47 protein-coding genes (2 of these 47 only partly in view) are annotated in these 57,671 nt (G+C 50.4%); 11 read left to right on the top strand and 36 right to left on the bottom strand.

Features of this window, described 5'->3' with window-relative positions:
• The 15 genes from M1L66_RS03615 to M1L66_RS03545 form a co-directional block, all read right to left on the bottom strand.
• Positions 1–960, bottom strand: the 5' portion of a protein-coding gene (locus M1L66_RS03615; protein ID WP_187022584.1) for an alpha-amylase family glycosyl hydrolase. 723 nt of this gene lie to the left of the window's left edge; only the first 960 of its 1,683 coding nucleotides appear in the window; the start codon lies at positions 958–960; the stop codon falls past the left edge of the window.
• A gap of 3 nt (positions 961–963) precedes the next feature.
• Positions 964–3,633, bottom strand: a complete 2,670-nt coding sequence (locus M1L66_RS03610) for a glycosyl hydrolase-related protein (RefSeq protein WP_434690945.1) — start codon at positions 3,631–3,633, stop codon at positions 964–966.
• A 64-nt stretch (positions 3,634–3,697) separates the two neighbouring features.
• A complete protein-coding gene (locus M1L66_RS03605) occupies positions 3,698–4,801 on the bottom strand; it encodes an ABC transporter ATP-binding protein (RefSeq protein WP_117621121.1) in 1,104 nt (367 codons plus the stop codon).
• A gap of 10 nt (positions 4,802–4,811) precedes the next feature.
• Complete coding sequence (locus M1L66_RS03600) at positions 4,812–5,855, bottom strand: carbohydrate ABC transporter permease (RefSeq protein ID WP_434690942.1); 1,044 nt, start codon at positions 5,853–5,855, stop codon at positions 4,812–4,814.
• Entirely contained in the window at positions 5,852–6,802 is a 951-nt protein-coding gene (locus M1L66_RS03595; protein WP_187022587.1) for a carbohydrate ABC transporter permease, read from the bottom strand. The genes M1L66_RS03600 and M1L66_RS03595 overlap by 4 nt, the downstream gene beginning before the upstream one ends.
• Before the next feature lie 279 nt (positions 6,803–7,081).
• On the bottom strand, positions 7,082–8,434 hold the full coding sequence (locus tag M1L66_RS03590; protein WP_243270295.1) for an ABC transporter substrate-binding protein: 1,353 nt from the start codon (positions 8,432–8,434) through the stop codon (positions 7,082–7,084).
• Between the two features lie 118 nt (positions 8,435–8,552).
• Complete coding sequence (locus M1L66_RS03585; protein ID WP_187022589.1) at positions 8,553–9,626, bottom strand: CdaR family transcriptional regulator; 1,074 nt, start codon at positions 9,624–9,626, stop codon at positions 8,553–8,555.
• Positions 9,608–11,830: a glycosyl hydrolase family 65 protein gene (locus M1L66_RS03580; RefSeq protein WP_434690937.1), complete on the bottom strand. Its 2,223-nt coding sequence runs from the start codon at positions 11,828–11,830 to the stop codon at positions 9,608–9,610. The genes M1L66_RS03585 and M1L66_RS03580 overlap by 19 nt, the downstream gene beginning before the upstream one ends.
• Positions 11,827–12,879 (bottom strand): Gfo/Idh/MocA family protein, encoded by a 1,053-nt coding sequence (locus tag M1L66_RS03575; protein ID WP_187022591.1) that lies wholly within the window; start codon positions 12,877–12,879, stop codon positions 11,827–11,829. The genes M1L66_RS03580 and M1L66_RS03575 overlap by 4 nt, the downstream gene beginning before the upstream one ends.
• 44 nt (positions 12,880–12,923) lie before the next feature.
• Positions 12,924–13,718, bottom strand: a complete 795-nt coding sequence (locus M1L66_RS03570) for a sugar phosphate isomerase/epimerase family protein (protein ID WP_243270296.1) — start codon at positions 13,716–13,718, stop codon at positions 12,924–12,926.
• Positions 13,715–14,779, bottom strand: coding sequence for a zinc-dependent alcohol dehydrogenase (locus tag M1L66_RS03565; protein ID WP_434690933.1), 1,065 nt, complete (start codon positions 14,777–14,779; stop codon positions 13,715–13,717). The genes M1L66_RS03570 and M1L66_RS03565 overlap by 4 nt, the downstream gene beginning before the upstream one ends.
• 54 nt (positions 14,780–14,833) lie before the next feature.
• The gene (locus M1L66_RS03560; protein WP_187022593.1) at positions 14,834–15,889 is read right to left on the bottom strand and encodes a LacI family DNA-binding transcriptional regulator; all 1,056 of its coding nucleotides are present in this window, start codon (positions 15,887–15,889) and stop codon (positions 14,834–14,836) included.
• A gap of 227 nt (positions 15,890–16,116) precedes the next feature.
• A complete protein-coding gene (locus M1L66_RS03555; protein ID WP_434690930.1) occupies positions 16,117–17,694 on the bottom strand; it encodes an AbgT family transporter in 1,578 nt (525 codons plus the stop codon).
• Between the two features lie 70 nt (positions 17,695–17,764).
• Entirely contained in the window at positions 17,765–18,460 is a 696-nt protein-coding gene (locus M1L66_RS03550) for an RluA family pseudouridine synthase (RefSeq protein ID WP_187022595.1), read from the bottom strand.
• 11 nt (positions 18,461–18,471) lie between these two features.
• Positions 18,472–19,206 (bottom strand): nitroreductase family protein, encoded by a 735-nt coding sequence (locus M1L66_RS03545; RefSeq protein WP_434690926.1) that lies wholly within the window; start codon positions 19,204–19,206, stop codon positions 18,472–18,474.
• 217 nt (positions 19,207–19,423) lie between these two features.
• On the opposite strand from M1L66_RS03545, the gene trhA reads away from it, so the two are divergent.
• The gene (trhA, locus tag M1L66_RS03540) at positions 19,424–20,071 is read left to right on the top strand and encodes a PAQR family membrane homeostasis protein TrhA (RefSeq protein ID WP_187022597.1); all 648 of its coding nucleotides are present in this window, start codon (positions 19,424–19,426) and stop codon (positions 20,069–20,071) included.
• Between the two features lie 232 nt (positions 20,072–20,303).
• Here trhA and M1L66_RS03535 read toward each other — a convergent pair whose 3' ends face one another.
• Entirely contained in the window at positions 20,304–20,552 is a 249-nt protein-coding gene (locus M1L66_RS03535) for a GIY-YIG nuclease family protein (protein WP_187022598.1), read from the bottom strand.
• Positions 20,553–20,987: 435 nt separating this feature from the next.
• Here M1L66_RS03535 and M1L66_RS03530 point away from each other — a divergent pair, with 435 nt between their 5' ends.
• On the top strand, positions 20,988–21,167 hold the full coding sequence (locus M1L66_RS03530; RefSeq protein WP_434690922.1) for a hypothetical protein: 180 nt from the start codon (positions 20,988–20,990) through the stop codon (positions 21,165–21,167).
• Between the two features lie 32 nt (positions 21,168–21,199).
• Here M1L66_RS03530 and M1L66_RS03525 read toward each other — a convergent pair whose 3' ends face one another.
• The 4 genes from M1L66_RS03525 to M1L66_RS03510 form a co-directional block, all read right to left on the bottom strand.
• The gene (locus M1L66_RS03525) at positions 21,200–22,810 is read right to left on the bottom strand and encodes a DUF3794 and LysM peptidoglycan-binding domain-containing protein (RefSeq protein ID WP_187022600.1); all 1,611 of its coding nucleotides are present in this window, start codon (positions 22,808–22,810) and stop codon (positions 21,200–21,202) included.
• A gap of 70 nt (positions 22,811–22,880) precedes the next feature.
• The gene (locus M1L66_RS03520) at positions 22,881–23,762 is read right to left on the bottom strand and encodes a tRNA 2-thiocytidine biosynthesis TtcA family protein (RefSeq protein WP_434690919.1); all 882 of its coding nucleotides are present in this window, start codon (positions 23,760–23,762) and stop codon (positions 22,881–22,883) included.
• 101 nt (positions 23,763–23,863) lie between these two features.
• On the bottom strand, positions 23,864–24,526 hold the full coding sequence (gene cysE / locus M1L66_RS03515; RefSeq protein WP_029467499.1) for a serine O-acetyltransferase: 663 nt from the start codon (positions 24,524–24,526) through the stop codon (positions 23,864–23,866).
• Between the two features lie 257 nt (positions 24,527–24,783).
• The gene (locus M1L66_RS03510) at positions 24,784–25,188 is read right to left on the bottom strand and encodes a protease complex subunit PrcB family protein (RefSeq protein WP_086022245.1); all 405 of its coding nucleotides are present in this window, start codon (positions 25,186–25,188) and stop codon (positions 24,784–24,786) included.
• A 274-nt stretch (positions 25,189–25,462) separates the two neighbouring features.
• On the opposite strand from M1L66_RS03510, the gene M1L66_RS03505 reads away from it, so the two are divergent.
• On the top strand, positions 25,463–25,918 hold the full coding sequence (locus tag M1L66_RS03505) for a type II toxin-antitoxin system PemK/MazF family toxin (RefSeq protein WP_434690915.1): 456 nt from the start codon (positions 25,463–25,465) through the stop codon (positions 25,916–25,918).
• A gap of 4 nt (positions 25,919–25,922) precedes the next feature.
• Here M1L66_RS03505 and spoIIID read toward each other — a convergent pair whose 3' ends face one another.
• Positions 25,923–26,201 (bottom strand): sporulation transcriptional regulator SpoIIID, encoded by a 279-nt coding sequence (spoIIID, locus tag M1L66_RS03500; protein WP_187022603.1) that lies wholly within the window; start codon positions 26,199–26,201, stop codon positions 25,923–25,925.
• Between the two features lie 215 nt (positions 26,202–26,416).
• Here spoIIID and M1L66_RS03495 point away from each other — a divergent pair, with 215 nt between their 5' ends.
• Positions 26,417–27,262, top strand: coding sequence for a hypothetical protein (locus tag M1L66_RS03495; RefSeq protein ID WP_434690908.1), 846 nt, complete (start codon positions 26,417–26,419; stop codon positions 27,260–27,262).
• Complete coding sequence (locus M1L66_RS03490) at positions 27,259–27,708, top strand: cysteine hydrolase family protein (protein ID WP_434690905.1); 450 nt, start codon at positions 27,259–27,261, stop codon at positions 27,706–27,708. Before M1L66_RS03495 ends, M1L66_RS03490 begins: the two co-directional genes overlap by 4 nt.
• 347 nt (positions 27,709–28,055) lie before the next feature.
• Here M1L66_RS03490 and M1L66_RS03485 read toward each other — a convergent pair whose 3' ends face one another.
• The 5 genes from M1L66_RS03485 to M1L66_RS03465 form a co-directional block, all read right to left on the bottom strand.
• Positions 28,056–28,703: a metallophosphoesterase family protein gene (locus M1L66_RS03485; RefSeq protein ID WP_434690902.1), complete on the bottom strand. Its 648-nt coding sequence runs from the start codon at positions 28,701–28,703 to the stop codon at positions 28,056–28,058.
• A 130-nt stretch (positions 28,704–28,833) separates the two neighbouring features.
• Positions 28,834–29,505 (bottom strand): hypothetical protein, encoded by a 672-nt coding sequence (locus tag M1L66_RS03480; RefSeq protein WP_434690899.1) that lies wholly within the window; start codon positions 29,503–29,505, stop codon positions 28,834–28,836.
• Positions 29,506–29,541: 36 nt separating this feature from the next.
• Positions 29,542–31,677: a hydantoinase/oxoprolinase family protein gene (locus M1L66_RS03475; RefSeq protein WP_434690896.1), complete on the bottom strand. Its 2,136-nt coding sequence runs from the start codon at positions 31,675–31,677 to the stop codon at positions 29,542–29,544.
• A 94-nt stretch (positions 31,678–31,771) separates the two neighbouring features.
• Positions 31,772–33,043, bottom strand: a complete 1,272-nt coding sequence (locus M1L66_RS03470; RefSeq protein ID WP_434690894.1) for a citrate transporter — start codon at positions 33,041–33,043, stop codon at positions 31,772–31,774.
• Between the two features lie 61 nt (positions 33,044–33,104).
• A complete protein-coding gene (locus M1L66_RS03465; RefSeq protein ID WP_434690891.1) occupies positions 33,105–34,544 on the bottom strand; it encodes an FAD-dependent oxidoreductase in 1,440 nt (479 codons plus the stop codon).
• 278 nt (positions 34,545–34,822) lie between these two features.
• Here M1L66_RS03465 and M1L66_RS03460 point away from each other — a divergent pair, with 278 nt between their 5' ends.
• Entirely contained in the window at positions 34,823–35,677 is an 855-nt protein-coding gene (locus M1L66_RS03460) for a MurR/RpiR family transcriptional regulator (protein ID WP_187022618.1), read from the top strand.
• Positions 35,678–35,763: 86 nt separating this feature from the next.
• On the opposite strand, the gene M1L66_RS03455 is transcribed toward M1L66_RS03460, so the two are convergent.
• The 3 genes from M1L66_RS03455 to M1L66_RS03445 are packed head-to-tail and all read right to left on the bottom strand — an operon-like array spanning position 35,764 to position 38,121.
• Positions 35,764–36,174 (bottom strand): C-GCAxxG-C-C family protein, encoded by a 411-nt coding sequence (locus tag M1L66_RS03455; protein WP_187022619.1) that lies wholly within the window; start codon positions 36,172–36,174, stop codon positions 35,764–35,766.
• 53 nt (positions 36,175–36,227) lie between these two features.
• Positions 36,228–37,577 carry an MATE family efflux transporter gene (locus M1L66_RS03450; protein WP_187022620.1) on the bottom strand — a complete coding sequence of 450 codons (1,350 nt, stop codon included), beginning with the start codon at positions 37,575–37,577 and terminating at the stop codon, positions 36,228–36,230.
• Between the two features lie 46 nt (positions 37,578–37,623).
• Complete coding sequence (locus M1L66_RS03445) at positions 37,624–38,121, bottom strand: class I SAM-dependent methyltransferase (RefSeq protein ID WP_434694188.1); 498 nt, start codon at positions 38,119–38,121, stop codon at positions 37,624–37,626.
• Positions 38,122–38,553: 432 nt separating this feature from the next.
• On the opposite strand from M1L66_RS03445, the gene M1L66_RS03440 reads away from it, so the two are divergent.
• Positions 38,554–39,864: an MFS transporter gene (locus M1L66_RS03440; RefSeq protein WP_434690886.1), complete on the top strand. Its 1,311-nt coding sequence runs from the start codon at positions 38,554–38,556 to the stop codon at positions 39,862–39,864.
• Between the two features lie 24 nt (positions 39,865–39,888).
• On the opposite strand, the gene M1L66_RS03435 is transcribed toward M1L66_RS03440, so the two are convergent.
• Entirely contained in the window at positions 39,889–40,671 is a 783-nt protein-coding gene (locus M1L66_RS03435; protein WP_187022621.1) for a response regulator transcription factor, read from the bottom strand.
• On the bottom strand, positions 40,655–42,493 hold the full coding sequence (locus M1L66_RS03430) for a sensor histidine kinase (RefSeq protein ID WP_434690882.1): 1,839 nt from the start codon (positions 42,491–42,493) through the stop codon (positions 40,655–40,657). Before M1L66_RS03430 ends, M1L66_RS03435 begins: the two co-directional genes overlap by 17 nt.
• A 135-nt stretch (positions 42,494–42,628) precedes the next feature.
• Here M1L66_RS03430 and M1L66_RS03425 point away from each other — a divergent pair, with 135 nt between their 5' ends.
• The 4 genes from M1L66_RS03425 to M1L66_RS03410 are packed head-to-tail and all read left to right on the top strand — an operon-like array spanning position 42,629 to position 47,036.
• Positions 42,629–43,969 carry an ABC transporter substrate-binding protein gene (locus M1L66_RS03425; RefSeq protein WP_434690879.1) on the top strand — a complete coding sequence of 447 codons (1,341 nt, stop codon included), beginning with the start codon at positions 42,629–42,631 and terminating at the stop codon, positions 43,967–43,969.
• A 12-nt stretch (positions 43,970–43,981) separates the two neighbouring features.
• On the top strand, positions 43,982–44,860 hold the full coding sequence (locus tag M1L66_RS03420; protein ID WP_187022624.1) for a carbohydrate ABC transporter permease: 879 nt from the start codon (positions 43,982–43,984) through the stop codon (positions 44,858–44,860).
• Positions 44,857–45,675, top strand: a complete 819-nt coding sequence (locus M1L66_RS03415) for a carbohydrate ABC transporter permease (RefSeq protein ID WP_434690875.1) — start codon at positions 44,857–44,859, stop codon at positions 45,673–45,675. The genes M1L66_RS03420 and M1L66_RS03415 overlap by 4 nt, the downstream gene beginning before the upstream one ends.
• 35 nt (positions 45,676–45,710) lie before the next feature.
• Positions 45,711–47,036, top strand: a complete 1,326-nt coding sequence (locus M1L66_RS03410; protein ID WP_187022626.1) for a sulfatase family protein — start codon at positions 45,711–45,713, stop codon at positions 47,034–47,036.
• A gap of 32 nt (positions 47,037–47,068) precedes the next feature.
• Here M1L66_RS03410 and M1L66_RS03405 read toward each other — a convergent pair whose 3' ends face one another.
• The 5 genes in view from M1L66_RS03405 to M1L66_RS03385 are tightly spaced (at most 48 nt apart) and all read right to left on the bottom strand, a layout consistent with a single transcriptional unit that may run on beyond the window.
• Positions 47,069–48,394: an ABC transporter substrate-binding protein gene (locus M1L66_RS03405; RefSeq protein ID WP_187022627.1), complete on the bottom strand. Its 1,326-nt coding sequence runs from the start codon at positions 48,392–48,394 to the stop codon at positions 47,069–47,071.
• An 18-nt stretch (positions 48,395–48,412) separates the two neighbouring features.
• Entirely contained in the window at positions 48,413–50,020 is a 1,608-nt protein-coding gene (locus tag M1L66_RS03400; protein WP_434690870.1) for a response regulator transcription factor, read from the bottom strand.
• A 48-nt stretch (positions 50,021–50,068) separates the two neighbouring features.
• Positions 50,069–51,838 (bottom strand): sensor histidine kinase, encoded by a 1,770-nt coding sequence (locus M1L66_RS03395; protein ID WP_434690867.1) that lies wholly within the window; start codon positions 51,836–51,838, stop codon positions 50,069–50,071.
• A 28-nt stretch (positions 51,839–51,866) separates the two neighbouring features.
• Positions 51,867–52,901, bottom strand: a complete 1,035-nt coding sequence (locus M1L66_RS03390; protein WP_434690864.1) for a hypothetical protein — start codon at positions 52,899–52,901, stop codon at positions 51,867–51,869.
• Positions 52,902–52,914: 13 nt separating this feature from the next.
• A protein-coding gene (locus M1L66_RS03385) for an Ig-like domain-containing protein (protein WP_434690861.1) crosses the window boundary here: on the bottom strand, positions 52,915–57,671 show its 3' portion. It continues 1,021 nt past the right edge of the window; only the last 4,757 of its 5,778 coding nucleotides appear in the window; the start codon falls outside the window, past its right edge — the gene reads right to left on this strand; its stop codon occupies positions 52,915–52,917.

The following is a 57,671-nucleotide window of genomic DNA, read 5'->3' as shown; positions in this document are numbered from 1 at the left end:
CGCCGCCCAGTCTGATAAATGCGCCGCGCTCCCGCTCAAGTAGGAATACAGGGTCAGCGGAGGAAGCGGAAACTGGTAAACCAGCCCGGCCTCATCATAGCCGCTGCCAAAGTAGCTGATGTTCTCCTTATGAGGCACATTGGTCTCTGTTATAATTGTGCAGCCCCTTGCGCAGGACTCCAGGACACACCTCATCAGCTTGATCAGCTCGTGGGTCTGCGGAAGATGCATGCACGTCGTCCCCAGCTCCTTCCAGGCAAAGCCGATGGCGTCAAACCGGATAAAACGCGCGCCCTTCGCCGCATAGAGCAGAAGTACATCGAGAATTTCCATTAAGACTTCCGGATCCCTGTAGTTTAAATCCAGCTGGTCCTCGCTGAAGGTGGTCCACAGATACTTCGTCCCCATGGAAGTTTCAAACTTCGTGAGCAGCGGCTGCGTCCTGGGCCGGATCACGGTGCTGTAGTCCCCATCGGGATCCGCCTCGATGAAGAATCCCCGGTAGTGCGGATTTCCTGCCGCATACTCTTTAAAGTACCGGCTCGACTTAGAGACGTGATTGATCACTGCGTCAAACATCAGATCGTACTGTTTCCCCAGATTCCCGATATCTTCCCAGTCTCCCAGCTCCGGATTGATCTCCTTAAAATCCGTCACTGAGAATCCGTCGTCCGACGTATAGGGGAACATGGGAAGTAAATGGACCGCGGTCACCGTATCAGAAAGTTCCTCGCTCAGAAATGAGCGGAGTGTCGCGAGAGGCGCTTCCCCCTCTCTTCTGATTCCGTCACCGTACGTAATCAGCATGACATCTTCCTTACTCACCCATGGATATAGCGCCTCACCGGAGGTACTCCCCATCTTAAGTTTCCACGATTCCGTCAGTGCTCCTATCCGTTGTTCCAGTTCCTCCCAGCAGTCCGGGTATAAATTTTGTAAGTGTTCTTTTATGCTGTCCATATTCTATCTCCATGCGATGTATAGTGTTATAATTTTATTTCCCGGTACCGTACAGGTTACGGTGTCTGCCGTGTGCTTTACTTCCCCTTCCAGTTCCTCCAAAAGGCTGCACGCCCGGCATTCACCGATCTCCCGGCCGGTGCGGATCACCAGTTCCTCCTCGTGGCTGCTTCTGTTATAGAAGCGCACCACCGTTCCGTCCATTGTCCGGTGCTTCTTAAGGGCGCTGAGCAGGATGTTTTCGTTGTCAAAGCTTAAGAAGGATCCGCAGCCCCCTCTCTCTGCCGGAAGGCGTGGTACATCTATTCCATAAAGAGGATATAAGTATTTCTCTGCCTCCCTTGCCGGATTCTCTTCATCAAACAGAACCGCGTATTCCACAGTGGTCTCCCCCAGCTCCATGGCTCCCTTCGTCTCCACTACGGGGGTGGTGCTCTCCTGTCCATCCAGCCATGAGGCTGGAAGGCCGTGAAACAAGTAACTCGTACTCCGAAGCAGGGTGATGTAGAAGTCCACTGTCTCTCCGTTTTTCTTCGTGTGGTACTCATAAAGCCCTTTTCCTATCACGTGGAAGCTTCCGTCACATTCCGCCGCCGTCCCCTGCGGGGCGCTTTCCTTTTTTCCCCTGAGTCCTGCGTATCCCCGCATCGGGTTTAACAGGGACTGGGTCGATTTAAGCTCCGGTGCAAAGTCCTTTCTTTCCCCTGTCCGCACTGTCTCCTCAAAACCTGTGTTTGAGTATTCCACCGGATTTTTTAATGTCACCGGGAATCTGGCGAACAGGATGTGATCCGGACAGGGATTGTCGATCTGTACCGTAAATTCCACCCGGTCCGTTCCCTCAGTCAGACAGACGAGCGTTACGATCCGGCACACCCGATACTCGGCGGAGCGCTTTAAAAATCCGCGGTCCGCCCGGTCCGGTATGTTCAGTTCGGCCGTTATCTTAAGCTTCTGTGACAGGGGGCTGTTGTGAATTACGGATACGCCCGTCAGCCTTGCCAGAACATGTTCGTCCAGAAGCGGAGACACGTGCTGATACTCATCCCCCGCCTCGCCTCTGTCCACGAAGCTGTTCAGTCCCTGGTATATTTGTCCGTTCTTTTTGTCCTGCACATTGATACTGGCATCTTCATTGACGGTGACAGAAAAACGCTGGTTTTCAATCTTAGCCCCGGATGGCTGGCGCCGCACGTAGAATTCCTGACACCGCTTCTCCAGAAGACGGCTCTTCTGAATCCGGAAATACCGGATGGAAAGCGCCGGAATATCTTTTACCGGAAAGAGGAGCTTCACACACGTTCTCGGAACCTTCTCCTTGCTGTTATAAAAGTATTCCCTTGTGATCACCTCATCGGAAAGTTCCAGAATTTCATAGGGAATCTCCTCGCCGTTGTCCCCGTAAAGCACGAAATCCTTCCAGCCTCCGGCCTTCTCCAAGTGCACCGTCTGTTCCGTCATCCCCGTATAGGAAAATGGATGGGGATTGAAGACTGCCAGATACGACTCATCGCCAAAATCCTGTCCGTACTCTTCCCGTCCCGTCAACTCCTCCATCGCCATCTCGCTGATCCGTGAGGAAGACTGGAGCGCATGGGTTAAATAGGACTTGATATCGTCCATCACCTCGTCGGTAGAACAGCCGGAGATTCCGTCGTGTCCCAGAGATATGGAGATGTTTCTCCAGATTTTTCCGAAGAGCCCTTCCGGATAGTCAAATCCGTCTCCACAGGCAGAGGCCAGGACGGCCAGCGGCTCTGCATACCGTTCCACCTGCGACTGAACCGCAAACAGAAGGCGTTTGATCCGGCCCCGGCAGGAAGTGACCGCGGTCGGATCCGGCCCGTACCGGAAATCCCGCAGCTCCCCTCTGACCGTTTTAAGGCCGCAGAAATCGCCCGCCGCTTCCTTCGCCATTTCCGCGTAATCGGCAATGGAACCATTTCTGATATCCAGCTCCGGAAACATTTCCTTCACGTCTCTCACCATAGCCGTAAAATCCGGGTCCTGGTAGAGATGATCGGAACCATTGATCAGCAGAAAGGTATTTAAACGGCTGGATTCCTTTAACGTGCGGTAGGCATCGTAAAAGTGCTCAGCCACGGTCTTTCCCATTTTCCCCCAGCTCTTCAGACTCCAGTATCCCAGAATCATATATTCACAAAGGACGCGGGACCCATCCGGAGACTCCCACCAGAATTCCTTTTCTTTGTATTCCGTCCGGTCCACGCCCCGGAAGAAGAACGCCGTATCGATTCCCACGCCGTTAAATATCTGCGGAAGCTGGGAAATATGACCGAAATTATCCGGCACATATCCCGCGTTCAGCTTGCCTCCAACCGACCGGCAGACCTCATCTCCCAACAGGAAATTACGGATCAGCGCCTCTCCTCCGGATAAGAACTCATCCGGCAGATTATAGAGCGGCCCGAATACGAGACGCCCCTCCGCCGCCAGCTTCTCGATTCTCCCCCTGTTTTCCGGATATATCTCCAGGTAATCCTCCAAAACCACCGACTGTCCGTCAAAGGTATAGCACAGAAACTCCTCATCCTGTTCCAGAAGGGAGATCAGCCGGTTCATCAGCCCGCAGAGCCGGATCTGGAACTCCTGAAAGGTACGGTACCACTCACGGTCCCAATGGGTTGATGCCGCGATCAGAATCTTATCCATGTTGCATCCTCTTTCCACCGCTGCACGGTTTCTTACTTATCTGATTGTTGCTTTATTCCGATTACTACTTAATCCTGCAAGACGTATCGCGGTCAAAGAACATCACCTTGTCGTCCTTCACGTTTAATGCCACGTTAGTCTTCGGCGCCATCTCCATGTAGGTGGTGGTGTGAATCTTCACTTCATTTCCGCCAATCTTTGTGATCAGAATGGCATGGGAACCCTGGGGTTCCACGAAATCGATGACGGTGTCGCATAAGTAACCTTTTGTCCGATCCATGGAGAATGACAGATCGATGTATTCCGGCCTCACGCCTAAGTCCACCTCTTTGCCGGCGTACGGCAGAAGTGCATCCTTTAAGGAATCCGGCACCAGATAGTGAATATCATCGTTTACAGCCATCAGGCCGTCTGCCGTCTTTTCGATCTTTGTGACAAAGAAATTGGTCGGCGGCGTGCCGATGAACTCTGCGACAAATCTGGTCGCACTGTCCTGATATACCTCCATGGGCGTGCCGATCTGCTCGATCCTGCCCTTGTACATGACGACGATTCTGTCTGCAAGGCTCATGGCCTCAGACTGGTCATGGGTAACGAAAATGCTGGTGGAATTCTGCTGGATATGGATATTCTTCAGCTCGGTTCTCATCGACACACGGAGCTTTGCATCCAGGTTGGACAGTGGTTCGTCCATCAGGAAAATCTTCGGCTTCACAACAATCGCCCTGGATACGGCAACCCTCTGTCTCTGACCGCCCGACATCTGCGCCGGATAACGATTTAAGAGTCCTACGATGTCGGTGGCTTCCGCTGCCGCCGTCACGCGTTTTTTGATCTCATCCTTCGGCACCTTCTGGAGCTTTAAGGGATAGGCGATATTGTCAAATACCGTCATGTGGGGCCAGATGGCGTAGCTCTGGAATATCATGGATACGCCGCGGTCCTTCGGCTTCTTTCCGATTACGTCTTCCCCGTCGATTAATATCTCACCGCCGCTGATATCCTCCAGACCCGAGATCATGCGGATGGTGGTCGTCTTGCCGCAGCCGGACGGTCCCAGAAATACGATGAACTCTCCCTTCTCAATGGATAAATTCATATTATTAACAACCAGTGGACCATCTTTCGTATATTTTTTCTGCAAATTCTTGATTTCCAAATAACTCATAAGCTTCCTCCTATAGTTCTACTCCGCCCCACATCTGACCGATATATTTTCTGATAATGAATGTAAACACCAGTGCCGGAAGGATCAGCACGATACTTCCCGCCGCCGCGTACTGGATTCCGCTTGAGGTGGTTCCGATCGCCTTATAGACAACCAGGGACAGCGTCTGGTTTTTATTGGTCAGGATCAGGGCTGAAATGGTATCATTCCAGGCTGTTAAAAACGAATACATCGAGCTCGCCGCCAGTGCCGGAAAGGCCAACGGCAGAGTAATCTTCGCAAAAGTCTGCACACTGCCCGCCCCGAATATCATGGACGCCTCTTCCAGCTCCTTGTTGATTCCGATGAAGATACTGTTGGTGATCCATGCCGTCAGCGCGATATTGGGAACGGAATAGAGAAGCGCCAGACCGATTCTCGTATCAAAGAGGCCGAACTTAATCAAAAGCATTGCCATGGGAATACTGATTCCCACCACCGGAAACATGCGGACGATTAAAAGCGATACATTAATCTGTTCCTTAAACTTAAACTGGAACCTGGCCATGGCAAACCCGGCCAGACTGCCGATTCCCAGGGAAATCAGAATTGTGTAGAGTGAAACGATAATACTGTTTTTCAGCGCCCCGGCTGCGTTTGGCACGATACTGAAAAATGTCTTGAAATTATAGAATAAGTCTTTCTTATAGGTAAACTCCATGGGGCCATTAGTAAGAGTCTGCTTAAAATCCTGGACCAGCTCCTCGCCGGGCACGGTTACCGCATACTGTCTGGTAAAGTGTGCTTCCAGCTTGGATGCTCTCTTTGTCGTGATAATAGATTCATATCCCTCGCCGCTGTCGTAGAAAATCTCGAATTCCCCCTCCGAAGTCGGCGCTACCTTGACGGTGACCGTGCGTTTCGGGATGAGCCGTTTGGGGAATTCCGTCATTTCGACGGAGTTGGAAAATGCAACCGTTGTAAATGCGAGAAGCGGAACCGCCACAAGGAGGACCATGGTCGCCAGTATAAGGGCCATAACGGTTTTCTGTACGATATTCAGTTTGTCCATCATTTTGCTGCCTCCTTCGCTTTATCCAGGCGTTTCCCGCCTTTTTCGTGGGAACCGGCTCCCGCGCCCTTCGATACCTTCAAGTACACAACCGTCGCACACAGTACGATCAGAGTCGTTAAGAAGGAGAGCGTAAATGCCAGCTTCTGGCTCGTGTTGACACCGGGTACGGCTTCGACATAGAACGCGATTCGCTCCACCAGGAACGGAACCTTGCTGTATCCCAATACCATAACCGCGATCGACCACACCTGAATGGCCGCGATCAGTCTCATGATGATCGACGTGGTAATGGAAGGCTTTAAGATCGGGATCACGATGTCCTTAAAGGTCTGCCATTTGTTGGCTCCAAAAAGGTATGCCGCCTCTTTTAACTCCCTCTGTACCCCCTGAAGTCCTGCGATTAAGATAATCATGACGGAAGGGGTTACAGTCCAGGTGTCGATGAGGATAATCAGGAAGACTGCGGACAGTCCCTCCGCCCCCATGAACACGATGGGCTTGTCGATTAAGTGTAATCCGATCAGAACGGTGTTGATCCAGCCATCTCTGACCAGTCCCGTCTTCCAGAGTATCGCTACTGCGGTCGGGGTAATGGCCATGGGGATCATGGAAATGAACATCAAAAGCTTGGAGCTTTTGAACTTTCTCGAAAGGAGTACGGCTAAGAGAAGCGCCAGAAAATATTGAAGCACAACCGAGACTGCTGCAAATGTTGCGGTGTTAAAAATTGCCGGGCCAATTAAGTCGGACTGGGCCATCAGCTTAAAGTTGCCAAGAAGTGTGAAATTGCCGTCAAAATCAGTAAAAACCTCTTTTACCCCCGACAGCACCGGCAGCAGCCAGAATACTGCATAAAAGAGGAATGCCGGGAGCAGAAGCAGATAGGGAATGCTTTTTTTACTGAATATTGCTTTCTTTGTCGTCTGTTTTGAATCGTTCTCGTTCAAATATATCCCCCATTCCTTTAGGCAGGATAATCCTGTCTGTATAATAGAAAGGCCTGGAAACGCCCGGTGAAGATCGTATTACCACACCGCAGCTTTTCAGCACTGTGCTGCATAAGTTCCGGCAAATAGAGCGGCCGCTATCTACGCCTGGAGCACGCCTGCAAAGCTAGACGCAGGATCCGCTGCGCCGTCGCTTCGCAGGCGCACACCTGACGCAGATATCAACCGCTCTATTCACCAAAACTTATACAATACAGCACTGGGCCTTTGCATAATTAATTAGTTCTTCAATGCTTCCAGCTTACTCTGCTCTTCTGCAAGGTAATCATCTCCAGGAACCGCTTTATTCTTTAATACATCGTTAAAAATATCACCGTAAAGCAGTTTTACCGCGTTCCAGTCAGAATACTCTGCTGCCGGTACACCGGTTACAATCGTGGTCTTTAACATTTCAATACCGGCTCTCATCACTACGTCGCTGGATTCCAGAATGTCGCCAACCTCTTCGATCGGGCTTAAGGATCCGCCGTAGTTGGAACAGAATTCATAGTTTACTTCCGGATCTGCGATGTAATTGATAAATTTCTCTGCCAGTTCCTGATTCGGAGCTCCCTGAGCGATGCCGTAGCACCATGCGCCTGATGTGGAACCTGCGCCCTTGCTTCCCTTAGGAGCCGCGCCTATTACATAGTTGTTGGGAGCTGCGTTGTAGCTTGTACCAACAGGTGCCATATGTGCAAATGTCAGCCATACGTCGCCGCTGTTTAACGGATCTGTCGGTGCGGTGTACTGATCCTGCTCCGCGTAGAATCCATTGCCTGCCGCGATCTTAGCGATAATCCCCAGCGCCTCCTTGAATCCGTCAGAAGTAAATTCCGGGAAACCTCCGCCATAAGCCAGGCTCATGCCGCCCATCGGGTATAACAGCTGGGAGCTTGTTAAGTTGGCAGGCATCATGGTCTTTCCTTCGCCTTCACCGGCTGCTATCGCAACCGCCCAGTCTGCGTACTGTTCCCATGTGATACCGGAAACAACATCTTCTTCTGTCAGTCCGTCCGGAAGGTAATCCAGGGCCTTCTTATTGGCACACGTTACGTATACATCAAAGGTAAACGGAGCGAAGTAACGGACACCGTCTTTATTTGTTGTGTTGTCAAACATCTGAGTATAGGTCGATCCTGTGCTGTTTACCAGCTCTGTAATATCCTGCATCCATCCGCCGTTTACGTATGGCGCCATGTTTGCTGTGTCAGCGTAGATAATATCGGTTATGTAATTCTTGCCTTCCTGCTCCGACTGGATCTTCTTCACCGCGTCCGCCTGAGCTACAAAATCCACTTCTACGGTACAGTTATTCTCCTCTTCGAAGTTCTTGAAGAAGGTATCCATTAAATACTGCTTCTCATGAATTTCCGGAGTGCCGCTGTAGGTAACCTTTAAGACATTCGAGCCGCCGGCTTCCTTCTTGGCTGCTTCCGTCTCCGGCGCCTCCGTGCTCTCTGCTCCGGCTGCCGCGGTCGTTGTCTCGGGAGCCTTTGTCTCAGCCGGCTTCGATGAGCATCCCGCCATGCTCGCCGTCGTTATCACTGCAAGACCAAGTGCCGCTAATTTCTTCGTTAAGTTTTTTTTCATTGTTCCCTCTCCTTTACCATTTGTTGATGATAACATTATAACATTCCAACCTTCCCACTACAATGTGGCAGCGCCCAAACCCGGTCCACGCTTTTGTGCATTTGCACAATTGCCGTTTCTACTTTTCCCCGCCCATTTTAATCACGGCAATATAGAGCATCATCAGATCCTTCGCCCTTCTCGGGTTCCGGTTCAGCAGCTCTTCAATCTTTGCCAGACGATAGTTTAACGTGTTGCGGTGTATATGAAGCTTATCACAGATCTGGGCATAGTTATCGTTGTCTTCCACGTAAGCGGTTATCGTCTCCTTCAGGACGCCGTCCACATCCCGCTCCTCCAGAAGCTTCAGGATCTCTTCCAGCTCCCTGGTCACTTCTATATTATTAAGAAGACATTCCAGTGAAACCTCATGGTAGCATAGAATCCGTTTGCGGATATTCAGCACCCTGGCTATGTGAAACGTCTGCATGACGGAGTTTGTGGTTCTGCTGGCAATGACATCGGATTCACCGATATAACAATTCTCCAGGTCTTTGCTGATATCCAGTATTTTCTCCAGACGCGATTCCAGCCTTTTATCCGACCGGAACAGAATCAGGACCTCCTCCATACCCTGACGCACGATGTACTCTCCCGCCGCCAGATGGCTTTTTATGGTTTCAATGATGCTGTAGCGGATTCTGCTGCTGGTTATGACGACAGCGGTTCTCGGAATCTTCATATCGATGCCTAAATACGCCGCCTGGTCGTAAAATGTGTCATCGTACTGTTCCTTGCTTAAGCCGATCCATTCGTACAGAAAATCCTTCAGACGGCTTTCCTTAATGGAGGACATATCGCTCAACAGACGGTTTTCAATGGTCAGAACCGCGATGGATAAACAAATCTGCCCGATGGGCATCACTTCTTCCACGTCCCCGCCAATCGCAATCACGCCTAATATGCTGTTGTTATAGATAATCGGAAGGCTGACTCCCTTCTGTTCCGTGGGAGTGCTCTCGTATATCACATAGGCTTCCTTCCGCTTCAGCGCGGTCAGCGCTCCCTTGTGAAGCGTTCCCAGCGTGCTTTTGTCACCGCTTGCAAGGATCTCTCCGGCCGTGTCCGTAATGTTGATATTGCAGGGGATGATTTTCATAATCCCGTCTGCAATCTTTTGCGCATTCTCTGTGTTCAGATAATTTTCGTACATGTGATCTCCATCCCCTCTCTGGTTACCACGGCCGTTTTCTTCTTCCCATGATCCATAAAGGAAAAACGCATGGACTGCCAGTGGTCCGGCAGATGCGGAGTAAACCGATACGTTCCGCCATCCGTTTTCATCCCTGCAAATCCCCTCAGGATGCAGTTAAGGATCCCGCCCAGCGATGCGGCGTGAATTCCTTCCGCAGAATCCTTATATCCCTCGCAGAGATCAATCTCCATCGCCTGACGGAAAAATTTCATCGCCATGTCCATTTCCCCAATCACGGCCTCTGCCTCAGCGTGTGCACAGAGGCTCAAGGAGGAATCGTGAGTGTTCAGTGCCTCGTAAAACTCCACGTTTTTCTTAACGGTTTCTGCGTCAAACCGGCCTGGCAGAAGCTCCAGCAGCATGACCACATCCGCCTGTTTCAGTACCTGCATGTCGACTACCTGGCTGCGGCTGTAGTCCTTCAAGATCAGCTGGCGCACATCCGCATTCCTGTATTTCTCAATGTCCGGCAGCTTCTTTTTACTGAGGAAGGTATCATCCTGCGGAATGATCTTCACACCATTCGGCTCCGGCAGATAGAGGCAGCGGAGAAAATGGTCAAACCGCTCGCTCCATCCCTCTTCCCGGTAAGAATCCGCCAGAGGGTTTTTCCAGGAGGCCAGGACATCTCCCGCCGCTTTTACATTTTCGTAAGCCATGTAATTGGTATATGCGTTATTGTCCACATGCTCCGTGTACTCATCCGGTCCAATCACATCACGAATCTCGAGACGGCCCTTTTCCTCGTTCCAGACGGCTCTGCTGTGCCAGAACACAGCGGTCTCCAGAATCATCCGGCATCCGTACTGCTCCATGAATTCCCGGTCGCCGGTCGCCTGATAGTAAGAGATCAGCCCATGAATAATATCCGCGGTAACGTGGTGCTCCTTGATTCCCGACCATACCTTCGCGGCCTTTCCCGAATGGATATCGATTGCCGCGTAAAGAGGCGTTTCCTCCTCACCGGAGGACGCTGCCTCCCATGGATACATGGCTCCGGAGTATCCGTACTCTTCTGCCTTCTTCCGCGCTCCTGCAAGGCCATGGTACCGGTAAAGCAGCAGATTCCTCGCTGTCTCCGGAAACATATAAATAAAAAATGGCATGATGAATATCTCCGTATCCCAGAAGACATGGCCCTTATAGCCTTCCCCGGTCAGTCCCTTTGCAGCCGCACTGCAGGAACAGCCGTCCCAGGGAACCATACCCGCCAGATGATACTCTGCGAATTCCACGGCGGCCCGCTCTTCCTTCGAAGCCCCGGTGATCTCAATTGCCGCCATATCCCAGAATCGGTCAAATGCCTCTCTGTGGCGGCGGTTCAGCCCGCCCCAGCCAGCCTCCTGCGCTTCTTCCAGGACGTCCGTCATCTCCGTCACGGTCTGACCAGCCGTCTTTCCGGCAGCTTCTTCGCCGTTTTCCACATAAAACAGCGTATACTTACAGATTGTCCACACCTCTCCCGGCCGAAGCTCCTTTTTGAAGTCCTGACAGATTCCTCTCCGTTCCAGATGAAAGGCCGCCGTCTCACGGCTTTCGCCTGTGCTGCATACCGTCATAACAGATAGTATCTGCCCATCGTCGCATCCGCATTCCAGGAACATCCGTTTTTTTTCAAATACTCTGGCCTCCAAATGGTCGAAATGGGACACTCCGCTGTTTGTAATCTGCCCGTTGATTCCGGTGGAAAGCTCCAGAATACCGCCTTTTTCACAGGAGACCGACAGCTGATGGCAAAACAGCTGTCGATCGTCCACAGATGCGAATCTCCTGGAGGTAAGCGTGACACCACCGGACGCCTTCATTTCGCATTCGATCCGGCTCTCCAGCTCTCCGTATCTTGTATACAGAGAGCGGTCGTAATCCGTCAGACAGCTGGAATCCAGCCGCAGGTTCTCCCCATTAATACGGATTCTGAATTCGGTAACATCGGGGCAGTTTACCAGCTCCGTCACCTCATGAACACCGGCCTTATGGTACAGACCGCCGATAAAGGTTCCCCTCGACTCATCGAGCTGCTTCGTCTCGAAAGACGCCCGGATACCCAGAAAGCCGTTGCACTGTGCGAAAACGGCTTCTGTCTTTCTGTTATAATCCGGATTCCGTTCCGGCTCATAAAAACGGAATCCCTTTTCCTTCTCCTCTATTTTGTAATAGATCATAGATATCCATTCCCATATATGACCGGTCTTCCCGTTCCTGCGGATCGGTATAAACCGGTAATCAGCTTCTGCACATAGACGGCCTGATCCGGCGTAACAAGAATATCCGCCCGGCCCATGCAGCTCTCCACAAAGTTTCTGATGCAGTCGTAATGCCAGTCCTTCGTCTCATCAAAGGGATAGACCGCGTTCACAGACTGCCCGTCCTCATCGCCGTAGATTTCTAAGGGAAACACACTGATTCCCCGTTTGCTGCCGTACAGGCGGACATTTCTCTCTTCCTTATCGGCGATATTGACCGCAAATGAGGTTCTTATATGTAAGGAACCGCCATTGGAAAATCGAATGAATCCGAACAGGCCGTCCTCCACGCCGAATCTGGCGCCATCCCAGCTTCCCATGAAGCCCGTTCCGCCCTGTTTTCCGATCAGGTCCGAGGAGGAGGCGCAGACATAGGATACTTCCGGGTAGTCCAGCAGACAGGCGGCCAGATCCAGCATGTGAGCGCCGATATCGATCAGCGGACCGCCTCCCTGCAACTCCGGGTTTGTGAAATTGCCCCATCCCGGAATCCCTCTTCGGCGGAGCCAGGTCACATCACCAGCGTACAGAGTTCCCATCTCACCGGCTTCGATCTTTCGCTTCAGAAAGGCGATCTTTTCCGCATGGCGGAAATGAAACCCAAACGTTAAGATCTTTCCGCACCGCCTTGCGGTATCCCGCATTTTCTCCGCTTCTTCCTCCGTGATCGCCGGCGGCTTCTCACACAGGACGTGACAGCCGTGTTCCAGACAGAGACACGTCATATCACAGTGAAACTTGTTCGGCACACAGACGCTGACCGCGTCCGGACGGACCTCCTCAAGCATAGTCCCGGCGTCCGTGTACCAGGATTGAATCTGAAACTCATCGGCCGCCATTTTCGCCGCGTCCGGATTCACATCGCAGACCGCGCTTACCTCCACGTCCGGGAGGCTCTTATAATGATTGATATGGGAGGTCCGGGCTACTTGCCCGGACCCGATAACTGCTACCTTAAGTTTGCTCATGGCCTTCTCCCTGTATGACAATTGCTGATTATGTATGAGATAATTTACATAAACTGCTTCATATAAGCAATGGAATCCACATAGACAGACAGCGGATCTTCGCCGCGGATTCTTCCCTCATTCACAACCGCTCCGTCGTATCCAATCCTCTTTAACGTCTCCATATGGCGTCTGAAATCAATGCTTCCCGTACCCGGCTGGTATCTGTGATTCTCCGCGATGTGGATATGGCCAATATAATCCTTATATTTTTCCAGCGTCTCGGAGATATCATCCTCCTCAATGGACATATGATAGAAATCGCCCGTAATCTTCACCATCTCAAATTTTCCTTCGTCGATGATGGAAACTGCGTCTTCCGTCGTATTTAACATATGGTCCTGATACCGGTTTAACGGCTCTAAGTAGATGTAGATTCCGCACTCCTTCGCCGTCTCCTCAAGCTGGCTCAAAGAATCCAGAATTGCCTTTCTGTCTCCTTCCCGGCTTCTCGGAGATACCATCGGAGGAAGGCGGTATGTAAACATGCCCCAGGCCGCAGGAACCACCACGCCGGTTCCTCCCACTTCCTTTAAATTCCGGATGATCACCTTCAAATCAGCAATGCCGTTCAGTCTCTTCTCCTCGATAAAATCGCCGATCCAACCGCGGTATCCGCCGCAGGCGCTGGAGACCGGAAGGCCGGAAGCACAGACAGCCCGTTTGATCTCGTCCGGCTTTTCCATCAGCACCTTTCCATCGATTTCGAAACATTCAAAGCCGATTGATTTTACAAATTTAAATTTTTCTGTTAAGTCCTGCGGAAAAAAATCCCTGTCCTGTGTACCAAGCAGCATCATTCTTCACCTCCAAATGTAACGCCCATCTTTATACTCTTTTCCTGTTCCTTATCCATGTAAGTGCAGATTCCCTCTGCCGAATCCTCAAATTTCACGACCGGATCAATAATCTCAGAACAGTCTAAATATCCGCTCATCAGCATATCCCAGACCACATCCTCGATTCTCTTTCTGTTCCACCTCGGATAATCCGGATTCGGTTCGCTGCACGCTCTCGAGAAAACGATCTTGCCGTAATTGTAATGAGCTTCCTGTCCCAGCCAAAGCCCCGCCGGAAATGGCTTTGCAAATGCCAGATAGGCGATAGTTCCGCCGTATGCCAGCCCCTTTAACGCGGACTGAAGAGCCTGCACGCTGCCGCTTGTCTCCAGAATTGCATCCGCGCCCATCTTTCCGGTAATGCGTTTGATTTCTAATCCCACGTCACAGGCAGTCGGGTCGAAGCAGTAATCGGCGCCGTACTTTCCTGCAATCTCTCTTCTCTTTTCAATGGGGTCCACCGCAATCACGATGGAGGCGCCTGACTTCTTTGCCATCTGTACCGCCAGCTGTCCGATGGCTCCCAGTCCGATCACGACCACATTGTCACCGGAGCGGACATTGGCGTCACGGATTCCGCCCAATGCGAACTGTGCCGGATCGTAGCAGACGGCATTTTTCGCGGAAGCTTCCCTGCTCATCTTTCTCAGCTTATAGTTGTCCACGGCATTGACAATCTCTGTCTCCCTGATCGGTCCGTAGGAACACACTCTGTCGCCTACCGCATATTCCGTAACATCAGCGCCTGCCTCAATGATGGTTCCGACAAACATATTGCCGATGGGAAGATCGCCGAACTCAATTCCGCGCGGCTCATCTGCGTCTCTCTCCACAAATACCTTCCAGTCATTATCGAATTTTCCATCGATAAATGGTGTTGTGCCTCTGAAATCGGCTAACTCCGTTCCATGCTTCGGTGCGGCAAACTCTACCTTCACTCTTACTTCGTTGCTCTGAATCGGTCTGTCCTCATAATCCTTTAATTCGGCTGCTCTCGGCGCCGTAGCTACAAGCTTCTTCATGATGCTTCCTCCAACTCTTCTATATATATACTTTTTTGATTTTCTTGTTACTATTCATGGCTCCGTCTGCCCTGCGCTGTCCGGTCTGACCCTGCCGGTAATTCTGGTCGATTCCCGTTCCTTAATGGTGGAGGGCAGAAAAATCTGTTCGCGGATCAGTGCCTCATGACACTGCTTCTTTTGAAGAAGGGACTGGAGCAGGGTGATGCAGTTCTCCGCCAAACCTTCAAAGTCCTGACCCAGAGACGACAGGGACGGATATGCTTCCTCGTTGACGGCCAGATCGTCTGCCGACAACACTCCCAAATCCTGGGGGATTCTGTATCCGCACTCGGCTGCGGCCCTGTAGATTCCCAGGAACCGGTTGTCTCCATTTGTGAAAATGCTGTCTGCTGCCCCTTCCTGCAGCAGCTCCCTGGTTCTTTCATACGCGGTCTTTGCGTCTTTTACGCCGTAGACGACGCGGCCTTCCGGGACTGCCTTTAAAAAGCCGCCGACACGCAGCTTCGTAGAATAGAAATTCGCGTCATTGGTCAGGTAACAAATCTTTTTAAAGCCTTTCTCTTTTAAATATCCGCCTCCCTTTAACCCCACATCGAAGTTGTCAAGGCTGACCGCCGGTATATCCTGTTCCTCCGGCTGTCCGAGGACTACGTACGGAGTTCCGGTCCGTTTCAAATACTCGATTCTCTGATCTTTTGCCATATGTTCCAGCAGTATGGCGCCATCAGCGATACCACTGGAAAGCAGGTAAAATCCATCCGTCTCATCTTCCAGAAAACCGTGGCTGTCGGATGGAGACACAATGATCTTTAAACCGATACCGCTGGCATAGCGGAACAGATACTTAAGCATCTCGCTTCTCCATAAGTTCATATAATCGCCGTTGTGCTTGTCCAGAAAAACAATGATAATATTGGTTCTGTTCTGTTTTAAACCTTTGGCCAGAAGGTTTACCTGGAAGCCGCACTGCTCCATTGATTTCCGCACCGCATCTCTTGTCTTCGGACTCACCTGCTCGGGATGATTTAATACCCTGGATACCGTCTTCAAAGACACGCCGCAGTGCTCGGCTATCTGCATCATATTTGCTTTTTGAATCTCAACCACCCTCTCTCCGTTTTATTTTGTCCTATGTTCTGTTTCATTTTGTCCTACGTTGTCATTTTAAAACAAACCATTTTCTTTGTCAATTTGCTGAGGCGTTCTTTATGCATTTATTTGAATTCTCATTCAGCGATTGTGCAGATGCACAAAGGGGCGGCGGTCTTTGAAAAAGAAACCGGACCCCGGCGCTTTTCTTTCAGCGCGCCGAGGTCCGGCTCTCTCTTATTTTCCTATGAAATCATCAGGCCTGCTCCCGGTCCCAGAGGCAGTCCGGCCCCCATCCACAGGATGAGCAGCAGCGACCAGCCGATCAGGAAACAGATGCAGTATGGAAGCATGGTGGATACCAGCGTCCCGATCCCGGAATTCTCATCATACTTCTTAGCAAAGACCACCACCATGGCAAAGTAGGCCATCAGCGGCGTAATCAGGTTGGTAGCAGAATCCCCAATGCGGTACGCCACCTGGACCAGCTCCGGCGAGTAGCCCAGCAGCATAAACATGGGTACGAAAACCGGCGCCAGAATCGTCCATTTGGCGGAGGCGGACCCCATGAACAGATTGATGACCGCTGCCAGCAGAATAAAAAGCACCATCAGAACCGGCCCTCCCGCCCCGATATGTCCCAGAACATCTGCCCCCTTCAGCGCCAGGATCGTCCCCAGCTTCGTATAATTAAAGTAACTGATAAACTGAGCCGCCGCAAATGACAGCGCAATATAACCGCCCATGGCCTCCATATTGCTTCCCAGCTGGGCGCAGACATCCTTCTCGCTTTTATACGCGCCGGAAACACGGCCGTAAACCACGGAAGGCACGAAGAACAGCAGGGCGATCAGCACGATCAGGCCCGTCATAAACGGAGAAGAGGAAATCAGACTTTTCGTCTCCGGGTTCCTGAAAAAAGAATTCTGCGGCCATGCCAGCAGAGCGATCGCCGCGGCCAGTACAAGAAAGCTTATATTGGCGAGGCGGAGCGCCTTTCTCTCCCGACTGGTCAGAGACACGGCCGCGCCGCCTTCGCTTCCTTCCCCGTAAGTCTGTTTTATGCTTCCAGCCAGACGCGGTTCCACGATCCGGTCCGTCACCCAGCTGCCCAGCGCCACGATCAAAAAGGTGGACACGATCATAAAATACCAGTTTGCGGACGGCTCCACAACGTAGCCGGGGGAGACCAGCTGCGCCGCCTCGGAGCTGATACCTGCCAGCATGGGATCCAGCGTTCCGATCAGCAAATTGGCAGAGAAGCCGCCGGACACACCGGCAAACGCCGCGGCGATTCCGGCGATCGGATGGCGGCCGCATGCCAGAAACACCATTGCGCCCAATGGAATCAGCACCACATACCCTACGTCCGAAGCCACATTAGACATGACACCGAGAAATACTAACATGGGCGTAACCAGCTTCGCAGGCGTCACCGACACCGTCTTCTTCAGCAGCGCCGACAAGTATCCGCTGCCCTCTGCGCAGCCCACGCCCAGCATAGTCACCAGAACCACGCCCAGCGGAGCAAACTCCGTAAAATTGGTTACCATATGAGTCAGCATATATACGAGACCGTCGCGGTCCATCAGGCTGACCACCGACACAGTCTGCGTCGTCACTTCCATTGTCGTACTGTCTATCACGTCGCCTTCCGCCGAAATCCCCGCCGCAGCCAGAATTCCCGATAATAAGACGATAAAAAGGGCAAGCGCTGCGAACATAGTAATCGGATGAGGCAGCCGGTTGCCCACTTGCTCTACGGTATTGAGGAAACGGAAAACCAGTGATTTTCTTTCCTTTTTCCCTTCATTCTGTTTCATATAGAATAAGCACCTCCTCGGTCTTTTCTATTTTTACCAGAATGAGGTATAGTTATGTATGCGTTTTACTTTACTTTTTTGTGATTGTTTTAAACTTATTAAATATCGTCCCCTGCGGCTTTACCGTAAACTCCATCTTCTTTTTATTCCCCGGATGAGTAAAAGCAAGCTTCCAGGCGCAGAGAGCCACGTTTCTCTGGCCGGCCACCTTCGGTCCGGCCGGATTGTATTTCAAATCACCCAAAAGCGGAGTTCCATGTCCGGAAAACTGAACGCGGATCTGATGGTGGCGTCCTGTCTTCAAATCGATTTCCACGAGACAGAGCGGGCCATCCTCTCCCTCCAGCTCCTCCAGGACAAGGTAGCTTAATTCCGCCCTCTTCGCATCGGTTATCCCCTTATCCACAATTTTAGAAATATTATTTTTCCCGTCTTTCCACAAATAATCCACGTACGTCCCAAAGTTATCCACAGGTTTTCCACAAATAACAGCCAGATACTTTTTCTCCATCTGATGCCCAGAAACCTGCTTACTTAAAGCCCCCGCAGCTTCTTTTGTTTTTCCAAAAACAAGTATACCACCAACCGGCTTATCCAGCCTGTGGATAACTCCCACATATGGTTCCCCCTTTTTTGGGGACAAACTGTTGATATGTTTCTTCACTTCACTGACCATGTCCGGCTCAAAGGTCCGGTTGGACTGCGACTCAATTCCCACCGGCTTTTCCACAACAATGATCTGGTCATCCTCATATAGTATATTCATGTTTTCCTTCCCTACTCAGCCCACGCCTTCATCATCACTTCCACGGACCGGCTCATCTCCGCGCTGAAATCCGAATTCCATTTCCGCTTGCAGAATGCACGCAGCCAGCGGTCAAATTCTTCTTCTGTCTTTCCCTGGCGGTCAGACAAAACCGATGCATACTCCGCTGCGTTCATCTGGCGGTATGTATTCTCAGATACCACCGCCGCTTCCGGCAGACGAACCGGTTTCTCGCGTTCCTGCTGCTGCTTTGTAGGGTAGCCGAACACTACCATGGCGGCAGGCACCACATACTTCGGCAGATGAAGCAGCTCCCTGTGCGTCTCGTACCGCTCCAAAATATCTCCAATATAACAGGATCCAATTCCCAGGGCAGATGCCGCCACCACCGCGTTCTGGGCGGCGATCAGCGCGTCGCAGGAGGCCAGCATAAAGTCTCCCATGCCTGGCTTTCTGACTTCCTCCTCATGCTGCAAAAACAGGTCGTACCATTTCCGGTAATCGGCACAGAATACCAGCACCATCGGTGCTTTGGCAATAAATGGCTGGTTGTCACAGGTAACCGCCAGCGTGTCTTTGAGCTTCTGGTCCGTCACATCTATAATAGAGTAAAGTGTCATATTGCCTGCGCTTGGAGCCTGGATCGCCGCCTGAATTACCATCTCCTTCTTATCCGGTTCGATGGGCCGTTCCTCGTAGGCACGAACGGATTTTCGCTCATATAATTCCTGTATAGTCTGATTCATATTGTAATTTCCTCCCTGCATAAAGTATATAAGTATATTACACTGTTTTTTAAATTATTTCAGTATAATCTTATTTTTTCTTGTACTTTATTTTCTTAAAAATTTTTGCAAATCCATTGCATTTTTCTCTCACAAGTTGTATAGTATATAAAAAGAGAACAAGTAGTTTTCAAAACTATGTCATATAATTTTCATCAATTGGCAAGGAGGAGACATTATGAAATTTAAAATCAAGGACCCCGGAAGCGCAATCACACATTTTATCGGCATGCTCATGGCACTGTTTGCCGCCGCACCGCTTCTCTTAAAAGCGTCTGCCGACGACAGGCTCCACCTCGCTGCCCTGTCCATATTTATCATCAGTATGATCCTGCTTTACGCGGCGAGCACCATCTATCACACACTGGATATTTCTCCAAACGTGAACAGAATTCTGAAGAAAATTGACCATATGATGATTTTTATACTGATAGCCGGAACATATACTCCGATCTGCTTAATCGTTCTGGGTGACCAAACAGGCTGGGGACTTCTGGCACTGGTATGGGGAATCGCGATAGCCGGTATTGTCATTAAGGCCTGCTGGATCTATTGTCCCAAATGGTTCTCCTCTGTACTCTACATCGCCATGGGCTGGATATGCGTCCTGGCATTTACAAAGATCATCAATGCTCTTCCGCGGGCTGCATTTGGCTGGCTTCTGGCCGGCGGTATCATCTACACGGTGGGCGGTATCATCTATGCGCTGAAACTGCCGATCTTCAACTCGAGGCATAAGTATTTCGGCTCTCATGAGATTTTCCACTTATTCGTCATGGGCGGCAGTCTCTGCCACTACATTATGATGTATCAGTTTGTAGCATAAGAGAGCAATGAATCCGGCTCGCTGTACTCTCGCGCCGGAGCGCGGTTGCTTCAGCAGCCATATTCCCTTGGCGCGAAGTGCGCCTCCTGCCCGGAAGGCTTTTTATGTAATAGGGGCACCTTCCTATTACATAAAAACCGCAGTTCTTTTCCAATAATGCGAAGAACTGCGGTTTTTATTTGTCCAGATACCTCTGCCGGTTTACCCTTCATCACACAGTGCAGTACCAGTATTACAGCGGACTGTCAGCCACCAGCTTCAGCTTGTCCTTCCTGGATAGCTTCTTGATGGCGGCCTCACGCTTCATGGCCTCCTCTTTCGTCTCAAAAATCTCATAATACGCCAGTGACACCGGTCTGCGCGCCTTGGTGTACTTGGCGCCCTTCCCCTCGTTATGCGCCTTTAAGCGCTTGTCCAGCTGGTTTGTCCAGCCGCAGTACAGTGTATCGTCTGCACATTTCAACAAATATGTATAATTCATCTTCCGTTGCTCCTGTTTCTGAAATTTCACATTCCCGATCACTCAAACCTTTGCCGCATCTAACCGCTCGGACGACGTCCTGCACCTGCCGCCCTGATCCATGTTATGTAAACGGTAATCACGTCTTGCAATCACGTCACTACCGCCCAGGAATGTTCCCCTGTCATCTATTTCAAGCACCAGCTGGATGCGTTATGGCGCCGTCTGGGGTACTGCATAGCTATAATATATTATATAACAGAAGGGGCGGATGTGTGAACACTAAATTTCCAAATCCACTGGAATTATCGTCGCAGTTCACAGCCCTGTCGTCCACTGCAGCAAATTATCTGTTTACATCGTGAATGTCTCCGCCCAGCCTGCGCATATTAATCCTGTAACCAGTCACGAAGCTTCGTTTTGGCATGCTTTCGACAAAGCGGCCGTTTTTCTGCCATGGACAATAAAAATGATGAAAGAGGCGCCTCCTGTCCCTGTAAATGGGTAAAATGCTCCCGCCACGGCGACTGCGGCGCCTGCAGAGAGCATCACGAAAAAGAGAAGAAGTTCCCGCCCTTCTGCGAGAAAAATCCGCGCAGGAAAAAAGGCGCTGCAAAGTCCTCCGAAAAGGATTAACAGCGCCCCACGCTCATAAACGTTCCATTGTTCTATGACATTTCCTTCACCAGCAGCAGACGGTCTCCCGGCTTGATCAGACTGTCGGTCAGCCCATTGGTCGTCATGATAGTTTCCACCGTTGTATGGAATTTTTTTGCAATTTTCCACAAAGAATCTCCGGGCTGGACGATATAGCCCACAATTCCCGGCATCTGCTGCAGTTTTTTTAAGTCCATCGGGGCTTCCGATACATTTTTGATCACCTGCTCGCATACCGGCTGAAGGGCCAGCAAATCCAGCGCGATCGTGGCCTTCACCTCCACCGTGCCGCCGCCCATCATCACGGCGCTCATCTGCTCCAGTCCCGGAACCAGCTGGCAGATGGTCTTCTCGTTGATCCCCGGCGCCTCGATTAGATAATGGAACGGAATCACCTCCACAGAGGACTGAATCGGCTGGCTGTCGTCCGCAGTCAGATAGAGCAGACTTACCTCCAGCACGCCCTCCACGTGAAGTCCATCCTCCTTGACCTCCGTCTCGTCAATCTTCACCACGCCCTCGCTGTGGCAGATCTGAAGGATACGGTCCGCGTGATCCATGTTTAGCTTCTCAGCAATCTTACATTTGCTCATATTCTTGGTGAGCACCTTGTCAAAGCATGCGTCTCCCGTCTCAAGAGACAGCTCCCGGTTCGTGGAGTAGAGATCGCTTAACAGTTCCATGCTCTCTTCCCGATAGAGCTTCATATCCAGCTCCAGGACGGCATCCACGTCGAGTTCCCGCATTTCCCCGTCATAATCGGGCTTCGCTTCAATTTCCCGGTGAATCAGATGAACCGACACAGAGGGCACCATCTCCTCGGAAGCCTCGGATAGATCCAGCTCTCCGGTAAATGGAATACTCTCTTCCAGCCACTGAACCGGCGCGTCTTCCCCTTCTCCCTGGTAAATGACGAAGACCATCAGCTCCCCATCCAGCACCATTTTGCCGTCTAACGGCCTGGTGGTAATACCGCGGAGCTTCATCTCACTCCACAGAATGTGATCGATGTTCGGTTTATTTCCGGACAGCTGTAAATTCTCCTTGATCCGGTATGTATCCTTGCGGCGCACCGCGATCGCAGCCACATCCACATTGCGGCGCAGAACCTCTACCTGAGGCGTTCCATTTAAATCGCTGACGCCTCCCATCATGGCCGGCGCTCCTGCGCCAGACATACCGGTGTCCAATTCTACGGCAGCCTCCACGTCATAGAGAGTCTCCACCTTTACTTCCAGCGTGACGATAGCCTTAATGCTTAGCTTTCTGGAATTAATCATGCCGGCATTTAAATCTTCCAGATCCCAGCCCAGCTGGACATAGTCCTTCTCTTCCAACCCCGGCACATTGATGGGTTCCTCAAAGGAAATGGAACCGCCCAGAGCCTGCAGTCCTCCCTCTGACTTCCTGTATAGGACATTAAAATCCATTTTCCCGCGCACCAGGACCCGTTCTCCCTGGTTTTTCACGGATTCGATGACGATTTCACCGGAATCGAGAATGACCTGATCCACATCGTCCATAGTATCCGGAACGATAAAATCATCGTCGAGGGTTATCTGTGACGTGGCGTTTCCTTTCCAACGGTTCATATGTATGTTTTTCTTCACCAGCTCCAACATAAAAAAGCACCTGCCTTACCTTCTATATTCCTTTAAGAAAGTTTATGCAGGTGCATGTTCCAATATTACGTTAATATTCATCCAGAAAATGATGGCGCTCCCCATTCTTCACATATCCGATGCAGGCGTCTAAGTTGACGTTGGTTACGCTCTTGAAAATGTTGTTTTCGATGTTGGGATTGATCTTTCGGAATTCCTCAATCAGTTCCTTCATCTCCTGACGCTTCGAGGAGTGAACGATATCGCCGCCGGCCATCCCGTCTGACACGGCACTTTCGGCTCTCATGGCCCGTTCCTTTGCGATGGCCTCCGTGAACCGGCAGGCACACTGCAGAAAATGCAGGCCGTTCTCTTCCTTCCAGTCGATAATTGCCCGCTCCTTCACAAAATACAGCGGTCTCAGAAGCTCCATCCCTTCAAAATTCGTGCTGTGGAGCTTCGGCATCATGGTGTTGACCTGCCCGCCGTACAGCATGCTCATAAGCACCGTCTCGATCACATCGTCAAAATGATGCCCCAGCGCGATCTTATTGCATCCCAGCTCCTTCGCATGGGCGTAGAGGAATCCGCGCCGCATACGCGCACAGAGGTAGCAGGGGGATTCATCCACATCTACCACCACGTCGAAGATGTCGGAATCGAATATCTCGATGGGAATCTCCATCAGGGCTGCATTTTCCTCGATCAGCTGCCGGTTCGCCGGATGGTATCCCGGATCCATCACCAGAAAATGAAGCCCGAATTTCATCTTTCCATGGCGGAGAATCTCCTGCATGCACTTTGCCAGCAGCATGGAGTCCTTGCCGCCGGAAATACAGACAGCAATGTTGTCTCCCTCCTCGATCATCTTATATTCATTCAGCGCATCCACAAAGGGGCGCCATATTTCCTTGCGGTAATTCTTGATAATGCTGCGTTCGATCTGCTGGCAGCGTGTCTTTGGTTCCTTCATCTGATCGGCCTGCTCCTGTCTGCTTTTCTGATTTTCTGCTTTTCTGCTTTTCTGCTTTTTCGCTTTTCTGCTTTTTCGCTTTTCTGCTTTTTCGCTTTTCTCTATTCTGCGTTCTCTTTTTCCCTGACACTCGCCAGTTCTTCCTGAAGGGACGCGATTGTCTCCTCCATCTGCCGGATCCGCTCTTCCATCTTGCAGTAGTGATCCATGGTCACAAGATTCTTTTCCTTTTTGGGAATCGGCACGCCGTCGATCTTGACAGCCCGGGCCGGGACGCCAACTGCCGTCACGTTATCCTGAAGCGGCTTTAACAATACGGCGTTTGCCGCAATGGTACAGTTATCCCCCACCTCGAAGGACCCTAATATCTTGGCTCCTGCCCCTACAGTCACGTTGCTTCCCAGGGTCGGGTGGCGTTTCCCCTTGTTTAAGCCGACGCCGCCTAACGTAACGCCCTGGTATATCGTACAATTATCTCCGACTACCGTTGTCTCGCCGATCACCACGCCGCAGCCATGGTCAATTAATATCCCGTGGCCCAGCTGCGCCCCGGGATGAATCTCTATCAGTGTGAAAAACCGGGCGATCTGTGAAATCAGCCTGGCGGCAAAAAACATCTTATGCTTATAAAACCAGTGTGCAAACCGGTGCCAGATCAGCGCATGAACGCCCTGATAAAGAAGAAGCACCTCTAAGGCGTTCCTCGCCGCCGGGTCACGTTCCTGAACAGCTTTTACATCAAGCCATATATCCTTTAATATCATACGATCCGTCCCCTTTTCTTTCCATTTACCTTCCATTTAATTCCTAGTGAAACAGTATACCATAGTATATCATATGATGTGGAAAGAAAAAAGGACAATTTCCAGAAATTTAAAGTTCCTCTTCCCAGTCAACATCAAGTATTGCAAACATTTTCTCCTGCAATTCTATACTTTTAAAGATAGTAAAAAGGCGTCAAACAGTCATTTGACTGTTTGGCGCCTCTCTTCTCAGACATGCCGCATTTCCTCCTGCCTGGCTACTGGAACACCACCGGCAGCTCGGAAAGCTCCGTCTTGATAACAATGAAGGGGAATGAGGGTTCCGTCCCCCCGCTTTCACCTTTTTCCGGTCCCAGCAGATCCGTATCCAGTACGATGGAGTTCTCCGTCAGATACAGCTCATTCACAGTGATGCTGTAGCCGCCGGTGTCCTGTTTTCCGTATCCAACCACTATGTATAAGTTCTGGTCGTCGCTGTAGGTCAGCTTGAACGGCGTCTTCTGCTTTTCGGCAATAATCTGCTTTAGCTCCTGTGGAATATCTGCTTCCGCTGTCACGGAAAATTCCAGGTCCCGTACTTTGTTTCCGTCATCCTTGCTCATGCTGCACCCGCTCAGTGTCCGTACAACCAGAACCCACATGCAAAGGCACATGAACAGCATCCATTTTCTGTTCAATAAACTCTTCATAGCACTCTCCCCGTTTATGTTGATTATTACTATCTTATTCGTCCATGCCGGGGAATATGCAGATTTTCCAAAATCCGTCTGCAAAAGGTAATTCCTTCCGTCTTTTCTAAAATTTTCATCGAAATACCTGTTTATCTTCCGGACCAATGGAAATACTCATAAACAGAACGACAGGAGACGGACAACCGCCAAGGGCCAGGACCGTTTCCACAAATTATTGACATAGATGTATTAACAGGAGGAGACCATGATGAATCATTTATCAGATAAATATAAAGAAAAACCTGTGCTGCGCGGCGACTTATACTATGCCGACTTATCACCGGTAATTGGTTCGGAGCAGGGCGGACTGCGCCCCGTACTGATCGTACAGAATAACACAGGAAACCGTCACAGCCCCACCGTGATCGTCGCGGCCATTACCAGCAGGACAACCAAAGCCAAGCTTCCCACTCACGTGCCGGTAACCAGAGAGGAAAGCGGTTTAAAATGCGATTCCACAATCCTTCTCGAACAGGTAAGAACCATCGACCGCTGCCGCTTAAAAGAGTACATAGGACAGCTCTCACCCGGACAGATGGAACTGGCGGACACCGCCCTTCTCACCAGCTTCGGGCTAAAAAGAGAGACCGCTGTCCGGGACCGTACTCCTGTGACGGTCCGGACAACGGTCCCCTCCCGCATGTATTCCATGCAGTCATGATAGCTTATTGGTCTGAATCTTTGCTGCACATGGCCAGCCTGTGCTGGTATTTCTCTTTCGTAGCCAGGCCTCCCCGGATGTGACGCTCGGATTTGTTGATGTCGAGAATCACTCTAGCCCGGGCTGCCAGGGAAGGATTGATGTGCTCTAAACGGTCTGTTACATCCTTATGTACCGTAGATTTGGAGATACCAAATTTCTTCGCCGTCTGCCTTACCGTAGCATGATAGTCTATGATGTAGTTGGCTATGGCAACTGCACGCTCTTCAATATATTCCTTCAAGAAAATCCCCCTGCTTAGGACGTTTTTACAATCTTATGCGGGGGGAATATTGAATATGCCATGCCATCTTTCTTAATTCAGAATTAAGCATCCAAACAGCGTTTTCCCCACACTGTATTTGACATTCCACCCACTTACAGTTAGACTGTAACAGAGACACTTCTTTATAAATGAAAACTTACTGCACACGTTTACGCGTTTGGATAGAAGGCAGCATGATGACTAAACCATACAACATTTTTATCGAGGGAATTCCAGGCAGCGGCAAATCGACTCTGTTAGACACCCTGTCCCGGCACTTTACAGACTACCGCGTATATCGTGAGGGCGACATCTCCCCTGTCGAGCTGGCCTGGTGCGCTTATATGAGCGAAGATGCATACCGGCAGTCCCTCCTCGATCTGGCGGATATGCGCGGCGAGGTAGAACGGAACACCATAAAAGAAGGGGTTCAATACATCGTTCCCTATACGAAAATAAAAACCGGCAATTACCACTTTTACGAATACATGGAGAAATTTGAGGTCTACGGCGGGAGAAAGGATCCATCCGAATTCCGGGAAATCATCCTGCGGAGATTCCGGGCTTTCCACTCAAACGGCAATGTATTTGAATGTTCGTTTTTTCAGAATATCATCGAGGAACTCATGCTGTATGCAATGTTCAGCGATCAGCAGATTGTAGATTTTTACGTAGAGCTGGCGGCACTGCTGGATTTATCCGCGTTTAAGCTGATTCGTCTCGTTTCGCCGGACATCAGGCAGTGCATCCAGACCATCAAAGAAGAGCGGGTCAATCCGGAAGGCGAAGAAGTCTGGTATCTCATGATGATCGATTATTTAAACCGTTCCCCCTATGGAGCAGCGCATCAGATTCAGGACTTTGAAGGCATGGTCAGCCATTTTAAACGCAGAATCGCGCTGGAAGGCGAAATAATGAAGCTTCTGCCGGCAGGATGCTGCTTTGATATCGAAAGCAAACACTATGATACGGCGGATTTGCTGCGCATTTTCAACGATTCGCCGGATAACCAGGGAAAAGAAAAGGGCGGAAAACGATGAAGGCACTGTTTATTATCGATGTCCAGAAAGGATACATAGAAAAATATGAAGACGGCCTGGTATCAAACATCAACCGCCGGATACAGTTTGCCGCGGAAAACGGGGAGCTGGTTGTCTACATCAAAAATGTCAGGAAATTGAGAAGCGGAAGCACGGCCTACGATTTTGCCGACGGCCTTACCGTATGCTCTCCACACCTTATCTTAAAAGAAAAAGCAAGCGTATTTTCTGATCCGGGTCTGCTGGAGCTGCTTCATCAGCACTCTGTTACAGAAATTGAAATCATTGGAATAGATGGCTGCTGCTGTGTGGCCTCCAGTGCCGTAGATGCCTGTAAATCAGGCTTTCACGTAACTCTCCCCTGCGAATTCATCGGCGTACGAAATATGGAAAAGTTTGAAGAAAGAAAAAAGAAGCTGGAAGAATATGGGATTGCCATTCTCTAATGAAACAGATCTCTGCCGCATTACAAATCCATATTCCACCTCCCTTACTCTGGGAAACGAGAAAAACGCAGGGTTCCCCGCGGACTGCCCTGCGCGTCTACTCTCCCGCAGATTATTATTTTAGAACAAACAACCGGAAAAGTGAAATAGATAGATTCCTGGAACGGCCCCGACTGTCCCCTTCCGAAATGTCTCACAGTTACATTATATATTTACCAGCTTCGAAGCGGCTCCGTTTGTAACCATATTCTCAATTTACAGGAATCCTTTCTGTAATACAATGGGGTGTGTAGAATTTTGTCGAATCTTTGCGAATTTTGTCGAATGTGTTTTTACTCCTTTGCCGCTCACTCTGCACGAAAAGAAATGTGATCCGTTCTCCCGCTGCGGCGTTTTTCATCCACATCAATCCACTCATCCAGGGTGAGCGGTATATAATCCGAAAACATACAGAAGCAGTTGATCATCTGACACGGAACGGAAAGCGGCGGGCCGCCGTGGCAGTCCGGCCGTTTGGCGCGCCTGGTCTCATCCTGATACCGGTTCACCAGCGCTTCGTCAAAGGTATCATGCACGTGGCCGTACAGCATATAGGTCCTGGGCCGCCCAACCTCGTCCTTCCGGTACTGGCCGTTGTAACAGATCATGGGGTAATGGCTTAAGATCACCTTTCTCTTATTATCCCGGAGTTCCGCATAAGGCTTCACCCACTCCAGGCGGCTTCTGTCAAACTGTCTGTCCGTCAGATACGAATCGTGATTCCCTTCAATCAGGCAGATCCGGCCTCTCAGCTGACGCAGAATCCCGTTGGTTTCCTCACCGGTACCGAGGGACATATCTCCCAGCACGACCACCTCATCCTTGTCCCGTATCCTGCTGTTCCACTGACGAATCATATGGGCGTTCATCTCAGCAGCATTTAAAAATCCCCGGTGATCCATCTGGTAATTTAAGTTTTCATGATAAAAATGCAGATCGGATATATAATACCGCATAACTACGCCCTCCTTCCTGTTCCTGCTTATTTAAGTAAATTATACCCGATCTGCTGCCATTTCACAACCCGCACCAAAGTGTGTTTGAAAATTCACTCCAGAAAAAAAGGAGATGGCCCGGCTGCGTTTCTCAACGCCTCCGGACCATCTCCTCAAACTGCCGTGCTTTCTCCAGGAAGTCTTCCCGACGCAGTTTTCCCCCGGCCATCAGCCAGGTATAGTCATAGTAATTAGGCAGAATCTCCAGTCCCATCATTTCCTTGGCAAACGCGTGGGCCGCGATCTCGCTGCACCGCAGGATTCCCGCCTCACGCCTGCGCCCGAAGAGCTTTACAAGCTGCACCGGTTCCAAATAGTCGGAGACAAATCCATGGCTGTAGTAAGGCTGTGTTCTGTCATCCTTTATCTCACCGCTGTGATACTCCAGATAATGGAAGTATTCATGGGCCAGATGGACGGCCAGCGCCTCCTCTTCTCCGATCACATAATCGCAGCTGTGCTTCGCCAGCTCTGCGATGGACTGCTTATACATCAGGACCTTTGCGCTTCCGTCCTTCCCATATTCACTCTGGGCCCGGAAGGAGACGCCGTAGTTTTCCCCGCTGGCCTCCTGATAAATAATCTCGATTCCCGCTTCCTCATACAGCGCGAAGATGCCGCCCGCGCCCTTTACTTTTTCGGCGGCTTCCCGCCCAAGGTGCAGAGGTTCTTCCACGTAATAGCGGTACTTATCTTCCGGTATCCTTCCAAACAGCAGGTCGTTGCTGAGTTCAAACATGCCCAGGACTTCATCCGATATCATTTTCAGGCTCCTTTCTTTGCTGTGTCATCCGGACTCCTACTTATATGCGACTGCAATCAGCTCTTCGCCATCCTCCAGCCCTTCGATCTCCACATCCAGGATGGAATTTAACTGTTCTGCGCTCTGCATTCCCGTCAAATCCAGCATCTTCTCCCGATAGAAGATGAATACCTTTGGGATGGTGGCGTTGGCGTCGGAGAAGGTGGTATTGGCATCCAGAAATTCCGCGAACACGTCACCCTTTCTGGCCTTGGCAAATTTTAAGTAAGCCGCCTTTTCCTTCTTAAGCCTTACCACGCCTTCCCGGTCGATGACACAGAGGCGGCGGCTCTTCTGGCTGAATACGCCGAGGAATTTCTTCTTTAGCACAGACTCATAGACGTTCCAGCGGCCCGATGAGGCCACACAGCTGGTGTCTTCCGGCGGCGTTCCCAGCGCTTCCGCCGAGATCTCCCTAAGCTGCTCCGGCTTTAGATCCGCGGCCGCCAGGTCCTTCTGCCGCAGCTCCGTAGCGCCTGTCGCTATGGCCCGCAGAATATTCTTCTGCGCGTCCACCTCGATGGTCACATCCACGGTTGCCTCATTGGCGCCGGATTTCACGATCTTCTCAATGATATCGCAGCGCATTTTCTTGATATCGTCATCTGTGGGATTGGCGATGGTTCTCTCCATCTGTTCCCGGACCATGGCCAGCGCCACGCCGATGGTGGAGATATATGGTGCGTTCTTTGCTATTTTCCACTTTACATTCATGCGTTCTGCCAGAGAATGGACGATTACCGCGCCAGAGCCGCCGCCGCCCACCAGGGTTACAAACCGGGTATCCAGCTCATACTCATCGATCAGCTCTTCCACGACCGCCGCCAGCTTATCCATGGCAAGATCCATGGTCTGTCTGGCCGCCTCTTCTCCGGTGCATCCCAGATACGTTCCCAGCGCGTCCCAGGCGGCTTTCGTCGTCTGTGCACTGCCGCTCGCGTAGTCGCCCTCCGGAATGCAGCCCAGCAGATTGGCAGCTCCGGCCAGCGTCAGGGAATACTCCCTCCCGGCCGGGTTCTTCACCAGCACATACTCCTTCGGATCGTCCTTTCTGGGGCTGACAAACAGCACCTCCGATCCGTCCAGTTCGCCGTCCTTCTGAAAACATTCGTACTCTTTCCCGGCGATATGAGCCGAACGCGGGCCGATATCCGCTATTTTTCCGCCGTTTACGCGCACCATGGAGCCGCCCGCCACGCCCAGTGTCCGGACGTCAAGCGACTGCAGATACGTCTTATGGCCGCCCACCTGGGCGTATTTGATCATGACTTTTCCATTCTTAATTACCGAGATATCCACGCTGGTTCCGCCTGCCTCGAAAAAGATTCCGTCTGAAATCTTTTCATACATCAGCGCTCCCGCCACGCCGGCCGCCAGACCGGAAAGCATGGTGAGAATCGGACGTTTCCGCACCTCATTGATGCTCATGACACCGCCGTCGCAGCGCATGATCATCAGTCCGGACTGAATCTTCGTATCCACTACGGCCCGCTCCGTCATGTTGGCGGTCTCCATCATCTTCGGAATCAGGGATGCGTTGACCACAGCCGTCCTGGTCCTCATCTTCAGACCGTAGAGCTGGGATATCTCATGGCCGCCGGTACAGTAAAGGCCCTGATTTTCGGCATTTTCCTGTACCCGCAGTTCATTTTCAGGATTATCCACGCTGTAAGCCTCGGAAGCGACTATGACCTCCGCACCCGCGCCGCGCACCTCGTCGATGGCGGCCTGAATGGTTGAATCGTTCACTGATTTAGAGTCGATAAACGTATGGCTCGTCTTTAAGAATTTACCCGGAGCCAGTTCGATGTCACCTACATTTGTCTCATTCCTGGCGCCTCTTGAATCCATGCCGGTTCCCATGCCGATGATGCCAACATTTGCTACGTCTCCCTCCAGCAGCGCGTTGGTGGCCTGTGTCGTGCCATGGGCGATGAAAACCACATCCTCCGGTGCAATTCCAAGCTCCTCCATCAGCTGGCTGATGAGCGCCACTACGCCTGCTGCCACGCCTTCCTCATGGGTGGTCGGAATCTTCTTCTTCGCAATCACTTCATACGTACTGCTGTCGATGACGACCGCGTCCGTGAAGGTTCCTCCCACATCAATTCCTATCCTTACTTTCTTACTCATAATTGTCAAACTCTCCTCTTCCTCAAAAGCACGCCCTGGTACAGCGCTGCAGATGTGCAGGCGTATGCCGGAACACGCCTGCACGGTGCGGGCATTATAATACGATAAAGCTTGCAACGATCAGGCCCGCAAGTGTGGAAACTGCGATCCAAAGAATCGTCTTCTTTAAATAATCATTGACATCCGTCTTCGTAAAATCAGAGATCCATACGTTGTGTGAGTTGGTCGGATCACAGACTGCCTGAACGTTGGAGTCCAGTCTCAGTGCAACCATGGCTGCAACCGGGTTCATGCCGCAGGAAGCCAGCAGAGCCACGATACCGGAGCCGAGTCCCCATACGTTTAACGGTCCGCGGTAGATAGCTAACGGGGACAGAAGGCCGAATACCAGTACAAACATAATCGCGCTTGACGGGATAATTGCTTTGATTACCGGCTCTAAGACAGCGGCGACCTCAGGAGCCATAACTGCTTTTAAAACCATACCGATACCAATCATCAGGCCGCAGGCGCCTGCCGTCTCCTGGATTCCTTCTACGAAGGAGCTGGATACGACGTGAACGGCATTTTTCGGTGTTGCAAGAATCAGAGTTGCCACGATGCCGATTAAAATAGCGGCTACTAAGGGAAGCTTAAATGCGAATACGAGCACAACAGGGATCAGCGGGGAAATCAGTGCGATCGAGCGGACATTTTTATCACCGCCCATATCGGAAGCCGGCATTGCCCATGCCTTTCTCTTCTTGCCGCCGGATTTCACCATCACGTATACCATGATGACGGCTACTACGATCAGCGGAGCCGCACAGAGGAAGGAATACTGTGTAACGGTCTCCAGCGGAAGTCCCAAAGTATCAATGTAAACGCCCAGCGTTCCAACGGAAAATGTAACGCCGATGCCGTTGCCCAGCAGCAGGATCGTTCCTGCAACCAGCGGGCTTAAGCCAGCGCTGATCATGATCGGAACAATGATGGTTCCAACCAGGATGAACATACCCAGACCGTTGGAAGCCGCGAAAATAACAGAAGTTACGATTAAAAATGCATATGCGATCGGAAGCGGTTTATCTCCCGCCATCTCGGCTGCCTTCCGGATAATGGTATTGGTAATGCCCACGCGGCTCAGTACCTTTCCGAAGAAACCGCCGAAGAACAGTCCGGCAATCGCCGTACTCATACGCATGGCGCCTGCTTCCAGAACGTCCTTTGCAATGCTGAACTCCCCGCCCATAAACGGAATTCCTGCAATCAGTGCTATGCCTACGGCCATGATCGGCAGAGCCAGAATAGTCGGCAGCTTTCTTGTCATCATCAAGACTACCATTAAAACGAATAACCCCAGTATTCCAATAACCTGAATTGTCATCTAAAAAATCCTCCTCATTCATTACTTTTTCAACATGTTATTTTATTTTCCATTACTTTTCTTACAGATCCAGATATGCGCCCTGTTCCCTCAATCGTTTTTGCAGCTCATTTCTGCTGACTTTGGAGACGTCTCCATCCCCTTTGGCAGCCAGGGCCGCCGCCACTCCTGCCGCGTGTCCCAATGCTCCGGCTGTCGGCGTCGTCCGAATAGCCGCCTGCGCCTCAAAGGAAGCGGAAATGCACCGCCCTGCTGCCAGTAAGTTCTTAATCTCCTCGCAGTACAGCGTCTCATAAGGAATGCTGTAGTACGTTCCCTTTTCCGAGAGGAAGCGGCTGTCCGTCCCCACGCCCTTGGGATTGTGAATGTCGATGGGATACGCGGAATGGGCGATGACGCTGTCAAAGGTTCTCCTCTCCAGAATATCTTCCGCTGTCAGAGTATATTTACCGGAAAGCTGTCTGGATCCCCTCACCCCCACCCGGGGGCCAGTAAATTCCAGAACCGCATTCTGAAAGCCCGGAACGTGTCTGCGAAGGAACCGGTCCAGCTGTCTGCACTGGCGTCTTCCCGTCACCTCCGCGTCGCTTAAGCTGGCCGCATTCACGGCGTCGTGATCGATAATTCTTGTGGTGTTCACGATGTACTCACCCGGACGGTCTGTCTCGAAACAGAGAACATCCTCCCGCCGGATCTCCAGTTCCCCTCTCTCCCGGGCCTCCCGGAATTCATCCTGGAACCCGCAGAATGAAAAACGGCTTACGGTGTCCATAAGCTCCTCATTCCCCTGATGGCGGGAGAAATCGGCGATATGCGTTCTGATATGCTGCTTGATCGCTTCCGTGTCCACATTCAAATACTTCATGTTCATGGTCATGGGCTGGGCAGCGCCGTCGGATTCTCTTCCCTTTGTCATGGGCGCCCCCGCAAACGCGGCCACATCGCCGTCGCCGGTTCCGTCTATGTATACCCTGGCCGATACGCTGTGGATTCCGTCCTTATTGCACACGGTGAGGGACTCGATCTTCCCCTCCCCGCATACCGCGGCTCCGATAAACGTATGGAACAGAACCGTGCAGCCTGCCTCCGCCGTCATCTCATCGAGCACCACCTTGAGGCCTTCCGAGTTGAATGGTGTCAGGTAGCTGATGTACTGCATCGTGTCGTAAATATGGCCTGGGGAATATCCGTCGGTTTTCAGCCGCTCTACGATCTCCTCCATAATGCCGCGGATCACCTGCTTCTCGCCTGCGTGAAACGTCATCATGGGTCCGACGCCGCATCCGGTCAGCGCCCCGCCCAGATACGCGCCCTCTTCAAGAATCAGGACATCCGCTCCCAGACGGCCGGCCGCGATGGCAGCCACAGTGCCGGAGACCCCTCCGCCTGCAACAATCACATCGTACTGTTTGTCATAGCCAAACTCCTTCATACTTTCTCCTTTCCTGTAATCATAACAGCAGTTCTGAAAGTGATTTCCATTACAAATCACTTTTTTCATTTACCTCCGGTGTATTTTGTGCATTTATGTCATTTTATAATTGATTCCGCCATTATTTTTATGATTTTATACTATCATCATTTTCATCAGCTGTCAATATATTTGATTTATATTTTCATTCTCAATCATTATTTGCAAATATTTTGCAAATATGGTATACTATGAGCACTTAGCGAGGTCCTTTCGAGCTTAGTGCGAGTCATACCTGACCACTTAACGAGGTCCCTCACGAGTTTAGTGGGAACGGTATACTGTAATAACGAAAAAAGGAGGATTTTATGGTATCGACCGTTATTTCTAAAATCATCTCCATGCAGCCCAACTTCACTGTGAGCGAGAACGTGATCAGCCAGTACGTTATAGGTCACGCCGAACAGATTCTTACCACGACAATCACCGCTCTGGCGGATGAAACCGGCACTTCAGAGGCCAGCATCAACCGTTTCTGCAAAAAGCTGGGATATAAAGGATTCAATGGATTAAAGATCGCATTGGCCCAGGAAAGCTTCTACAATAACATGGTTCAGGAGACGCCCTCCTCCGGCGGGAACTTTATCGCCTCCGTCACCTCCGACTATCGGAGCATGTTAAATAACACGGCGGCCCTCCTGGACGAAAGCACGGTATTTAAAGCCGCGGATATGATCAAAAATGCAAAAAATATAAACTTATACGCCCTGGCCAACACCACATTCGCCGCCAGGGAATTTCGTTACAAGCTGGAGCTTGCAGGTATTCGTGCCAAAGAGTACACCGATCCCTTAAGCATCAGTCTCCAGGTCACCAATACTTCGCCCGGTGACTTATCCATCTTCATTGCGCGCAGCATTATGATGAAGGATATCTATCAGGCGGCCAGCGCATCCATTGACCGCGGCGGGAAGAACCTGACCATCACGAGTGTAGATTCCCCGAAGCTGAGCGATATCGCGGATTACAAATTCATCGTATCGGACAAGCTGATCGCAAATAACACCACGGCGCTTTCCGATAATCTGATGTATCTCTATGTAACGGATATCATCTACAGCGCCCTCCTAAAGAGTGACAAGGCGCTGAGACAGAAGAAGCTGAGCAGCGACGCGCTGATTAACAACAGCCAGACGATGGATTCTTATGTGTTTGAATACTAGGGCCTCGTCATATATCGAAAAAGGTTTCCGGAGCCTGTCACTCCGGAAACCTTTTTTCTATTTCACTTACTATCCCATTTTTCTCTCTAAAGCGCCTTCATAAACTCATATGTAAATTCCACCGCCCGGCAGGTCAGCTCTTCGCATCTGTGAGGCGGATCATCTGGTGAAAATCCGCCCGGACGCAGATTGAAGCATGTCAGGGATCCGAATGCGTCGGTAAATGCTTCCGCAAACCGGTAACAGGCGGAAACAATCCGCTCCTCCTCCCAGCCAAGCCCATTTAAATAAACTCCGGCAAACATGAGACTGCCTTCCACCAGGCCGCACTGCGCCCGATAACCGCCTGCACCGTGAAGGCCGACGGCGGCGCTCAGCGTCTGGGACTCATACGTCACTCCGAACAGCTCGCCCAGGCAGATCAGCATGGTCCTGGCACAGTTGACATCGCAGTCCCAGTATAATTCATGGACCTTTTTCTCAATAAACGCATTCATAACGCAATCTCCTCCGTCTGCTTTGTACCATCTCTCATTTTCCATTTCTCTCCTTACGCCGCCCGATAAAATGTCTTCCATTTCCCGCTCCGGTACCGTCCCACAAAACAGATCACACGAACGCCCCAGTCCAGGATCATGGCGCACCACACGCCGACGGCTCCCATCCCGAGGCCGACGGCCAGCAAATAACCGGCTCCCAGCCTCACGATCACCATGGACAGGATGGAGATGCACATGGGGAATTTGACATCGTTTGCCGCCCGCAGAACATTCGTCAGGGTAAATGACGCCGGCCACAGAATGATGGCACATCCATCATGGATCAGCACCAGCGCTGCCGCCAGCTTAAGGGTTTCCTCCGAAAGGCCGTACAGCTTCATGGTGAGCGGCATGGTGAGAATCACGCCCAGGCAGCAGAGTCCGCTGATGAGATACGTGAGCTTCATCATTTTCTTAGTGTAATATTCCGCCTGCTCAAAATCGCCAGCACCCACACAACGGCCGATCACTGTGATCATGGCCAGATTCATAGCCTGTCCCGGAAGCACTCCCATTCCATCCAGGTTGTTGGCGACCGCGTTGGCGGCGATCTGTGTCGTGCCAAACAGAGCGATGATGCTGACGACCAGTACGCGTCCCAGCTGGAAGATGCTGTTCTCGATTCCGCCCGGAATCCCGATATGAAGGATCTTTCCAATCATTCCGCTGTTCCAGCGAAGCCGTCCGAAGCTGACATGAATCTCCAGCCCCGTATTATGCAGTCGGATAACCAGAATGACACACGCCGTCATACGGCTGATCAGTGAAGCCAGCGCCGCACCTGCCACGCCCCAGTGGAATCCGAATATAAACAGAATATCTCCCGCCACATTGATAATATTCATGACGATGGACGCCTGCATGGAAATCCTGGAATTTCCCATAGAGCGAAACAGCGCCGCGCAGGAATTATAAATCGCCAGAAACGGATAGGAAAGCGCCGACAGTATCAGATAGATCAGCGCGTTGTTCATCACGTCATCCGCAATCCCTCCATACAAAAGCCTCAAAAGACCGTGCCGGAACAAAATCGCCCCCACCATGATCACAATGGAGATAAGCCCCGTGATCATCATCAGTTGATCCGCCGCCTCACACGCCCGTTTCCGGTTTTTCTGTCCCAGAAACTGTGAAGACACCACCGCGCCGCCGGTGGAAACTGCTGCGAACACATTGATCAGCAGGTTGTTGATCATATCCACCAGGGATACGCCCGATGTGGCCGCCTCGCCTGCGCTGGACACCATCATCGTGTCCACCATGCCCACGGTTACCGCCAGAATCTGCTCCACAATGAGCGGTGCTATCAGGCGTTTCAAATCGCTGTTTGTAAATAAGTACTGTTTCTCCCGGCCTGTCATACTCTCTTCCCCTGTCTTCCTGATGTAATCTTCTTTCTCTTATCTCTTATCTTTTATGCAGAACCGCCATGGCCGCGTAATGCAGCACCTCAAACTTCGGCGGCACAATCCGGTTCAGCAGTTCTCTGTGTTCCTGATCGAAGCGTTCTGTCTCCTCAGGGGTAAGGGAGGCGCCGATTCCCCGGCAGGCCCTGATTCTCCCATTCCAGCTCTCTCTCGTAAAGGGAACGGACACATCGAACATCGTCTGCTCACCGATGGTGAAATACTCCTCATAATTTTCGGGAATTTCGATCGGATGCCGTCTTTCCCTGCAACCGGTCCATTTCGGATTGTATTTTAGGACCAGTTCTTCGTGATTAAAGTAGAAAAAGCACTGACAGGCGGTCACCACATCGAAAACGCCGTCCGGAAATCCGGCTTTCTCAGCCGGAATACACTGGAACTGTATATTCATGCCTCTCTCTTCCTCCAGTTTCTTCGCCTGCCCGATCTGATTCTCCGAGATGTCGATACCGGTAAAATCCGCTCCGTACCGATACAGGTTCCGCGGAAGAACTCCCGTGCCCGGCCCCAGTCAAACACTTTTCCATGATCGATTTCCGTATTCCTCATCTCATTTCCTCCATTTCTGATGGGCGTGCCTCTGCTGCCGGGCCTGCCTCTGTTCCTGGTCCTGCCTCTTCCACTACGTCTACTTATCAGGCTACTCCATACATGATTTTCAGTCAAGAAGCATTTTAACGAATCTTCCTTGCTTCCTGCTTCGTAATATGGTAAATTAGCAGCACATGGCCTCCATAGCCATGGATAATCCTGTTACGAAAGGAGGCGCGGGCTATGAAACTCTGTATTGATACTGCTCCATGCAAAGTCTGAATTACGGACGTACTTTCATGGAGATGAACAATCGGTTCGTCCGGACAGACTTTGCATTTTAACGTAGAACCTAAAATACGCTAAAAGGAGCAAAGTCATGAATAAAAAATTACATACTCTCTTCGAAGGGCTTCACACCTTCCTGATCCTGTGGGTGACCCAGTCATTTTCTGCACTGGGCAGTTCCATGACCAGTTACGCGCTCGTCGTCTGGTCCTACCAGCAGAAGGGTTCTGCGCTGACCACTGCGCTGCTCTCCATCTGTTCCTATGCGCCCTATGTGCTTCTCTCCATCTTCGCGGGGGCCTTAAGCGACCGATGGAACAAGAAACACACCATGCTGGTCTGCGACAGCTTCGCGGCGGCGACCACACTGCTGATACTCATCCTGCTGAAGACGGAGAATCTGGCGCTGTGGCACCTGTACATACTGAACGCGTTAAACGGACTGATGAACACGCTTCAGCAGCCCGCATCCGATGTGGCGGTCAGCCTTCTGACTCCGCGGGAACAGTACCAGCGCGTATCCGGTCTAAGAGCCTTTTCCAATTCACTGGTAACGGTTCTCACACCGGTACTGGCCACCATGGTATTTTCCTTTGCAGGAATCGACGCAGTGCTGGTCTTCGACCTGATCACGTTCTCCGCCGCATTCATTACGCTGGCATGTTTTATTACGATCCCACAGGCGGAGGCGGACGGAAACAGGGAAGAATCTGTGCTGGTTTCCGCGAAAGAAGGCCTCAAATCCCTGAAAAGGAACCGGGGTATTCTGAATCTTATCCTGTTTCTGGCGGCCATCAACTTAACCGCGTCCATGTACAACGCCGCACTGCCCGCCATGATTCTTTCCAGAAACGGAGGAAGCAGGATCGCACTCGGTATGGTAAACGCCTGCACGGGCATGGCCAATCTGGCCGGAAGTCTGCTGGTCTCTTTCTGCCATCCACCCAAAAGCAGGGTCCGTGTTATCTGCAATTCCCTGCTGATCGCCATGTGCACGGAAAACTTCTTTCTGGCCTTCGGCAGACAGCCCTGGGTCTGGTGCGCAGGCGCTATTCTGGCCTGGATCTGCATTCCGTTTATGAATGCGAACATGGATGTGCTGTTCCGTTCACGGATCCCGCTGACCATGCAGGGACGCGTCTACTCCGCCCGCAATACGCTGCAGTTCTTCACCATACCGGTGGGATACTTACTCGGCGGACTGCTGGTGGACCAGGTGTTTGAACCGCTTATGGCATCGCAGCAGCCAGGAAACCTTCTGGCGGTGATGTTCGGAACCGGAAAAGGCTCCGGAGCGGCGGCGTTGTTTTGCCTGCTGGGTATTCTGGGCGTGGCTACCTGTCTCGTCTTTCGAAGAGATCGACATATATGGGAACTGGAAAATGATATTCCACAACCCTGAAAACTCGGGGGCTGACAGAGCGTACTATCTCTGGCAGCCCCCTTCTGCCCGGTACTGGCTCGGCCACATCCCCGTATTTTTCTTAAATACCTTGCTGAAATAGACCGGGTCCGGGTAACCGGACATCTCTCCGATCACTGCCACGTCAAGATCCGGCTGGCGTATCAGCAGCTGTTTCGCATAATTGATGCGAAGGGCAGTCAGATACCGGACCGGAGACTCATCGTGGTATTTCTTAAACAGATGGCTTAAATAATCCGGGGCAAATCCCAGCTTATCTGAGATATCTCCCATGGAAATCTGTTTCTGGAAATTCTCTTTCAGATACTTCTCCACACATCCCGCAATCTCCTCTTTCCCCATGGTTTTTAAGTGCTCCGGCACACTGGCCTGAAACGTATCATTTTCACTGTCCAGCTCAATGAGCAGCTTTGTAAGTGCCTGCTCTAACTGTTCCTGTCTGATGGGCTTCAAAAGAAATCCCTTCACCTGGTATTCGATGGCCTCCTGGGCCAGGGTAAACTCGTTGTATCCGCTGATAATCAGAATTTTGATGGACGGATACGAGGCGTGCAGGACACGCGACAATTCCAGACCGTTCATAAAGGGCATCTTAATATCGGTGATGACCAGATCCACATGGTTGGTTTTTATAAATTCCAGGGCGCTGTCCCCATCCTCGAAAGCGCCTTTGACACAAAACGGCAGGGACATGGAATTAATTTTCTTCACCAGATTTTCCAGAATAAGAAGTTCGTCCTCTGCGACCACTACATCATACTGTTTTCTATTAGCTGTTTCTGACATTTGCAATGCTTCCTCCCATCGTGATGCAGGCTCCTCCCTCCGGGTCGTTCTCTACCGTAAGGATGGCAGACGGACCGTACTGGAGCAGAAGCCGCAGATATACATTTTGAAGTCCCATTCCCCCTATTTTCAGGCGGGTGATGTCCTTGGAATCCCGAATGGATTCCAGGGTGTGAGTCAGTTTCCTAAGTTCTTCCCCGGTAAAGCCCACACCGTTGTCCGTGATCCTAATCAGCCACTTTCCGGCGGCTGCGTCCAAATATCCCCGCACAGTTATGTGCCATGGCGGCTTTTTCATGAACGCATATTTCAGAGAATTCTCTATGATGGGCTGAAGACTTAACTTGGGAATCTGGATCTCCCCCATCCGCTCATCTAAGGTAAAATCACAGGTCAGCCGCCCCCTGTACCGGACGTTCATACAGGCTAAATACTTCTGTGTATACAAAAACTCATCGCTGACCGGCACACGGATCTCGCTTCCCGTCGATGTATACCGCAGATAGTCACAGAGATTTTCCGTCAGCGTGATGATCTCCTGGTTCATGTTTTCCTCCGCCATAACACTGATATTGGCCAGATTATTATAGAGAAAATGAGGCTTCATCATGGACTGGGTGGCGATCTCCTTGGCACGGATCTCATTTTCCTGTGATTTCAGCATCTCCATGGTGGAGGCGTTCATCTTGTTGTACATATCCCGGAAGGAAGTGATCAGCGTCTGTATCTCCTCGTAATGGCTCTGAGGCAGGGAGACGGTGTCGATGGTATGGGAAAAGACATCATCCAGCACCAGCGTCTCAAAGGTTTCCGTCAGTTCTCCCACAGGCTGCAGGATTCTCCGGGAAATGGAGAGGCAGACGGCCATGGTGAGGAGAAGCCCGGCAACCAGCACAGCCAGGAACAGAAATGTCGGTGCGGCCAGGGACCTGGTTATGACGCTGTCCGGTTCGAAGACGTATATCTGCCATCCTACAGTTTTCACAGTCTGACGATGCAACGCATTCTTGCTTCCGTTCTCATCTCTGACATGAACCGTCCGGCCTGCGGGAATATCCTGTTTTTCCGCCAGTACTGCGGTTAAATGGGCCATCTCTTCTCCACGCTCGTCCACAGGATAGATGAGTTCCCCGTTCCTGTCCATAATCAGAAGGCTGAGAGACGGGTTTGCCGCGGTAAGGCGGTCGATAAAGCTGAAAAAGGTGTCACATTTCTGCAAGACCTCCACCGCTCCCTCCATTTGATGGACATCGTCAAAATAAAGTCTGGTCAGGGAAATGTAATATGGTTCATAGGGAATCGCCGCTGTCGGTATGAAATGGGAGATTGGCTGTGGAGTGCTCATGATCTTGTATCCGTTTTCCGCCAATACATCGCTGTACCAGCTTTTTTCCTCCAGATTGATCTTCTTGTTGTACGTATAAAAACCGGTACCTACGGAAAAACCATTTTTATGATAGAGATTGATCTGGGCGACCGTCTGCTGCGGGCCGATCATGGCAGATATGGAATTATAGATGGCCTGTACCTGGGTATAGGTTTGCTGAGTCCCCAGCTGATCCACGTGAATTCCCCGGATCCCGGGCAGAATGTCTTTGGAATAGATCGTGTTTAGGGACACCGTGGACATCTTCTCGATCTCCTGTTCCATATTGGAACAGGCAGAATCACAGACATTCTGGAGATTCAGATATTCGCTGGCTCTTAAATTTTTTGTATAATAAATATAAAATGCGGTCAGCATTGCGGTAAAGGTCACAAAGATTACCAGGAAATAATACCGCGGCAGCGATTTTTGCAGGGACGGTGCTTTACATTTCATAACTCCTCCTGTGGTGTCAAAAAAGTACAAGGGGCAAAACTTTTTTGTGCATGTTGTTTTATTTCTAGTTATTGTACTATAGAACATAGTAAAAAGCTACTAAAAAACTTTTTAAAAATTAGATGGAGGATTGCTATGAAGAAAAAAATTGCACTACTGTTAACGATGGCCCTTGGGGTATCCTGCCTGGCCGGCTGCGGCAGTCATACGGCGGAAAAGAGTACGGACCAGACATCATCGGCGGCCGGAACAGCAGCCGCTTCCGGCAAAAATAAAAACGTGACGCTATCATTTGGAACCCATCAGTCCGGTATCCCATCCTGCGGAGTCCTTCAGGATCTTGCGGGCCAGTTTGAGGAGGAAACCGGTATCAAAATCGACTTCCAGGTATCTCCGGACGCCCAGTGGCGCGACCTTTTAAAAGTAAAACTGGACTCCGGAGAGGCACCGGATATCTTCTGCGTGGATGCCGATCCTCTAAGCCTTTACTCCCGTGTCCGCCCGGACGAGACCTGCGTGGATTTAAGCGGCGAGGAATGGGTGGACCGCATGGCAGATTACGCGAAAGAGTGCGTATCCTATGACGATAAAATCTATGCCATCCGTTTTGCAGAGCCAAAGCTGAATTTCTGTAATTATAACAAAAAGATATTCGCCGATCTGGGGCTGGAGATTCCTGCCACCTACGAAGCGTTTAAAACAGTCTGCCAGAAAATTCAGGATTCCGGAACCATCCCGATTTACGAAGCGACGCAGAGCGCATGGCATCAGTGCGTACCGCTCTACGGCAGCGGACCTTACTTTGAAAAGCTGGAACCCGGCTTATACGACGCGTTAAACAATAACGAAAAAGACATCAAAGACGTGACTATGATGAAAACCATCTTAGACCAGATGAAAGAATTTGCAGACCTGGGATATTACGGTGAAGATTACTTAAGCAATACCGTAGACGCGGCAAAGGACGAGATTGGAACAGGAAAAGCGGCCATGTATCTGGCGGCTCCCGGCTTTGCCTTACAGGTGGAAGAAGCGTATCCGGAGATGAAGGATCAGATTGGTATCTTCCTGATGCCGTTCGGAGACAATGACGTGCTGGCAAACAATGCCTCCAGCGCCGCCTACTTTATCAATAAGAAGAGCGAAAACGTCGAGTATGCCCTGGAATTTTTCCGTTTCCTCGCCAGACCGGAGAATTTACAGTACAGACAGGACAACAATCCAGAGGAAATGGGACTCTGCTGGCCGGAGATCACACCTTCTTACCCGGATGAATTCAACAAATATATCGATTCCCTGGAAAGAGGAACCATCATGCAGGTAGGCGTAAAATATATTGATCCCCAGTTTATGGATACGGGAAAAGATATCGAAGCCATGTATACAGGAGCCATGACATCGGATCAGGTGATGGAAAGCATCTCCAGAAGACGGGCAGAGCAGGCAGAACTGCAGAAAGACCCGGCCTGGGAATAAATCGGAGGGCCTATGAAGACAAATAAACTATATCCAACCTGGTTTACCCTTGGCGCACTCGTCTTCTATCTCGGTCTGTTTTTTCTGCCGGGCATTATGGGAATCGGGTATTCCTTTACGGACTGGAACGCGTACAGCAGCGAAGTAAACTTCGTAGGCTGGAAAAATTACTTAAAGGTTTTTGAGGGAGGTACGAATTACGGGATGTTTATCAAAAATACCTTTGTATTTACTGCGATAAGCTCCATCACCAAGACCACGCTCGGAATTGCCCTGGCCATCCTGCTCACCAGCAGGATGGTAAAGATGAAAAGCATGCACCGGATGCTGGTGTTTCTTCCTCAGGTCATGTCCTTTCTGATCATCGGCCTGGTATTTAAGAACATACTCCATCCCAGCCGCGGCTTTATCAATATCACGTTAAAAGCCATTGGGCTCGATTTTCTGGCCCAGAACTGGCTGGGAGACTTAAATTTTGCATTTAAATCTATTTTTGCCGTTGATGCCTGGAAAGGTACGGGATACGTAATGATGGTGGTCATCGCCGGGCTGAATTCCATATCCTCTACTTATTACGAGGCGGCGGAGCTGGATGGCGCCGGTTTCTGGAGTAAATTCCGGTATGTGACGCTTCCGCTCCTTAAAAATGTAATTATCAGCGTGACCGTATTAAACATCACCTATGGCTTTCGCGTATTTGACTTAATCTACAGCCTGACCAACGGCGGCCCCGGCAATTCTACAGGCGTCATCAACACGGCGGTATACAGCGAATTTTCCAAGGGCAATTACGCCATGGGCACCACGCTTTCCAGCCTTCTCTTTATATTTGTCATGATGATTTCCTATTTCATCTTAAAAGCAGTGGGCAACAAGGAGGTGGAACAATGAAAAAGAGACTCTGTACCGTACTGGCCAATCTGGCGGCATGGACCGCCAGCCTGATTGTCCTGGTACCCATGCTTGTAGTTCTGGTAAATTCCTTCAAATCACAGAAAGAATCCATGGTCATGACGCTGACTCTGCCGGAAAAGTTCATGTTTGAGAACTATACCACCGTGATCGAACGCGGAAAACTGCTTTCATCCTTCTTTAACAGCGCCCTGTATGCAGCCTTCAGCGTACTGCTGATTCTGTCTGTTGTCTCCGCCGCCTCCTATGTGCTGTCGCGGAACCGCAGTCGGCTGCATCGGGTTATTTACTATCTCATTGTGCTGGGAATCGCCATGCCGGTAAACAATGTGGCGCTCATGAAGATCATGAAGGCCACCGCGCTTATTAACACCCGGTACGGGCTTATCTTCCTCTATGTGGCCATGAATATTCCGCTGGCGCTGTTTCTTATGTTCGGCTTCGTGGAAACGCTTCCACGAGAGATAGACGAGGCGGCTGTCATCGACGGAGCCGGTCCCATGAGGCTGTTTTCCAGCGTCATCTTTCCGCTGATGAAACCAACCATCGTCACTGTGGGAATCTTGAATTTCATGGCGATCTGGAATGACTTCTCCATGCCGCTGTACTTTATGAACAATTCAGGGAAATGGCCCATGACACTGGCTGTATACAATTTCTTCGGCCAGTTTGAGCAGAGCTGGAACCTGGTGAGTGCAGACATCACTCTGACCGCCCTGCCGGTCCTCATCATCTTTGTGTTTGGCCAGAAGTATATTGTAGGCGGGGTCTCAGCAGGGGCCGTCAAAGGCTGAAAAAAGGATGAAAAAGTACTTGAAAGGAGTATTCTGTGAAAAAAAACATTCTATACTTACATACCCATGACAGCGGCCGCTATTTAGAGCCGTTCGGCACAGCTGTAAAAACGCCGAATCTGATGAAGCTTGCGCAGGAAGGAACGCTGTTCCGTCAGGCCTACTGCGCCGCTCCCACCTGTTCTCCCAGCCGGGTTGGACTGCTCTCAGGACAGTCTCCTCACAGCACCAATATGCTGGGGCTGGCACAGAGAGGATTTCAGATGGATTGCTACGATACGCATCTGTCAAATTTCCTCCGAAATCAGGGCTACCATACCTGCCTGTTCGGTGTTCAGCATGAGGCGTCAAATCCTTCCATGCTGGGATATGACTACTGGTTTGACGAGGACTGCCATCACTCGGAGTTTATCCGCAGAGACACCGCCGCCAGCACTCGCGCGGCTGACTATCTGCTGAATTATCAGGAAGACAAACCGTTTTTTATGTCCGTGGGATTTATCAATACTCACCGGCGGTATCCGGAGGCGCCCGCTGATTTTGTGAATCCGGATTACGTGAAGCCTCCGATGACCATACCGGACACAAAAGAGAATCGGAAGGACATGGCCGACTTTATGTATTCCGCAAAAATTGCCGATGATTCGGTCGGTGTTGTGCTGGATGCACTGAAGCGCTCCGGTCGTGAAGAGGATACCATTATCATCTTCACGACTGACCATGGAATCGCATTTCCATTTATGAAATGCAACTGTTACGATACCGGGATCGGCGTGACGCTGATCATGAAATTCGCAGGAAACCAGGCGGCGGGAAAGATCAGCGATTCTCTGATCTCCCAGATCGATGTTTATCCCACGATCTGTGATATGCTTGAGATAAGAAAACCGGACTACCTACAGGGGCGTTCCTTTGCCGGGCTGTTTACGGATCCGGAGCAGGAGATCAACAGCGAGATATTTGCGGAAGTCACCTATCACGCGGCCTATGAGCCCATGCGCTGTATCCGCACCAGCCGCTATAAACTGATCCGGTATTTTGACTACCACAACGGATACGTTCCGGCCAATATAGACGCCTCGCCCAGCAAGGATGACATGATAGATGCCGGACTGCTGCGTCAGACCCATGAACGTGAGATGCTGTTCGACCTGGCCCTGGATCCGCTGGAGCGGAAGAACCTGGTGAACAGCAATGACTGCAAAGACGTATATGATGATCTGCGGCTGCGCCTGGAAAACTGGATGGAACGGACCGGTGATCCGCTTCTCCGTGTCGGATACCGGGTGCCGAAGCCGGAAGGCGCATGGGTGAACCGGCTCTCCGACCTGGATCCGGGATGTACCTTAAGGGAGGAATAGAGAGTCCGGCAAGCCGGACTCCCGCGGCGGGGCTATCTGCTTCTGGCCTCCTCCGCCCTTTCATTCATGTTGGCGATGCCGGTATCAATGTCTTCCTCCCCGATCATGATGGCGTCGTGCTCATCCTCAATTACCTTGCGCACCGCCGCCATCTTCGCATCTACCGGACGGTCGAACACAAAATTCGTCACGGAAAGTGCCGCCTTTCCGTCTTCCGGAAATCCCTCGATGGAAGCCAGACGGCTCACCACGTCCGGGGTAGTGATGGCGGAGAATACACTGTTATTGGCCAGAACCTCGGCCCCCGCCTCGCTGGTGGCAAACCGGACAAATTCCCATGCCTGGTCCGGCACATCGGATTTCGCATTGACGGCGATCGGGGTGACCGAGCCAACAGTGCTTCCTGCCGGAGTTCCCGCCGGATGCGGAATTCTCGCCACTCCCCAGTTAAAATCAAAGATCCCCGCTTTACGGTCCTGAACCAGCGTTGCGATAAACCAGGTTCCCATGGGAACCATGGCGCACTGCTGCTGTTCAAATACACTGGTGTAGTGGATATTGCTTACTTTCAGGCTTGCATAGTTCTGTATGACGCCAGCGTTCTGCATTCTGATCGCCTGCTCATAATACGGCTTTAAGAAAGAGTAATCCCCGCTCATCAGCGTATGTCTCCCGTCCTGCACCGCCCAGTTGGAGACCAGTGCCATCCACGTATGATGGTGCGTTCCGTAGACTGCCTCTCCATCTTTGATAAATGTCATCTTTTCCGCCAGTTTCTCATACTCTTCCCAGGTCATATCATCCCCAGGATACGATACCCCCGCCGCGTCAAATAAGTCTTTATTATAGAACAGAACATACCAGTCCTGGCGAAACGGCAGCGTATACTGCTTTCCATCCATCTGAAGCTGTTCCGCCGCTCCGTTGTAAATACTTAAATCCACGCCGTCTCTGGCAAGATAGCTGGTCAGATCGAGAATCTGTCCCTTATCTCTCATAGATATCTGTGTGTCCGCATCCTTGATCATAATTACATCCGGGTCAGATTCATTTCCCGCCAGCAGTACAGTCAGCTTATTATTGTATTCATCCGACCGGATATCGACCAGTTCTACATCGATGTCCGGATTTTTCTCCATAAATGCATCCGCCATAGCCTGAAACTGAGGAGAGTTGGCGTTATCCCAGACAGACACCGTTATTTTTACACGTCCCTCCTTCACTCCATCCGCCGCGCTTCTTCCCTCTGCAACGATGTCGCTGTCAGCCTCCATGTTTCTGCCAAGGCTGCATCCCACGGCGCCTGCGGCCACGAATGCCAACAGAAAAAGGGCTGACGCAATCCTGCTGATTTTCATAAAATTCCTCCCCAAAACTTACATAAGTGATTTTTTTACCACCAGATTCTCGTATTCCTTCGGCGTATACCCTGTTATCTTCTTGAAAACCGAGCTGAAGTAATACTGTGTATCAAAGCCCAGCATATCGGAGATCTCATACATCATGTACTGGTACGATTCGATCAATTCTTTCGCCTTCTCTATCTTCATTTCCGTCACATAATCGGAGAAATTCTTCCCCATCTGCTTCTTAAACGTACTGCTCAAATGCCCCTGGCTGACATTCAGCGCTGCTGCTGCCTGGCTCAGCGTAATCTTCTCCTGATAATGCTCCTTTACGTATTCAAGAGCCAGTTCCACCAGCTTATCCCTGCGCGCCTCCTGATGATCTTCCAGCACCCTGACCACCTGGTCCCGGAAGCCCTCAAGCCAGGTGAGCACCGTACTTAAGTTGGCCATTCGGTTTAACTGGCCTACAATGTCCACCGCATAAGGAAAGTCCTGTTCGCCCCAGTTTTCAATCAGAGAGGTGATAAAATAATAGAGATTATTGCACGCGTTCACCGCCTGCTGTCTGGAAGGCCTGCACTCGGAAAATAGCTGGATCATCTGATTCATAATGGTTTTAAAGGCTTCGCAGTCATTCTGTCGAATCGACTCCGTAACGTCCTTCTTCAGAAAATTAATGTTGAAATTGCTGCTGTGGCTTATGTTATCCTCGCACATGGCCGAGTAGAACACCGCTCCGCCGGAATTGTCGTAAAAAGTCAGATTCATGGCGCTCATCGCCTGATACAGAAGATCCTGGATCTCATCCACGCCGTTTCCAGGCAGGCTCACCGCAATGGATATGGGCACTTCAAAGTAATCCTTCATGACCTGACGGAATTTTACGCTCATGACGCCGGCTTTCTTCTTAAAATCATCGGTTCCTTCCGTCGAAAGCACCAGGACAAATCCGCTCTGCTCCCGCCGCAGAACGCAGCTGTTGTCAAAGAATCCCTTTACCATGCCATTTATAATATCTTCCGCGAAGCCCATGACCTTTTTCTGGTCTGCCCTCGTAAACGCCTCAGAAAATCCCTCGAATCCATAATTAAAATTAATCAGCATCAGCGCCGGCCTGGGATACCGATCCCGGATCAGGCCGGAAAGCTCGTCCTCCGCCTCCACGTCCGTGTCATAGATGAGAACCCGCCGGAAATAGTTTAAAATCCGCTCGTCTACGGTTAACGATTCTTCCGCAAGGTATGTCATGCAGTAATTCATGTTGCACCGCTCTATGGCACACTCCAGGGCCTGAATCAAGCTGTCCTCACTGAGTTCCAGCTTTACCAGATAGTCGATCGCCCCCAGATGAAGCGCCTCTTTTGCCAGGGAAAACTCTTCTAAATTCGTAAGAAGAATGAAACTTGCCGCACAGCCGTTTTTCATGGCTGTCTTCATAAAGGTGATTCCGTCCATGGCCGGCATTTTGATGTCCGTAATCACGATATCCGGCCGGAGCGTATCCAGAAGGGCCAGAGCCTGCTGCCCGTTTGATGCCTTTCCCACGATCCGGCACTGATATTCCTCCCAGTTCAGAAGTGAAGCTATACCCGCCAGAATTAACGGTTCATCATCTACAATCATAATCCGGTACATATGCGCTCTCCCCCCTTAAATTTATGCCTTCCAGACTGGTATTCCCTATTAATATTCCAGAGGAATTGTGACGGTAATCTGTGTATACTCTCCCTCCCGGCTCTCCACAGAAAGTCCATACGCTTCCCCATAGATCAGTTTCAGCCGTCTGTCCACATTCGGCATCCCGATACTGCTCATCTGGTCGCCTTTTAACTTTTCTGAATGGTTCAGCAGTTCCGGTATCTTTTCTTCCGGGATCCCGATTCCATCGTCCCGCACATTAATGCAGAGACATTTATCCCTCTCATATGCGGAGATCTGAATGGTTCCGTTCTTTCCTCCCGGTTCGATTCCGCTGAAAATCGCATTCTCCACCAGCGGCTGCAGCGTCAGCTTCACGATTCGCGCATCGTATAGCGTCTCCTCCCGGATATCAATCTCCAGGTCAAACATTTCCACATATTTTAATTTCTCGATGGTTACGTAGTCGCGGACAAAATCCAGTTCCTCTCTCAATGTAACGCGCTCGTCCACTCCCTTTGCCATATTCTTAAGCAGCTTCGACAGCGCGGTTACCGCCTTCACGATACCGCTGTTTTTCTGGATCACGGCAATCCATTTGATCGAATCCAGGGTATTGTAGAGGAAGTGCGGGTTAATCTGCGCCTGCAGCATCCGGATTTCCAGACTGCTCTTCTCTTTTTCATCCTCTAATCGTTTGTCCATCAGCTGTTCGATCTGACTGCTCATGGAGTTCACGGCCTTTCCGATGAGTCCGATTTCGTCCTGGCTTTCTAAAGATTCTTCCTGACTAAAATCCCCCTTTGCAATCCTGCCCACATGGTTTACCAGCCGGTCAATCGGCTTTCTTACTGCGTTGGTAAACAGAAATGACATGGAAATTCCCAGAAGCACACAGGAAAAGAAGATCAGACCGACAGTCTGCATAAGCATAAGGCTGTCATTTTTCAGGACCGCCATATCCATGATTTCAATCACTACAACTCCGCTCTGGGAATCTTTGTTAAAAGACACCAGACACGGTTCCCCATTCATCCGGTATCGCTCGATTCCGCGGCTCTCCTCTCTTCTTATGATCGAATCGATCAAATGGCCGCTCTCCTCCTGCAGGTTCACAGGCTCCCGCAGCGTGGCAATCCGCTCTCCGCGATACGTGGTCACAAGCATTGTATTTCCGTTATCATCTTCCTTCAGACGGTCGAGATAGAGACGGGGAGACAGAAACAGCGCGGACCAGTCACTGTCTTTGTACCCGGAATTCTTGCAGATAATGGGAATCGCCATCCCTACTTCCTTGTAAAACGGGGACTCCACCAGATCCAGTCTGTAGCTGTACATATCCTTTTTCAGTTCCCGGTCAAACCAGGGGGAATTCCGGATTCTTCTCCCGTCATCGACACTGCTCAGGGCCGTTCCGGCTGAAATGTGAACATCACTGTCATCAAATATGGACAGCCTGGTAATGTAATCCCCATATCCTGTAACGGCACAGAAATTGGCGGCCAGCTTTGCATAATCCAGCCCTTTTCGCTTTTCTTCTACGGTATTCAACTGTCCCAGGGAGCTTAAATCAAACATCTCCCGCTCCGCACAATTGAGTACCAGGTTCACCATCTGCTCGTAGATCTCCTCATAGTATCTGGAGATGCTTTCCACGTGGTAGCCCACGGAATTCTGTGCCAGCTGGATGGTTTTTTTGTTCGCCGTCATATAATTTGTAACACTGAATATGATGCCGATGACGCAAATAATGCAGATGTTATATACCATGATCTTAAATTTTACTGTTCTGTTTTGTAATAACCTCTTCAACATTCTGCTCCATTTTCATCTGTTGTGTTTTTTACTTTACAATATCCTCATAGGTAATTGTCTCCCAGGATCTCCCTCTTTTCACTTCCAGCCCGCTGATCCTGTCTGCAATATACTCTCTGGCTTTTTTCTCCCGAAGCAGGTATTCCACATAATCCTGCTCTGTATCGTAGCTGCCAAAGGGAACATATTCCTTTGATTCTACCGCAATCACCGCGCTCATACCGTCTCTGTATTCTATGGCCGGTGTAACCTCTCCCGCTTCCACTTCTTTCACAGCCTGCACCACCCGGTCCAGAAGCAGATTTTCTTTGCCCAGTTCGAGGGTATCCACAGCCAGCTTCTCCATATTTGCAGAAACTCCGGTTTCCTCAGCCAGAAGTACTGGCAGACCGTCTGTAATCCCATGAACCGCAATCCACTGCTCCACCGCCGCTTTCTGTTCCTCACCGGTGTCTTCAAAGATCACCAGGCTGAGTTGAGCTCTAAAATTCTTTTTTTCTTCCATTTGTTTCACAACAGGATAATATTTTTTTAGTTCTTCTTCCCCGATTATAACGATCTTCTGCTCTACGAATTCCTCCAGGGCCTGCTCCAGCTGGCTCTGGCGATAGGAATAGTACTGGCTCATGGTCAACTCCAGCGGCCCATACAGAACCTTTCCCTCTTCCTTTATCTGCTTTCGCTGTTCATTTTCCTCCTGATACTGTTTCAAAAATGCTTCGTATCCGATCTCATCGATTATGCCGTTTTCCTTTGCCAGAATCTGAATTCCCTTATGATGAACGGCTTCCCCGTCTGTAAGCTCCCGTACCCGGTCCATCGGGGAGACGCCGTCCGTCTTCTTCTCCCAAAAGCCGGGAGCATTTACATCGATACCTTCTTTCACCCCATATTCTCTGGCTGTTCTGGCAATATTGTCGTAAGCCAGCAGAGCGTACTCTTCCTTCGATATCTCATAGTCCCCTGCTTCCATAAAGCAGGAATAGCCTTGCCGGGCGCAGCCGGCAAGACATTCCAGAATCAGGAACCATACGAAAAACAACAATGCTGCTTTCTTTTTCACGGTTCACCTCATATTAACTTTCCCATACCCCATCCGGTCCTACACGATAACCATCAGGAGTTGTAGTATTTTGATATAACGAGCCTTTGGTCCCATCGGAAACAGGATTAAAGTAATACCATTTACCGTCAATCAGCTGCCAGCCGGTCAACATAATTCCATCTTTGTCAAGATAATAGAGTTTTCCATCCTGATCTGAGAAAAATCCAGTGATCAGATTTCCGTTCTCATCAAAACGATACCAGTTCATACTACCATTACATTCGAGATAATACCATCCATTTTTTGCATAATCTCCGTTGCCCAGAATGCATTTTCTATAGCCAATTCCCTGAACCCAGCTGTTTACTGTAACTGCCTGGCTGGAAGCAGACGAAGAATTTTTGTGTGGCTTATCGGGGGTATCTGGGGTATCTGGGGTATCCGGGGTATCCGGATTATCCGGGTTGTCTGGGTTGTCCGGGTTATCCGGGTTGTCTGGATTATCCGGATTAACCGGGTTGTCTGGGTTGTCCGGATTATCCGGGTTGTCTGGGTTGTCCGGATTGTCCGGGTTATCCGGGTTATCCGGGTTGTCTGGGTTGTCCGGATTGTCCGGGTTATCCGGGTTATCCGGGTTGTCTGGGTTGTCCGGATTGTCCGGGTTATCCGGGTCATCTGCTTTCATGGTAACGCCTGCTGAAACGCTGCAGTACAGCCCTTCCACATGTCCCCTTACCAGGAACCTCCCTTTTCTGCCCAGCAGCGTCGGGCTGACAGCTTCCCAAACAACCGGTGCCTGCGCCTCCGTCCCATCCGCATAGTGAATCGTAATCGTATTCGGAAGATCCAGTGTTTCTCCTACAGCGGCATCTAAATTTACCGTTTCCAGCTCTGTCACATACTGGTTTGATACGTAAAGCTTCGGTGCCTTTTCTTTTCCGGCCTCTTTACTGGCAAATTCCAGACCGGAGTTAGAGCCATTGGCATCAGCCTCCGGATTCTCTTCAATATCAAGAATAAAGGAAATCTTTCCGCCTTCCATAAAATCAATCGCATCGGATACGTCAATCGTAATGTAGCTTCCTACCTGGTCACGTTTTATTATGACATGTTCTTTTACCAGTTCCGCCTTATATCCGCTGGCCTGTGTGATGGAATCATACGTTGCCGTATCTTCAACCCAGCCTGGAGCGTTGGTATAGATGTTTAAATAGGTTTCTGTAACCTCTGCTTTATCATCCATCTTATTAAAATACAATTTCAGCGTCATCTCCGTTAAGTCTGAAGTCTCCATGGATCCAAAATCAAACTGTACCACTCCGATGCGTTTAAAAGACCCTGTATAGTTCTTAATACGAATCACTTCATTATCACCGAATTTGCTGTCTGACGGGCTTACCTGAATATAAGTATCGCCGTTTGTATCAATCACGCCGTCCATATATTCCAGTGGATCTGCCGGCGTAATCGTTATGGAAGCCGGGATCGTCGTTCCTGCAATATAACCCTTTACCACATATGGATCGCTGCCCTGATACAGTTCCCTGCTGACAGTCTCCCATACCACAGGCGCCTCCGCTGCATTTGCTGCTCGGCTGTAGCTTCTGCTTCCCTCCAGCTTTATAGTATATGGAAGCGCCGGATATTTGCCCGCCGGACTCTTCATTTCAGCCGGCTTTGCAGCGGCTTCGATAATTGTCACATTTGCGGCGGCTTTCTGCTCCAGCCCCTCGCAGGTTCCATAAACAGTGAACGATCCAGCTTTCTGGTACTTTTCTTCCTCTGTCTCTTCCCATTCGACTCTGGCCGTTCCCTTGCTGCCGTCTGTATAGCTGACCGTAATGCTCTCAGGAAGTACCGGCATAAATCCCACATATCCGGTTATGCGGGCCGCCTCGGCATCAACCACTCCGGCGCCGGTTACGATAACCCTGATACTGCATCCTGCCTCAAATCCACTTACTTTTCCTTTCACGGTAAAGGTTCCCGGTTTCGCATACTGACTTTCATTCACGGACTCCCATGAAACGGGAACCTGTGCCTCAGAACTGTTAATATAAGTCACCTTTACAGTTTCCGGCAGAACCGGTGCTACCCCTGCCTGGGTCGTGACATCCTCTGCGAATGCCGCTGTAATAATTGTATCCGATACGGTCACATATGCGATAACCGGCAGGTTTCTTCCCTCGATATAACCGCACACGGTAAACTGGCCCTCTTTCTGATAATTCCCGGCCGGAATCTCATCCCATGCCACCGCCGCTTTGGCAGTCGTATCATCACTGTAGGTCACGTTCACAGTTTCTGGTAAAACAGGCGCTGTTCCCACTGGAACTTTGACAAAGACACTTTCCACCGATTTTACAGATTCATTGTCGAATACAAGCTGTGGTTTATAATCCGTTTCTCTGGAGTGAATGTTTGTATAATTCTTTGATCCTATTTCTACGCCTTCAAAGATGATCGAAAGTCTCTGAGTTCCGGATTCCAGTAATGTTTCCATATAATCCGTGATGTCCAGTTCCTTCCAGCTTCCTCCATCCGCGATACTGGAAGTGAAATCCAGTATCTTTTCGCCTTTATCAGGCATGGTATTCCACGTCACTTCCTCCTCTTCCCAGTCATCACCTATCCGGGATACGGTAAAGGGCACGTTGTTCGCTTCTGTACTGTCAATATGGAATTTTAAGAGAATCTTCTTGTAATTCTCTGGTACAGAAGTCAAATCAAAGGACATCAATACATTTCTGCTGTACCCGCTGCTGTCCAGCTTCACAGTCATGGATTCTTCCGTTCCGCTGTGAGTACCATCATCCCGCACTCTGGCATCTTTATCCGCGATAACGGACTTAGCATTCTTTTCATATACATGAATGGTACACTCTGCCTTCGCCTCCGGATTATTTAAGCTGACTGCGGTAACAACTGTATCTCCCATTGCCAGGGCTGTTACCTTACCCGCCGCTGACACGCTTACTACCTCAGGGTCGGCCACGGACCAGCCAATGCTGTCGTCAAGAACATCTTCCGGCAGTACGGATGCATTTAACTGAGCGATGTCTTCTGTAACCATATAAAGCTCTGTCTTATCCAGAATTACTTTTTCTGCTTTATTTCCATCCTCATCCACAGGCCCCGGGTCATTATTAAATTCGTGAGCGCCAATATCCGGTAAATCCATGATTTTATTACCGAAAATATCCTCTGTCGCATCTGATTCCGGTATTACCACGCCTGCATCTACTGCCGGTGAATTTTCCTGCAGTTTAAAGATCGCCATACGTTCCCTGAGCCCGGCAATAAAATCATCGCCCTGCCCCATATTCTCATAAGTGAGCCCATACTCTTCACTGCTGTATTTTGTGCTCAGCTGAGGAGAAGAAAGTCTCGGGTTCACAAACAGGTTATCTTCCAGAACTGCGTCAGAAGGACCGTTTACGCTTATAATAGAAGCTGGATAGATAATATTATTGGTCATAGCGCCCTTTGACACACTTATGGAGCTGGTACCGAACTTCGGAACGCTGCCGTGAGCCATAATAATATTATTTTTAAAGTAACCCACTGATCCGGTCTGGAAAATGGAGGTTGTGGTCCCTTTTCCAATGTACATGGTATTGTTATAGACCTTCGTCTTACCGGTCTGACAGTGGAACAGTTCCTGGCTGGGCTTTCCATCGTTGGCGCTGATATTATATCGGAAATGATAGGAAGCATTGTCATACATGGTCAGAAGCAGGCCGCCCTTGTTATGGTGACTGTAATTATATTCGTAGATAATATCCTTACATCCGATATCATAGTCAAACGCCTCACCATCGTTATAGCCGTACTCTCCGCCGAATACTTCATTATAGCGGAAAATGGAATCGTCACACTGCCACAGCCACGCGCCTGCATAGTTAGCGGTATCGTAGTTGCAATGGTTTTTCACCACGTTGTTCTCTACCATACCGTTTTCGCCAACCTCTGCGAGTACGATGCCGTCACCGAAAATCTCTTCGATGTAGTTACCACGGAAGGTAATATTGCGGAATGTCTTTGTATTGCGGAATCCTACGCCCTCCGCGCCTGTATTCTGGCCGCTGGAACGAATTCCTTCCTTGGCTACATTTTTTACATAGTTATTTTCAATCAAAACCTCGTCAAATCCGATATCGGAAGCCATCTCACCTTCCGGCTTCTGACCATCAATCCAGACGTCGGCGCCGATTACGAGAATTCCGCCGGTCATCTTGGAGTTGGCTACTTCTGCTGTCACATCGTGAACGTAGCAGTTCTGAACCGTCACATTCGACACCACGCCGGTCTGCCCTGTGGTAAACACCAGGATTCCAACATGATTGTAACTATCGTCAGCGCTGTTTGTCACTTCTATTCCATCAATCACCCAGTTGCTTTGATCACTCAACAGGACGGTTGGACTATACACAAAGTCTTTTCTGACTTTATACTGTGAATCATAAGGAACCGATCCGTCACCGTTAATAATCGGATATCCGTGGCCGCCATACTTACCCAGTGTCACTGGAGCGTTCTCGCTTCCCTCTCCCTTCGGATACAGATAGCCGTTCCAGATACATCCAGCCTTTAACAGAACGGAGTCTCCAGGGAGAAATGTGGTATTGTTGACCTGATCGAGACTCTTCCACGCGCTCTCCTCTGTAAGTCCGTCATTACTGTCATTTCCATTTACAGCATCTACATAATAGGTCAGCCCGGAAATTACTGCAAAATCCTGAGGGCTGTATGTAACAAACCGATAGTCCTCATCAAGGCCGACCAGTA

Origin of the sequence: Hungatella sp. SB206, assembly GCF_051132295.1 — a bacterium.
GTDB lineage: Bacteria > Bacillota > Clostridia > Lachnospirales > Lachnospiraceae > Hungatella > Hungatella effluvii.
This window is presented reverse-complemented; position numbering and strand designations above follow the sequence as displayed.

Excerpts from the sequence above, each read along its gene's own strand:
- M1L66_RS03610 (WP_434690945.1), bottom strand. The coding sequence starts at position 3,633 with ATGGATAAGATTCTGATCGCGGCATCAACCCATTGGGACCGTGAGTGG.
- M1L66_RS03605 (WP_117621121.1), bottom strand. The coding sequence starts at position 4,801 with ATGAGTTATTTGGAAATCAAGAATTTGCAGAAAAAATATACGAAAGAT.
- M1L66_RS03600 (WP_434690942.1), bottom strand. The coding sequence starts at position 5,855 with ATGATGGACAAACTGAATATCGTACAGAAAACCGTTATGGCCCTTATA.
- M1L66_RS03590 (WP_243270295.1), bottom strand. The coding sequence starts at position 8,434 with ATGAAAAAAAACTTAACGAAGAAATTAGCGGCACTTGGTCTTGCAGTG.
- M1L66_RS03585 (WP_187022589.1), bottom strand. The coding sequence starts at position 9,626 with ATGTACGAAAATTATCTGAACACAGAGAATGCGCAAAAGATTGCAGAC.
- M1L66_RS03580 (WP_434690937.1), bottom strand. The coding sequence starts at position 11,830 with ATGATCTATTACAAAATAGAGGAGAAGGAAAAGGGATTCCGTTTTTAT.
- M1L66_RS03575 (WP_187022591.1), bottom strand. The coding sequence starts at position 12,879 with ATGAGCAAACTTAAGGTAGCAGTTATCGGGTCCGGGCAAGTAGCCCGG.
- M1L66_RS03570 (WP_243270296.1), bottom strand. The coding sequence starts at position 13,718 with ATGATGCTGCTTGGTACACAGGACAGGGATTTTTTTCCGCAGGACTTA.
- M1L66_RS03565 (WP_434690933.1), bottom strand. The coding sequence starts at position 14,779 with ATGAAGAAGCTTGTAGCTACGGCGCCGAGAGCAGCCGAATTAAAGGAT.
- M1L66_RS03555 (WP_434690930.1), bottom strand. The coding sequence starts at position 17,694 with ATGAAACAGAATGAAGGGAAAAAGGAAAGAAAATCACTGGTTTTCCGT.
- M1L66_RS03550 (WP_187022595.1), bottom strand. The coding sequence starts at position 18,460 with ATGAATATACTATATGAGGATGACCAGATCATTGTTGTGGAAAAGCCG.
- M1L66_RS03545 (WP_434690926.1), bottom strand. The coding sequence starts at position 19,206 with ATGAATCAGACTATACAGGAATTATATGAGCGAAAATCCGTTCGTGCC.
- trhA (WP_187022597.1), top strand. The coding sequence starts at position 19,424 with ATGAAATTTAAAATCAAGGACCCCGGAAGCGCAATCACACATTTTATC.
- M1L66_RS03535 (WP_187022598.1), bottom strand. The coding sequence starts at position 20,552 with ATGAATTATACATATTTGTTGAAATGTGCAGACGATACACTGTACTGC.
- M1L66_RS03530 (WP_434690922.1), top strand. The coding sequence starts at position 20,988 with ATGGACAATAAAAATGATGAAAGAGGCGCCTCCTGTCCCTGTAAATGG.
- M1L66_RS03525 (WP_187022600.1), bottom strand. The coding sequence starts at position 22,810 with ATGTTGGAGCTGGTGAAGAAAAACATACATATGAACCGTTGGAAAGGA.
- M1L66_RS03520 (WP_434690919.1), bottom strand. The coding sequence starts at position 23,762 with ATGAAGGAACCAAAGACACGCTGCCAGCAGATCGAACGCAGCATTATC.
- cysE (WP_029467499.1), bottom strand. The coding sequence starts at position 24,526 with ATGATATTAAAGGATATATGGCTTGATGTAAAAGCTGTTCAGGAACGT.
- M1L66_RS03510 (WP_086022245.1), bottom strand. The coding sequence starts at position 25,188 with ATGCTGTTCATGTGCCTTTGCATGTGGGTTCTGGTTGTACGGACACTG.
- M1L66_RS03505 (WP_434690915.1), top strand. The coding sequence starts at position 25,463 with ATGATGAATCATTTATCAGATAAATATAAAGAAAAACCTGTGCTGCGC.
- M1L66_RS03495 (WP_434690908.1), top strand. The coding sequence starts at position 26,417 with ATGATGACTAAACCATACAACATTTTTATCGAGGGAATTCCAGGCAGC.
- M1L66_RS03490 (WP_434690905.1), top strand. The coding sequence starts at position 27,259 with ATGAAGGCACTGTTTATTATCGATGTCCAGAAAGGATACATAGAAAAA.
- M1L66_RS03485 (WP_434690902.1), bottom strand. The coding sequence starts at position 28,703 with ATGCGGTATTATATATCCGATCTGCATTTTTATCATGAAAACTTAAAT.
- M1L66_RS03480 (WP_434690899.1), bottom strand. The coding sequence starts at position 29,505 with ATGATATCGGATGAAGTCCTGGGCATGTTTGAACTCAGCAACGACCTG.
- M1L66_RS03475 (WP_434690896.1), bottom strand. The coding sequence starts at position 31,677 with ATGAGTAAGAAAGTAAGGATAGGAATTGATGTGGGAGGAACCTTCACG.
- M1L66_RS03470 (WP_434690894.1), bottom strand. The coding sequence starts at position 33,043 with ATGACAATTCAGGTTATTGGAATACTGGGGTTATTCGTTTTAATGGTA.
- M1L66_RS03465 (WP_434690891.1), bottom strand. The coding sequence starts at position 34,544 with ATGAAAAAAGTGATTTGTAATGGAAATCACTTTCAGAACTGCTGTTAT.
- M1L66_RS03460 (WP_187022618.1), top strand. The coding sequence starts at position 34,823 with ATGGTATCGACCGTTATTTCTAAAATCATCTCCATGCAGCCCAACTTC.
- M1L66_RS03455 (WP_187022619.1), bottom strand. The coding sequence starts at position 36,174 with ATGAATGCGTTTATTGAGAAAAAGGTCCATGAATTATACTGGGACTGC.
- M1L66_RS03450 (WP_187022620.1), bottom strand. The coding sequence starts at position 37,577 with ATGACAGGCCGGGAGAAACAGTACTTATTTACAAACAGCGATTTGAAA.
- M1L66_RS03440 (WP_434690886.1), top strand. The coding sequence starts at position 38,554 with ATGAATAAAAAATTACATACTCTCTTCGAAGGGCTTCACACCTTCCTG.
- M1L66_RS03435 (WP_187022621.1), bottom strand. The coding sequence starts at position 40,671 with ATGTCAGAAACAGCTAATAGAAAACAGTATGATGTAGTGGTCGCAGAG.
- M1L66_RS03430 (WP_434690882.1), bottom strand. The coding sequence starts at position 42,493 with ATGAAATGTAAAGCACCGTCCCTGCAAAAATCGCTGCCGCGGTATTAT.
- M1L66_RS03425 (WP_434690879.1), top strand. The coding sequence starts at position 42,629 with ATGAAGAAAAAAATTGCACTACTGTTAACGATGGCCCTTGGGGTATCC.
- M1L66_RS03420 (WP_187022624.1), top strand. The coding sequence starts at position 43,982 with ATGAAGACAAATAAACTATATCCAACCTGGTTTACCCTTGGCGCACTC.
- M1L66_RS03415 (WP_434690875.1), top strand. The coding sequence starts at position 44,857 with ATGAAAAAGAGACTCTGTACCGTACTGGCCAATCTGGCGGCATGGACC.
- M1L66_RS03405 (WP_187022627.1), bottom strand. The coding sequence starts at position 48,394 with ATGAAAATCAGCAGGATTGCGTCAGCCCTTTTTCTGTTGGCATTCGTG.
- M1L66_RS03400 (WP_434690870.1), bottom strand. The coding sequence starts at position 50,020 with ATGTACCGGATTATGATTGTAGATGATGAACCGTTAATTCTGGCGGGT.
- M1L66_RS03395 (WP_434690867.1), bottom strand. The coding sequence starts at position 51,838 with ATGTTGAAGAGGTTATTACAAAACAGAACAGTAAAATTTAAGATCATG.